The 56,657-nt window shown below is 74.6% G+C and carries 50 protein-coding genes (2 of these 50 cut by a window edge); 27 read left to right on the top strand and 23 right to left on the bottom strand.

Annotated elements, in window-relative coordinates:
- The 9 genes from AB0K51_RS00510 to AB0K51_RS00470 all read right to left on the bottom strand — a co-directional run.
- On the bottom strand, positions 1 to 985 hold the 5' portion of the coding sequence (locus tag AB0K51_RS00510; protein WP_363448855.1) for a glycosyltransferase. Its footprint begins 812 nt before the window's first position; the window shows 985 of its 1,797 coding nt (coding positions 1-985); its start codon is at positions 983 to 985; its stop codon lies off the left edge, out of view.
- 13 nt (positions 986 to 998) lie between these two features.
- Entirely contained in the window at positions 999 to 1,811 is an 813-nt protein-coding gene (locus AB0K51_RS00505) for a polysaccharide deacetylase family protein (RefSeq protein WP_363448853.1), read from the bottom strand.
- A complete protein-coding gene (locus tag AB0K51_RS00500; protein ID WP_363448851.1) occupies positions 1,808 to 2,749 on the bottom strand; it encodes a glycosyltransferase family 2 protein in 942 nt (313 codons plus the stop codon). Before AB0K51_RS00500 ends, AB0K51_RS00505 begins: the two co-directional genes overlap by 4 nt.
- The gene (locus AB0K51_RS00495; protein ID WP_363448849.1) at positions 2,746 to 4,125 is read right to left on the bottom strand and encodes a hypothetical protein; all 1,380 of its coding nucleotides are present in this window, start codon (positions 4,123 to 4,125) and stop codon (positions 2,746 to 2,748) included. The genes AB0K51_RS00500 and AB0K51_RS00495 overlap by 4 nt, the downstream gene beginning before the upstream one ends.
- Positions 4,122 to 5,351, bottom strand: a complete 1,230-nt coding sequence (locus AB0K51_RS00490; protein ID WP_363448847.1) for a glycosyltransferase — start codon at positions 5,349 to 5,351, stop codon at positions 4,122 to 4,124. Before AB0K51_RS00490 ends, AB0K51_RS00495 begins: the two co-directional genes overlap by 4 nt.
- The gene (locus AB0K51_RS00485; protein ID WP_363448845.1) at positions 5,351 to 6,691 is read right to left on the bottom strand and encodes a glycosyltransferase; all 1,341 of its coding nucleotides are present in this window, start codon (positions 6,689 to 6,691) and stop codon (positions 5,351 to 5,353) included. The genes AB0K51_RS00490 and AB0K51_RS00485 overlap by 1 nt, the downstream gene beginning before the upstream one ends.
- The gene (locus AB0K51_RS00480; protein ID WP_363448843.1) at positions 6,688 to 7,560 is read right to left on the bottom strand and encodes a glycosyltransferase family 2 protein; all 873 of its coding nucleotides are present in this window, start codon (positions 7,558 to 7,560) and stop codon (positions 6,688 to 6,690) included. Before AB0K51_RS00480 ends, AB0K51_RS00485 begins: the two co-directional genes overlap by 4 nt.
- Before the next feature lie 316 nt (positions 7,561 to 7,876).
- On the bottom strand, positions 7,877 to 9,997 hold the full coding sequence (locus tag AB0K51_RS00475) for an EAL domain-containing protein (RefSeq protein WP_363448841.1): 2,121 nt from the start codon (positions 9,995 to 9,997) through the stop codon (positions 7,877 to 7,879).
- Entirely contained in the window at positions 9,994 to 10,800 is an 807-nt protein-coding gene (locus tag AB0K51_RS00470; RefSeq protein WP_363448839.1) for an SAM-dependent methyltransferase, read from the bottom strand. The genes AB0K51_RS00475 and AB0K51_RS00470 overlap by 4 nt, the downstream gene beginning before the upstream one ends.
- A gap of 150 nt (positions 10,801 to 10,950) precedes the next feature.
- Here AB0K51_RS00470 and AB0K51_RS00465 point away from each other — a divergent pair, with 150 nt between their 5' ends.
- Positions 10,951 to 12,726 carry a glycoside hydrolase family 15 protein gene (locus AB0K51_RS00465; protein ID WP_363448837.1) on the top strand — a complete coding sequence of 592 codons (1,776 nt, stop codon included), beginning with the start codon at positions 10,951 to 10,953 and terminating at the stop codon, positions 12,724 to 12,726.
- Positions 12,727 to 12,813: 87 nt separating this feature from the next.
- Here AB0K51_RS00465 and AB0K51_RS00460 read toward each other — a convergent pair whose 3' ends face one another.
- Positions 12,814 to 14,988: a glycoside hydrolase family 6 protein gene (locus tag AB0K51_RS00460; RefSeq protein ID WP_363449326.1), complete on the bottom strand. Its 2,175-nt coding sequence runs from the start codon at positions 14,986 to 14,988 to the stop codon at positions 12,814 to 12,816.
- A 551-nt stretch (positions 14,989 to 15,539) separates the two neighbouring features.
- Here AB0K51_RS00460 and AB0K51_RS00455 point away from each other — a divergent pair.
- Together AB0K51_RS00455 and AB0K51_RS00450 are read left to right on the top strand one after the other, a co-directional pair.
- Positions 15,540 to 16,721: a winged helix DNA-binding domain-containing protein gene (locus AB0K51_RS00455; RefSeq protein WP_363448835.1), complete on the top strand. Its 1,182-nt coding sequence runs from the start codon at positions 15,540 to 15,542 to the stop codon at positions 16,719 to 16,721.
- Positions 16,722 to 17,116: 395 nt separating this feature from the next.
- The gene (locus AB0K51_RS00450) at positions 17,117 to 18,817 is read left to right on the top strand and encodes a methyltransferase (RefSeq protein ID WP_363448833.1); all 1,701 of its coding nucleotides are present in this window, start codon (positions 17,117 to 17,119) and stop codon (positions 18,815 to 18,817) included.
- A gap of 43 nt (positions 18,818 to 18,860) precedes the next feature.
- Here AB0K51_RS00450 and AB0K51_RS00445 read toward each other — a convergent pair whose 3' ends face one another.
- The 4 genes from AB0K51_RS00445 to AB0K51_RS00430 all read right to left on the bottom strand — a co-directional run bounded on the left by AB0K51_RS00445 (position 18,861) and on the right by AB0K51_RS00430 (position 21,296).
- On the bottom strand, positions 18,861 to 19,211 hold the full coding sequence (locus AB0K51_RS00445) for a hypothetical protein (protein WP_363448831.1): 351 nt from the start codon (positions 19,209 to 19,211) through the stop codon (positions 18,861 to 18,863).
- Positions 19,208 to 19,438: a helix-turn-helix domain-containing protein gene (locus AB0K51_RS00440; RefSeq protein WP_363448829.1), complete on the bottom strand. Its 231-nt coding sequence runs from the start codon at positions 19,436 to 19,438 to the stop codon at positions 19,208 to 19,210. Before AB0K51_RS00440 ends, AB0K51_RS00445 begins: the two co-directional genes overlap by 4 nt.
- A gap of 130 nt (positions 19,439 to 19,568) precedes the next feature.
- Positions 19,569 to 19,733 carry a hypothetical protein gene (locus AB0K51_RS00435; protein WP_363448827.1) on the bottom strand — a complete coding sequence of 55 codons (165 nt, stop codon included), beginning with the start codon at positions 19,731 to 19,733 and terminating at the stop codon, positions 19,569 to 19,571.
- Between the two features lie 447 nt (positions 19,734 to 20,180).
- Positions 20,181 to 21,296, bottom strand: coding sequence for an ROK family protein (locus AB0K51_RS00430; RefSeq protein WP_363448825.1), 1,116 nt, complete (start codon positions 21,294 to 21,296; stop codon positions 20,181 to 20,183).
- A 383-nt stretch (positions 21,297 to 21,679) separates the two neighbouring features.
- Between AB0K51_RS00430 and AB0K51_RS00425 the strand changes: the two genes are divergently transcribed.
- Together AB0K51_RS00425 and AB0K51_RS00420 are read left to right on the top strand one after the other, a co-directional pair.
- Positions 21,680 to 22,786: a Gfo/Idh/MocA family oxidoreductase gene (locus tag AB0K51_RS00425; RefSeq protein ID WP_363448823.1), complete on the top strand. Its 1,107-nt coding sequence runs from the start codon at positions 21,680 to 21,682 to the stop codon at positions 22,784 to 22,786.
- Positions 22,787 to 22,820: 34 nt separating this feature from the next.
- On the top strand, positions 22,821 to 23,300 hold the full coding sequence (locus AB0K51_RS00420; RefSeq protein WP_363448821.1) for a heme-degrading domain-containing protein: 480 nt from the start codon (positions 22,821 to 22,823) through the stop codon (positions 23,298 to 23,300).
- Positions 23,301 to 23,365: 65 nt separating this feature from the next.
- On the opposite strand, the gene AB0K51_RS00415 is transcribed toward AB0K51_RS00420, so the two are convergent.
- The gene (locus AB0K51_RS00415; protein WP_363449324.1) at positions 23,366 to 23,911 is read right to left on the bottom strand and encodes a TetR family transcriptional regulator C-terminal domain-containing protein; all 546 of its coding nucleotides are present in this window, start codon (positions 23,909 to 23,911) and stop codon (positions 23,366 to 23,368) included.
- A 247-nt stretch (positions 23,912 to 24,158) separates the two neighbouring features.
- Here AB0K51_RS00415 and AB0K51_RS00410 point away from each other — a divergent pair, with 247 nt between their 5' ends.
- From AB0K51_RS00410 to AB0K51_RS00370, 9 genes are all read left to right on the top strand, one after another.
- On the top strand, positions 24,159 to 26,165 hold the full coding sequence (locus AB0K51_RS00410) for a glycoside hydrolase family 30 beta sandwich domain-containing protein (protein ID WP_363448819.1): 2,007 nt from the start codon (positions 24,159 to 24,161) through the stop codon (positions 26,163 to 26,165).
- Between the two features lie 95 nt (positions 26,166 to 26,260).
- A complete protein-coding gene (locus AB0K51_RS00405; protein ID WP_363448817.1) occupies positions 26,261 to 26,521 on the top strand; it encodes a PASTA domain-containing protein in 261 nt (86 codons plus the stop codon).
- Positions 26,522 to 26,647: 126 nt separating this feature from the next.
- Entirely contained in the window at positions 26,648 to 27,745 is a 1,098-nt protein-coding gene (locus AB0K51_RS00400) for an aminotransferase class I/II-fold pyridoxal phosphate-dependent enzyme (RefSeq protein WP_363448815.1), read from the top strand.
- 142 nt (positions 27,746 to 27,887) lie between these two features.
- Positions 27,888 to 29,153 carry an ergothioneine biosynthesis glutamate--cysteine ligase EgtA gene (egtA, locus tag AB0K51_RS00395; RefSeq protein WP_363448813.1) on the top strand — a complete coding sequence of 422 codons (1,266 nt, stop codon included), beginning with the start codon at positions 27,888 to 27,890 and terminating at the stop codon, positions 29,151 to 29,153.
- Positions 29,147 to 30,469 carry an ergothioneine biosynthesis protein EgtB gene (gene egtB / locus AB0K51_RS00390; protein WP_363448811.1) on the top strand — a complete coding sequence of 441 codons (1,323 nt, stop codon included), beginning with the start codon at positions 29,147 to 29,149 and terminating at the stop codon, positions 30,467 to 30,469. Before egtA ends, egtB begins: the two co-directional genes overlap by 7 nt.
- A complete protein-coding gene (egtC, locus tag AB0K51_RS00385; RefSeq protein WP_363448809.1) occupies positions 30,469 to 31,227 on the top strand; it encodes an ergothioneine biosynthesis protein EgtC in 759 nt (252 codons plus the stop codon). The genes egtB and egtC overlap by 1 nt, the downstream gene beginning before the upstream one ends.
- A complete protein-coding gene (gene egtD / locus AB0K51_RS00380; protein WP_363448807.1) occupies positions 31,224 to 32,207 on the top strand; it encodes an L-histidine N(alpha)-methyltransferase in 984 nt (327 codons plus the stop codon). The genes egtC and egtD overlap by 4 nt, the downstream gene beginning before the upstream one ends.
- A gap of 278 nt (positions 32,208 to 32,485) precedes the next feature.
- Positions 32,486 to 33,562, top strand: coding sequence for a nitric oxide synthase oxygenase (locus AB0K51_RS00375; RefSeq protein ID WP_363449322.1), 1,077 nt, complete (start codon positions 32,486 to 32,488; stop codon positions 33,560 to 33,562).
- Between the two features lie 54 nt (positions 33,563 to 33,616).
- Positions 33,617 to 34,807, top strand: coding sequence for a phosphotransferase (locus tag AB0K51_RS00370; RefSeq protein ID WP_363448805.1), 1,191 nt, complete (start codon positions 33,617 to 33,619; stop codon positions 34,805 to 34,807).
- Between the two features lie 268 nt (positions 34,808 to 35,075).
- Here AB0K51_RS00370 and ptsP read toward each other — a convergent pair whose 3' ends face one another.
- Both ptsP and AB0K51_RS00360 read right to left on the bottom strand, forming a co-directional pair.
- Positions 35,076 to 36,728: a phosphoenolpyruvate--protein phosphotransferase gene (gene ptsP / locus AB0K51_RS00365; protein WP_363448803.1), complete on the bottom strand. Its 1,653-nt coding sequence runs from the start codon at positions 36,726 to 36,728 to the stop codon at positions 35,076 to 35,078.
- Complete coding sequence (locus AB0K51_RS00360; RefSeq protein ID WP_363448801.1) at positions 36,725 to 36,997, bottom strand: HPr family phosphocarrier protein; 273 nt, start codon at positions 36,995 to 36,997, stop codon at positions 36,725 to 36,727. Before AB0K51_RS00360 ends, ptsP begins: the two co-directional genes overlap by 4 nt.
- Before the next feature lie 340 nt (positions 36,998 to 37,337).
- On the opposite strand from AB0K51_RS00360, the gene AB0K51_RS00355 reads away from it, so the two are divergent.
- The 4 genes from AB0K51_RS00355 to AB0K51_RS00340 all read left to right on the top strand — a co-directional run bounded on the left by AB0K51_RS00355 (position 37,338) and on the right by AB0K51_RS00340 (position 42,143).
- Complete coding sequence (locus AB0K51_RS00355; RefSeq protein ID WP_363448799.1) at positions 37,338 to 38,099, top strand: DeoR/GlpR family DNA-binding transcription regulator; 762 nt, start codon at positions 37,338 to 37,340, stop codon at positions 38,097 to 38,099.
- A complete protein-coding gene (gene pfkB / locus AB0K51_RS00350; protein ID WP_363448797.1) occupies positions 38,096 to 39,055 on the top strand; it encodes a 1-phosphofructokinase in 960 nt (319 codons plus the stop codon). The genes AB0K51_RS00355 and pfkB overlap by 4 nt, the downstream gene beginning before the upstream one ends.
- A gap of 90 nt (positions 39,056 to 39,145) precedes the next feature.
- Entirely contained in the window at positions 39,146 to 41,149 is a 2,004-nt protein-coding gene (locus tag AB0K51_RS00345) for a fructose-specific PTS transporter subunit EIIC (protein ID WP_363448795.1), read from the top strand.
- 343 nt (positions 41,150 to 41,492) lie between these two features.
- Positions 41,493 to 42,143 carry a peroxiredoxin-like family protein gene (locus AB0K51_RS00340; RefSeq protein WP_363448793.1) on the top strand — a complete coding sequence of 217 codons (651 nt, stop codon included), beginning with the start codon at positions 41,493 to 41,495 and terminating at the stop codon, positions 42,141 to 42,143.
- Between the two features lie 97 nt (positions 42,144 to 42,240).
- On the opposite strand, the gene AB0K51_RS00335 is transcribed toward AB0K51_RS00340, so the two are convergent.
- Entirely contained in the window at positions 42,241 to 42,870 is a 630-nt protein-coding gene (locus AB0K51_RS00335) for a TetR/AcrR family transcriptional regulator (RefSeq protein WP_363449321.1), read from the bottom strand.
- 172 nt (positions 42,871 to 43,042) lie between these two features.
- On the opposite strand from AB0K51_RS00335, the gene AB0K51_RS00330 reads away from it, so the two are divergent.
- The 3 genes from AB0K51_RS00330 to fabG are packed head-to-tail and all read left to right on the top strand — an operon-like array spanning position 43,043 to position 46,246.
- Positions 43,043 to 44,191 (top strand): acyl-CoA dehydrogenase family protein, encoded by a 1,149-nt coding sequence (locus AB0K51_RS00330; protein ID WP_363448791.1) that lies wholly within the window; start codon positions 43,043 to 43,045, stop codon positions 44,189 to 44,191.
- A 56-nt stretch (positions 44,192 to 44,247) separates the two neighbouring features.
- The gene (locus AB0K51_RS00325) at positions 44,248 to 45,435 is read left to right on the top strand and encodes a thiolase family protein (protein WP_363448789.1); all 1,188 of its coding nucleotides are present in this window, start codon (positions 44,248 to 44,250) and stop codon (positions 45,433 to 45,435) included.
- Between the two features lie 52 nt (positions 45,436 to 45,487).
- Positions 45,488 to 46,246: a 3-oxoacyl-ACP reductase FabG gene (fabG, locus tag AB0K51_RS00320; protein WP_363448786.1), complete on the top strand. Its 759-nt coding sequence runs from the start codon at positions 45,488 to 45,490 to the stop codon at positions 46,244 to 46,246.
- 58 nt (positions 46,247 to 46,304) lie between these two features.
- Here the strand turns inward: fabG and AB0K51_RS00315 are convergent, their stop codons facing one another.
- A complete protein-coding gene (locus tag AB0K51_RS00315) occupies positions 46,305 to 47,021 on the bottom strand; it encodes an HAD family hydrolase (RefSeq protein ID WP_363448784.1) in 717 nt (238 codons plus the stop codon).
- Positions 47,022 to 47,223: 202 nt separating this feature from the next.
- Here AB0K51_RS00315 and AB0K51_RS00310 point away from each other — a divergent pair, with 202 nt between their 5' ends.
- Positions 47,224 to 47,988, top strand: coding sequence for an alpha/beta hydrolase (locus tag AB0K51_RS00310; protein WP_363448782.1), 765 nt, complete (start codon positions 47,224 to 47,226; stop codon positions 47,986 to 47,988).
- 103 nt (positions 47,989 to 48,091) lie between these two features.
- On the opposite strand, the gene AB0K51_RS00305 is transcribed toward AB0K51_RS00310, so the two are convergent.
- On the bottom strand, positions 48,092 to 50,239 hold the full coding sequence (locus tag AB0K51_RS00305; protein WP_363448780.1) for a hypothetical protein: 2,148 nt from the start codon (positions 50,237 to 50,239) through the stop codon (positions 48,092 to 48,094).
- A 190-nt stretch (positions 50,240 to 50,429) separates the two neighbouring features.
- Between AB0K51_RS00305 and AB0K51_RS00300 the strand changes: the two genes are divergently transcribed.
- On the top strand, positions 50,430 to 50,771 hold the full coding sequence (locus AB0K51_RS00300; protein ID WP_363448778.1) for a hypothetical protein: 342 nt from the start codon (positions 50,430 to 50,432) through the stop codon (positions 50,769 to 50,771).
- Between the two features lie 47 nt (positions 50,772 to 50,818).
- On the opposite strand, the gene AB0K51_RS00295 is transcribed toward AB0K51_RS00300, so the two are convergent.
- Positions 50,819 to 51,682: an alpha/beta hydrolase gene (locus tag AB0K51_RS00295; RefSeq protein WP_363448776.1), complete on the bottom strand. Its 864-nt coding sequence runs from the start codon at positions 51,680 to 51,682 to the stop codon at positions 50,819 to 50,821.
- Between the two features lie 93 nt (positions 51,683 to 51,775).
- Between AB0K51_RS00295 and AB0K51_RS00290 the strand changes: the two genes are divergently transcribed.
- A complete protein-coding gene (locus AB0K51_RS00290) occupies positions 51,776 to 52,366 on the top strand; it encodes a helix-turn-helix domain-containing protein (RefSeq protein ID WP_363448774.1) in 591 nt (196 codons plus the stop codon).
- Between the two features lie 379 nt (positions 52,367 to 52,745).
- Here AB0K51_RS00290 and AB0K51_RS00285 read toward each other — a convergent pair whose 3' ends face one another.
- Positions 52,746 to 53,696 (bottom strand): zinc-binding dehydrogenase, encoded by a 951-nt coding sequence (locus tag AB0K51_RS00285; protein ID WP_363448772.1) that lies wholly within the window; start codon positions 53,694 to 53,696, stop codon positions 52,746 to 52,748.
- A gap of 114 nt (positions 53,697 to 53,810) precedes the next feature.
- On the opposite strand from AB0K51_RS00285, the gene AB0K51_RS00280 reads away from it, so the two are divergent.
- Positions 53,811 to 54,404: a DUF4240 domain-containing protein gene (locus AB0K51_RS00280; RefSeq protein ID WP_363448770.1), complete on the top strand. Its 594-nt coding sequence runs from the start codon at positions 53,811 to 53,813 to the stop codon at positions 54,402 to 54,404.
- 27 nt (positions 54,405 to 54,431) lie between these two features.
- Here AB0K51_RS00280 and AB0K51_RS00275 read toward each other — a convergent pair whose 3' ends face one another.
- On the bottom strand, positions 54,432 to 55,184 hold the full coding sequence (locus AB0K51_RS00275; RefSeq protein WP_363448768.1) for a nucleotidyltransferase: 753 nt from the start codon (positions 55,182 to 55,184) through the stop codon (positions 54,432 to 54,434).
- A gap of 169 nt (positions 55,185 to 55,353) precedes the next feature.
- Between AB0K51_RS00275 and AB0K51_RS00270 the strand changes: the two genes are divergently transcribed.
- Both AB0K51_RS00270 and dacB read left to right on the top strand, forming a co-directional pair.
- Complete coding sequence (locus AB0K51_RS00270) at positions 55,354 to 55,830, top strand: VOC family protein (RefSeq protein ID WP_363448766.1); 477 nt, start codon at positions 55,354 to 55,356, stop codon at positions 55,828 to 55,830.
- A 211-nt stretch (positions 55,831 to 56,041) separates the two neighbouring features.
- Positions 56,042 to 56,657 carry the beginning of a D-alanyl-D-alanine carboxypeptidase/D-alanyl-D-alanine-endopeptidase gene (dacB, locus tag AB0K51_RS00265; RefSeq protein WP_363448764.1) on the top strand. 977 nt of this gene lie beyond the right edge of the window, so the window shows 616 of its 1,593 coding nt (coding positions 1-616); it begins with the start codon at positions 56,042 to 56,044; its stop codon lies off the right edge, out of view.

The following is a 56,657-nucleotide window of genomic DNA, read 5'->3' as shown; positions in this document are numbered from 1 at the left end:
CGGGCGAGGTGAGCGCGGTGACGAGGTCGTGCAGGTTGGCGGCGAAGTAGGGGCGGGCGACGGTGCCGTCCCACAGCGCGGTCAGGCCGACCGCGGCGGCCAGCACGGGCAGCACGGTGCGCCGGTTGCGGCGCGGCAGGGAGAGCAGCAGCAGCGCGCTGACCAGCATGAACGGGGTGAGCTGGTGGGAGGTGACGACGGCGGCGATCAGCACCACCAGCACCAGGTAGGGCCCGAGCCGCCAGCCGCCCGCCCGGCGGTCGCCCAGCCGCCGCATGACCAGGGCGATCACCAGCAGGTACAGCAGGTAGGCGAAGGCCTGCGGGGAGAAGTAGTCCTGGCCGACCCAGGAGGTGGCGAAGTAGACGAACGCGCCGCCCCAGATCAGCCGGGTGTCGCGGGTGAGCGCGGCGAACAGCAGCAGCAGCGGGCCGAGCAGCAGCAGGTTGGCGAGCGGCTCGTACCAGGAGGCGTAGCCGAGCGCGGAGTGCTGGCCGGTGGCGCGCAGGAAGAGCACGTTGAGCTGGAAGAAGCCGGGCCACTGGTTGTAGATGTCCAGGCTGCCGGCGTGCGGCACCGTGCCGTTGTTCCGGAGCATCGCGTCGACCACGGCCACGTGCTTCCACGACCACGCGTAGCGCAGGTTCGGGTACAGCAGGCTGGGGGTGGCGTGGACGATCGCGATCAGGCCGATCACGTAGCCCGCGGCCCAGTGCACGGGTGGCCGGGGCAGCCGCAGGGCGGCGGTGAAGCCGACGGTGAGGACGGCGAGCGCGGCCCAGTACGTCGGCGGCAGGACCTGCAGCAGCCCGAGGTCCTGCATGCGGGCGAGCGGGACGCCCCGCAGCGACAGCAGCCACAGCAGCAGCGCGAGCGGCAGCGCGCCGCGCACCACCCACAGTCGCGGATCGGCGGCGCGCCGGTGCCCGCTCCGGCGGGTGCGTGCGGGCGCCTCCGCCGGTCGGGCGATCTGCGGGTCCGCCATCGCTGCTCCCGGGTCATTCACGGGGCGGTCCTCCGACGGGGCTGCCGAGGGCGGTCCGCACCCGCCGGTAGGTGCGCCAGGCGCGGGTGTAGAGGCTTTCCGGGACGGGTCCGACCCGGGCACCACGGCCGTGGGTCCAATTGTCGAAGACTTCGCCCGGGGTGTCGTGGTAGACGAGCAGCCGGCAGATCCGCAGCGGGTCGTCGGTGTCGGAGGAGAACTTGTTCTCGACGGCGGTGGCGGAGCTCCAGCCGGCCCGGCGGACCAGGGTGCGCACGGTGCGGCTGGAGTAGCCGTGCGGGTAGGCGTAGGCGCTGACGCCGTGGCCGAGGGCCTCCTCGAGGCGGCGCTTGCAGCCGGTGATCTCGTCGTCGAGGCGGCTGCCGTAGACGGTGTCCAGCGGCACGTGGGTCATCGAGTGGCCGCCGATCTCGACGCCGAGGGCGTCGAGGGTGGCGACCTGGCGCCAGTTCAGCATGGGCGTGTCGGGCAGCAGGCTGCCGGAGCCGACCGCGCCGGGCGGGTGGATGGCGCCGACGGTGAGGTAGAGGGTGGCGGACAGGCCGCGGTCGGACAGCTCGGGGGCGACGGTCCAGTAGAAGTCGGCGTAGCCGTCGTCGAAGGTGAGCACGGCGGCGTCGGGGGGCATCGCGGGTCCGCCGTGCAGGGCGGCGACCAGGCGGCGCAGCGGGACGATGGAGCGGCCGGCGTCCTGGATCCGGTCGAGCTGGTTGCGGAACGCCCGCGGGGTGACGGTGTAGGGGGCGAGCCACTCGGGCGGGTGGTCGGAGACGGAGTGGTACAGGAAGACCGGGATGGCGGTCACGGCTGCCTCCCCTGGTCGGTGGCGGTGCGGGCGGGCAGGCCGCGCAGGGTGCCGGCGGCGTAGCCGAGGACGGTGAGCGCGGTGCCGGCGCAGAGCGCGGCGGCGCGGCGCAGCCGGGCGTGGCGCAGGTCGTGCCAGAACGCGGCGGGGAGGGTGCGGCGCAGGTAGCCGCGTTCGTCGGCGAGCGCGGGGCCGGCTCCGGCGTACCGGGCGACCTGGGCCTTCGAGCGGCCTTCGGCGTAGCAGCGGGCCCGGAAGTAGGCCCAGGTGGCGCGGGTGGGCGGGACGTGGTGGCGGACCACGGCGGCGGGGTCGTAGTGCAGCCGGCCGCCGGGGTGACGGCGGGTCAGGCGCAGGCAGATCTCGGTCTCCTCGCAGCCGAGCGGGCGGGTGCCGACCCGGCCGAGGTCGCTGCGGAAGCCGCCGGCGTCGTCGAGCGCGGTGCGGCGGAAGGACATGTTGGCGCCGGTGAGGTTGCGGACGGCGGCCTCCCGGCGCGGCGAGCCGCGGTAGGTGCAGCCGACCACCCAGTCGAACTCGGGCGGGAACCAGTCGGGCCGGCCGCCGTCCCAGCGGGCGGTGACGAGTCCGCCGACGCCGAGCACGGCGTCCTCGCGGTAGCCGGCCAGCAGCCGGGTGGTCCAGTCGGGTTCGGCGGCGGCGTCGTCGTCGAGGAAGCCGACGACTTCGCCGCGGGCGGCGGCGACGCCGGTGTTGCGGGCGCCGGACAGGCCGCGCGGACCGGCGTTGGCGACGATCCGGGTACCCGTCAGTTCGCGGGCGCGGACGGCGAGTTCGGGGTTGTGGTCGATGACGAGCAGGACTTCCTCGGCCGGGCGGTGCTGGGCGTGGACGGAGGCCACGGCGGCCGTCAGGTCGTCCCAGCGGTCCAGGGTGTACGCGCAGATCACCACGGTGAGGGTTTCTCGGGTGTTCATGCCGGGCTCCTCTGTGGTGCGGGCAGCCACCTCGGCAGGGTGGCCAGCAGTGGGACGGCGACGGTGCAGGCCGCGATCAGCCAGGCGAGGCCGACGCCGGGCAGGCCGAGGGCGGGCAGCAGGAGGATCACGAGCAGCGTCACCAGCCCGGCGAAGGTGAACTCCAGCAGCAGCAGGGTGCGCAGCGCGCGGCGGACCCGGGCGACCTCGATGGCGACGCTGATCACCACGTTGGGCACGGCGGACAGCGCCAGCAGCCGCAGCAGCGTGGTGCCGTGTGCGGAGTACCCGGCCCCGAACGGGAGCAGCAGCAGGGGTGCGGCGGCCACCACCACGGCGCTCGCGGCGAGCACCAGCAGGGCGGCGTGCCGCAGCATCCGGCGGCCGTGTTCGGCGATCCGGGCGGGTTCGCGGACGCCCTCGACGACCAGCGAGCCGCCCATCGAGGCGACCGCGACGTAGAAGGTGTCGGAGATGATGTAGGCCAGCGCGAAGTAGGCGGCCTGTTCGGCGCCCAGCCGGTTGAGCACCAGCAGCGGGACGACGCTGGCGCAGGCCACGCCGGCGGTCTTGCCGAAGTAGTCGGCGGTGGCGTAGCTGAGGACCCGCCGGGGCCTGGGCGCGCCTTCGGTGTCGGCACGCTGGTGGGCGGGGATGGCGTGCCGGAACAGCACCACGCTGGTGACGGTGATGGCGACGATCAGCGCCAGCGCCCAGGAGTACAGGAGTCCGACGGAGAGCGCCAGCGCGGCGCAGACCGCCAGCACCACTGCCTTGACCACGTTGAACAGGGCGTTCTCGCCGAGCACCCAGCCGGTGCGGCGCAGTCCGGTCAGGGCGCCGTCCTGGAGCACGAAGACCGAGTAGCCGGCCGTCGCGACCAGGAACGCGAGTGCGGGCAAGGGGCTGCGCAGGAAGGTGAGTTCGGGGGAGATCCAGGGGACCAGGAGCAGGAAGCCGACGGCGGCGAGGCCGCTGGCGCCGATGCTGACGGCGTAGCAGCGCAGCACCAGCCAGCGGGTGTGCCGGCCGGCGGCGGGTACGAAGCGGGTGAGCACGTCGCCGAGGTTGAACCGGCCGAGGCCGGAGAGCAGTCCGGCGAGGGCGAGCGCGGCGGAGCAGCGGCCGACGGTCTCGGGGCTGTACCAACGGGTGCCGAGGATCCAGAACGCGGAGCCGAGCGCGGCGGAGAGCAGTGCGCTGCCCGCCAGCATGTGGCCGTTGCGCAGCAGGGGTTCGGCGGCTCCGGTGCGGGAGCGCACCGCGCGCAGCCGGGCGCGCAGCAGCGCGGTGAAGCCGCACTCGCAGGGCAGTGGCAGCGGGCAGGAGCAGGTCCGGCCGGCGGCGGCGCCACGGGTGAGCGGTGCGGCGGTCATCGCCCGGCTCCTTCACGGGTGCGGCGGCGCTCGGCGGCGCCGCGCAGGTAGCCGGCCGGGCCGTGCAGCAGGCCGCGCAGTTCGCGGCGGCCGAGCGCGCTGAGCGCGGGGTCGCGGTGGGCTGCGGCCTGCCGTCCGCCGCGGCGCAGCGCCTGCCGGGCGCCGCGGGGCAGCCGGGCGGCGAGGGTGCCGAGCAGGGCGGGCCGGTGGACGACGGCGGCGGTCAGGTAGGCGCCGAAGCCGACGCCGAAGCCGTAGACCTGGGCGTCGAGGCCGTCGAGGGTGCGCCGGTGGCGGTGCCAGACCAGCGCGTCGGGCTGGTAGGCGACGACGGCACCGGAGTAGAGCACCTGGAGGAAGGCGAGCAGGTCCTCGCCGCCGCGCCCGGGGGTGCCGGCGCCGATCGCGGTGTCGAACCCGCCGATGGAGCGCAGCAGTTCGGTGTTGAAGGCCATGTTGGCACCGGTGCCGAAGCGGCTGACGGTGAGGGGGAAGAGCGGGTCGTCGGCGGGGTCGTCGAGCGACCAGGCGGCGGGGGTGAAGCCGCGGGTGTAGCCGCAGTAGCGTTCGAAGGCGGTCTGGGCGGCGGTGTCGAGTTCGGCGGGCAGCACCAGGCCGGTGACGCAGCCGGTGCGCGGGTCGTCGGCGAACCGGGCGGCGAGCGCGGCGACCCAGCCGGGGTCGGCGAGGGCGTCGTCGTCGGTGAAGGCGCACAGTTCGCCGCGGGCGGCGGCGAGGCCGCGGTTGCGGGCCCGGGCCAGGCCCGGGACCGGCTCGCGGAGGTAGCGGACCCGGCCGGGGTAGCGCCCGCGGACCAGTTCCTCGACGGCGCGGTCCGTGGGCGCGTTGTCCACGACGAGGTACTCGGCCTGCGGATAGCCGTTCCGCAGCAGGGCGTCGAGGCACTGTCGCAGCATCCCTTCCCGGTCGCGGGTGCAGACGATGACGCTGACCGCCGGGGCGCGGCGGGCCGGGGCGGCCGCGGGGCGCTCCGGCAGGTCGGCCCCTGCCTGCGTCAACTCCCGGATCAGTGCGGCCTCCTCGCCGCCGGAGGTGGCGGCGACCAGGCCGAGCGGGCGGCCCTGACGGCGGATCAGCGCGAGTACCGGGCCGGGCCCGGGCCGGCTGGGCCCGCCGCCCGGGCCGAGCAGGTCGCCGGGCCGGTCGAGGTCGTAGTCGACCAGCGCGGCGGGGGCCGGCGGGATCGGCGTGGCGGGCGTGGTCATCACCGTTCGCCTCCGGAGCCGGCCCCGGCGCAGCGCACGGCGGTGTGCTGGCGGTGCAGGCTGATCAGGTAGCCGAGCGGCCCGTAGAGCAGCCCGCCCATCTCGCGGCGGCCGAGCCGGAGCATCGGTGCGGGGACGGCGACGGGTGCGGCCTTGGCGCGGCGCCGCCGCACGGTCTGCCACTGCCACACGCCGCGGGGCAGCCGGCGCACCAGCGGGGCGAGCACGCCGGGCTGGTGGGAGACGGCGGCGGTGAGGTAGGCGCCGAAGCCGACGCCGAAGTTGAAGACCTGCTTGGTCAGCTCCTCGGCGGTGCGCGGGTGCCGGTGCCAGACGATCGCGTCGGGCTGGTAGGCGACGCTGTGGCCGGCGTTCAACACCCGGAAGAACGCCAGCAGTTCCTCGCCGCCGCGGGCGGGGGTGCCGGCGCCGGTGGCGGGGTCGAAGCCGCCGACGGCGCGCAGCACCGAGGTCTTGAAGGCCATGTTGGCGCCGGAGCCGAACCGGCCGACGGAGAACCGCAGCAGCGGGTCGGCGGCGGCGTCGGCGAGCGACCAGGTGCGGGCGTCGAAGCCGCGCGCGTAGCCGCCGTACTCCTCCAGCACCCGCTGGGCGGGGGTGTCGAGTTCGGCGGGCAGGACGAGTCCGGTGACGCAGCCGACCTCGCGGTCGGCGGCGAAGGCGTCGGCGACGGCGCCTACCCACGCGGCGTCGACCAGGACGTCGTCGTCGGCGAAGGCGCAGATCTCGCCGCGGGCGGCGGCCAGGCCCCGGTTGCGGGCCCGGGCCGAGCCGGTGATCGGTTCGCGCAGGTAGCGCACCCGGTCCGGGTAGTGCTCCTGGACGAGCCGGCGGGCGCCGTCGTCGGCGGGCGCGTTGTCGACCACCAGCACCTCGTAGTACGGGTAGTCGGAGCGCAGCAGCGACTCCAGGCAGCGCCGCAGGACGGCGGGCCGGTTGTGGGTGGGGACGATCACCGAGACCGTCGGGAGGTCCGCGGGCACCCGGGCGCGGCCGGCCCGGGTGTGCCGGGCGGCGGGCGCCGCGGTGGACCTGGCGGGAACGTGCAGTTCCCGATGGGCGGCAGCGACCAGCGCCCGGCTCAGCGCGGCGCGGTGGCCGGCCGTTCCGGTGGCTTTCACCAGGCCGAGCGGGTGTCCGTGCAGCCGCACCAACGCCAACACGCGTCCGTCGGGGTCGGCGGGTCCTCGGCCGCCGGGCGAGCGCACCTCGCCCGGCTCGTCCAGGTCCAGTTCGACGACGGCGACGGGGGTGTGGAGCGAGTCTCGGGCGGCGGGCGGCGGGCAGGCCGTCCCGGTGCGCCGGTCGGGGCCCATCATCGTTCCTCCCCCCCGGCAAGGGTGGCCGCGGTCCTGGCGCCGGGACGTTCGGCGATCAGGGTCCGCAGCACCCTTCGGCCGTCGGAGACGGCGTGCAGGTGCGAGCGACCGCTGCGGCGGGGAAGTTCCAGGCTCGGTACCTCGGCGATCCGCAGGCCCGAGCGCAGGGCGTGGGCGATCATCTCGGCCTCGATCTCGAAGCCGGTGGACCGCAGGTCGAGTTCGTCCAGCATGCTGCGGCGGAAGGCGCAGTAGCCGTAGCACAGGTCGGTGAGGGCGCCGCCGTACAGGCGGTTGACCACGATCAGCAGGGCCTTGTTGCCGAGCGCCCGGACCCTGGTGAAGTCGAGCGATCCGCCGCCGGCGATCCGCCGGGAGCCCTTGACGAAGTCGTAGCCGTGGTCGAGGAAGTGCAGGAAGTGCGGGATCTCGCCGGGCCACATCGAGCCGTCGGCGTCCATCATCACGATGTACTCGCCCTTGGCGGCGGCGAATCCGGTGCGCAGCGCGTTGCCCTTGCCGGGCCCGGTCTGCTGGACGCTGCGCACGGCGGGCAGGCACTGGCGGGCCATCGTGATCGTGGCGTCCCGGGACGAGCCGTCGACCAGGATCACCTCGTCGACGCAGCGCGGGATCTGCTCGAAGACCCAGGGGATGTTGCGGGCCTCGTCGCGGGCGGGGACGACCAGGCTGACGGTGTGTCGGCTGGCGTAGTCGCCGGCTCGGCGGCCGGGGGCGCGCTCGGGCCGGCTGTCGTCGGCGCGGCGGCCGAGGGCGTGCTCGGGGATGCGGTCGCCGGCCCGGCGCAGCGGATGGCCGTCGACGGCCGGGGGCGCGGTGGATTGCCCGGTGGGCAGGGTGGTGCTCATCGCGGAATGCCTCTCGCTGAGGCGGGAAAGGGCACGGCGGTGCCCGTGGTGAGGGATGGCTGCGGCGCGCGGGGAGGTGACCGGTGTGCGGGACCGCGGTGCGGTCCGGGACTCCCCCGCTGGTCTCCCCTGCTGCTTCCCCCCGCCGGGACGGTCGACGCCGAAGAAGGGCGATCGCCGTCCGGGGCGCTTGCTGCGCCGCTCTCCTGGTGTACCGCGTGAGAAGCGGTTCCAGGTCTTCATCCTCTGCCCGGCACCGACGCCCTGTCAACCGCTTCGTGCGGTTTTGTCGTAATATCCGGCGACTTGGGGCGTTCTACGGGTTGATGCCGTGAATGTCCGCTTCGGTCAGGTCGGCCTCGGCGATCCGGCGGGCGATCTCGCCGGGCCGCACCGGGCGGCCGAAGTGCCAGCCCTGCGCCCAGTCGCAGCCCATCAGCCGCAGCCGCTCCGCGTCGGCGCGGCTCTCCACGCCCTCGGCGGTGACCGACAGGCCGAGCGTGTGGGCCAGCGAGACCAGGCCGCTGACGATCCGCCAGCCCAGGTGGGTGTCCTTGGCGGGGTCGTGCAGGTCGCCGACGAAGGAGCCGGCGATCTTCAGGCTGGAGACCGGCAGGTCGCGCAGGTAGGCGAGGTTGGACCAGCCGGTGCCGAAGTCGTCGACGGCCAGCGAGACGCCCATGTCGACCAGGGCGTGCAGCGCCTTGAGCGCCTCGTCCTCGGGGCCGACCACGGTGGACTCGGTGATCTCCAGCTGCAGCATCGACGGGTCGAGGCCGGTGCTGCGCAGGATCCGGTCGATGTCCCCGACCAGCCCGGCGTTGCGGGCCTGACGGACCGCCAGGTTGACGCTCAGCTTGGGGGCGCGCTCACCGAACCGGGCGACCCAGTCGGCGGCCTGCTCGCAGGCCTGCTCCAGCACCCAGCGGCCGAGCGGCATGATCAGGCCGGTCTCCTCGGCGACGCCGACGAACTCCTCCGGCCCGAGCACGCCGAGCTGCGGGTGCCGCCAGCGCACCAGCGCCTCGACGCCGGCCATCGAGCCGTCGGCGAGGTCGACCATCGGCTGGTAGTCGATGAAGAACTCGCCGCGGTCCAGCGCCGCGGGCATCCGCACGGAGACCGCGTACCGGCTGACCGCGCGGGCGTTCTCCTTGGGGTCGAACAGCGTCCAGCGGCCGCGCCCGGCCTCCTTGGCGCGGTACAGCGTCAGGTCGGCGGCCCGGACCGCGGCGCCGGGGGTGGTGGTGGCGATCCGGCGCTCCAGGACGCCGACGCTGGCGCCGACGGCGAGCCGGTGGTCGCCGATCACCACCGGCTTGGTGAGCGCGGCCAGCACGGTCTTGGCGGCCGCGACCGCCTCCTGCTCGCCGCGGCAGTTCTCCAGCAGCACCACGAACTCGTCGCCGCCGAGCCGGGCCACCAGGTGCCCGAGCGGGGACAGCGCGGCCTCCAGCCGCCCGGCGACCACGGTCAGCAGCTGGTCGCCCATGTCGTGGCCGAGGCTGTCGTTGACCACTTTGAAGCCGTCCAGGTCGACGTAGCACAGCCCGAACCTGGCGTCCGGCTCCGGCTCCTCGAACAGTTTCTCCAGCCGCTCGAAGAACGCCGCCCGGTTGGGCAGCCCGGTCAGCGGGTCGTGGGTGGCCTGGTGGCGCAGCCGCTCCTGCAGGCGGTAGCGGTCGGTGATGTCCTCCAGCATCGCCACCTGGTACTGCGGGACGCCGTCGTCGTCGCGGATCAGCGAGACCGTCAGGTGGGTCCAGACCACTTCGCCGTCGCGCCGGTAGTACGGCTTGTCGAACTGGAAGTACTCCCGCTTCCCGCTGATCAGCTCCTCGTACGCCTCCCAGACGCCGGGGGTGTCCTCGGGGTGGACCAGGTCGTTGACCCGCACGCCCGTCATGTCCTCGGGGCCGCCGCCGAAGATCTCGCCCAGCGCCCGGTTGACGGCCAGGATGTTGCCGTCGGTGTCGCCGAGGCCGATGCCGATCGCGGCGGACTCGAACAGCGCGCGGAACCGCGCCTCGGAGGCCCGCAGCGCCTTCTCGACCTCCTGGCGGGCGGTGTCGGCCGCCAGCCGGATCGACTCCTGCTCGCGCAGGGTCCGCTCGCGCAGCGCCGCCGCCCAGCCCGAGGCGAAGGCGCCGGACAGCGCCGGGCCCCGGTCGTCGGGGACCGGCTGACGCTGGATCAGCTGCACCGCGTCGGACAGCAGCTGCGGGTCGGTGAAGTGGTTGTCGATCAGCAACGCACCGACCTGCTCGGCCAGTTCGGACCGGAACGGCAGGTCGAGCGCGGCCCGCTGGAGCAGCTCGCCGGTGCGGGCGATCAACGGGTTGAGCACGCCGGGCCGCACCGCGGCGCCGTGGCCGGCGCGCAGCATGGCCGCCCACGCGGCGAGGAACCCATGGCCCGCGGGCGGCCGCTCGGTCACGACAGGCGTCCGATGCCGGCCATCCCGGTCATCCGCTCCGGGTGCGGGCCGACCGCCTCCGGGTCCTCGGGCCGCCACTCCGGCAGGTAGACCACTCCGGGCTCGACCAGCTCGAAGCCCTCGAACATGGCGGTGATCCGCTCCCGGCTGCGCATGGTCAGCGGGGTCGGCGTGGACTTGTACAGGTCCTGATGGGAGCCGGCCTGGTCGGGGCGGCCCTCCAGCGAGGCGTGCGAGAGCACCATCAGGCTGCCGCTGGGCAGCGCCTCGCGGAGCGTGGCGAGGATCTTCTCGGGCTCGTCGGCGTCGGTGACGAAGTGCATCACCGCGTTCAGGATCACGCCGACCGGCTCGCCGGGGGCCAGCAGCGCCTCGACCTCGGGCCGGGCCAGCAGGTCGTCGATGTTGCGCAGGTCGGCGTCGACCACGTGGCTGAGCGGGTCGTCGGCGAGGATCAGCCGGCTGTGCGCGACCGCCACCGGGTCCATGTCGATGTAGACCACCTCGGTGTCCGGCTGGTACTCCCGGGCCACCTCGTGCACCGCCCCGAAGGTCGGGATGCCGGAGCCGATGTCGAGGAAGCGGGTGATGCCCTCCTCGGCGAGGAACTGGGTGGCGCGGCGCAGGAACGCACGGTTGGCGCGCATGATCATGGGGAGGTCGGGCCAGAGCTCCATCGCCCTGCGGGCCATCTGGCGGTCGACCTCGAAGTTGTGCGAACCGCCGAGGTAGTAGTCGTACACCCGGGCCGCGTTCGGCTTGTCGAGATCGGTCCCGGCGGGCACCCAGTTCGGACGCGCCATGACGGCACCCCTTCCGGCGGCGGTCAGAAAGTGACAACAGGACATAAAGATCTTCCTATACATCCAATCACCACTGCAAGCCGTGGAGGCCGATCGGGCGGCGGGCGCGTCCCGCGTGGCACCTGCGCCGAGGCGGCGGAGAATCGGCGCATGGCCGGTCGTATCGAGGACTACGCACTGCTGTCGGACCTGCAGACCGCCGCCCTGGTCGGCCGGGACGGCTCGGTCGACTGGCTCTGCCTGCCACGATTCGACTCCCCGAGCTGCTTCGCCGCCCTGCTCGGCACCCCCGAGCACGGCGCCTGGCGGATCGCCCCGCCCGCCGCCGCCGAGTCCGCCGAGCGCCGCTACCTCGCCGACAGCCTGGTCCTGGAGACGCTCTGGCGCACCGCCGACGGCGAGGTGCGGGTGCTCGACTTCATGCCGCAGCGCGACCGGGTGCCGCAGCTGGTGCGGATCGTCGAGGGCGTACGGGGCACCGTCCCGGTCCGCAGCGAGCTGCGGCTGCGCTTCAACCACGGCCGGATCGAGCCCTGGGTGCGCCGCACCCAGCACCACCGGGTCGCGGTGGCCGGCCCCGACTCGGCGTGGCTGCGGGTCCCGCCCGGCGTCCACACCTGGGGCGAGGCCGGCGCCACCGCCTCCGAGTTCACCGTCTCCCCCGGCGAGCGGGTGCGCTTCCTGCTCACCTGGCAGCCCTCCCACCTGCCCACCACCCCGCGCAGCGACCCGGACGCGCTGCTCGCCGCCACGCTCGACGGCTGGCAGCAGTGGGCCGCCCAGTGCCGCTACACCGGCGAGTGGCGCGAGGCGGTGCTGCGCTCGCTGATCACCCTGAAGGCGCTCGCCTACGAGCCCACCGGCGGCATCGTCGCCGCCCCCACCAGTTCGCTGCCGGAGGTGCTCGGCGGCGTGCGCAACTGGGACTACCGGTTCTGCTGGCTGCGCGACTCCTCGATGACCCTGTCCGCGCTGCTGCGCGGCGGCTTCCGCCAGGAGGCCGCGGCCTGGCGCAAGTGGCTGCTGCGCGCGATCGCCGGCGACCCCGCCGGGGTGCAGGCGGTCTACGGGGTGGCCGGCGAGCGCGGCCTGCCGGAGACCGAGGCCGACTGGCTGCCCGGCTACCAGGACTCCCGCCCGGTCCGGTTCGGCAACGCCGCCGTCCGCCAGCTCCAACTCGACGTCTACGGCGAGGTGGTGGACACCCTGCACCTCGCCCTGCAGGCCGGCATCCCGATGGAGCGCCAGGTCTGGAGCCTGCTGCGCACCCTGATCGGCCGACTGGAGCGCGGCTGGCGCGAACCCGACGAGGGCCTGTGGGAAGTCCGGTGCGAGCGGCGGCACTTCACCCACTCCAAGGTGATGGCCTGGGTGGCCGCCGACCGCGCGGTGCGGATGGCCGAGGCCACCGGCCTGCCCGCCCCGGTGGACCGCTGGCGGGCGCTGCGCGACCAGGTGCACGCCGACGTCTGCGCGCACGCCGTCGACCCGCGCCGCGGTGTGTTCGTCCAGTCGTACGGGGCCCGCGAGTTGGACGCGGCCACGCTGTTCGTCGCGACCACCGGCTTCCTGCCGCCGGACGACCCGCGGGTGGTGCGCACCGTCGAGGCGGTCCAGAGCGGCCTGGAGCACGGCGGGCTGGTCCGCCGCTACGCGCCGGACGGGCAGGCGGCGCACCGGGGCGACGGGCTGCCCGGCGACGAAGGGGCGTTCCTGGCCTGCTCGTTCTGGCTGGCGGACGCGCTGGCGGTGATCGGCCGGCCCGACCAGGCCCGCGAACTCTTCGGCCGGGTGGTCGCGTTGGGCAACGACCTGGGGCTGCTGAGCGAGCAGTGGGATCCGGCGTCCGGCCGCCAGCTCGGCAACACCCCGCAGGCCTTCACGCACGTCGCACTGGTCAACTCGGCGTTCCGGCTGTCCGGTTGACGGCTCGTCGGAGCGGGCCGGAACGGGCAGCCGCCCACGTGCAGACTCTGCACGTGGGCGGCTGTGTTCAGTGCGCTGCGGCCGGCGTCAGCTGGCGGTGCAGCTCAGGGTGGGGAGGGCGTTGGTGCCGGAGTAGTTGGCGCCGAAGCCGAAGCTGGTGTTGCCGCCACCCGAGACGGTGCCGTTGTAGGACTGGTTGGTGACGGTCACCGCCTTGCCGGACTGGCTGACCACGCCGTTCCACAGGTTGGTGATCTGCTGGTTGCCACCGAAGCTCCAGGTGACCTTCCAGCCGTTGATCGCCGCGGTGCCGGTGTTGTTGACGGTGACGTTGGCGTTGAAGCCCGCGCCCCAGTCGCTGCTGATCGAGTAGGTCGCCGAGCAGCCGCCGGTGCTGCCGCTGCCGGCCTGGGTGGTGGCGACCAGCGCCGCCGAGGCCGCGGACAGGTTGCCCGCCGCGTCCTTCGCCTTGACGGTGTACGAGTAGGCGGTCGAGGCGCTCAGCCCGGTGTCGGTGTACGAGGTGCCGGTGGTGGAGGCCACCAGGGTGCCGCCGCGGTACACGTTGTAGCCGGTGACGCCGACGTTGTCGGTGGAGGCGCTCCAGGTCAGCGCGACGCTGCTGGAGGTGGTGGTCCCGGCCAGGCCGGTCGGGGTGCTGGGCGGGGTGGTGTCGGTGGTGCCGCCGGCCGCGGTGGTGACGCTCAGCGCCGCGGAGGCCGCGGAGACGTTGCCCGCCGCGTCCCGGGCCTTGACCGTGTACGAGTACGCGGTCGAGGCGCTCAGGCCGGTGTCGGTGAACGACAGGTTGTTGGTGGAGCCGACCAGCGTGCCGCCGCGGTAGACGTCGTAGCCGCTGACGCCGACGTTGTCGGTGGAGGCGGTCCAGGACAGCGAGACGCTGCTGGAGGTGGTGGTCGCCGCCAGGCCGGTCGGGACGGACGGGGCGGTGGTGTCCGGGGTGCCGGTGCCGAGCGCCGGGTAGGCGTTCTTCAGCAGCTCCTGGAACTGGGCGGAGAACCAGTGGCCCGCCAGCGGGGCGTTCGGCAGCGCGCCCGACATGTTGTTGTTGTTGCGCGCGTTGCCCGTGTAGGTCGGGTCGCACATCCCGTCGAAGCCCTTGCCCTCGTCGTTGGCGATGGCCGAGCTCGCACCGTCCGACTCACCCGGGGGCTTTACCCACACGTAGGCGGAGATGCCGGCCTCCGGGGCCGCCTTCGGCCGCTCGCCGAGGCCCGCGCCGGACTGGTTGCACCAGTTGCCGGTCTGGAAGCGGCGGTCGATGCGGCCGCCGTCGACGTACGCGTCCACGGTGGTCTTCGGGCCCGGGCCGGTGGGCCGGTTGGCGCCGCCCCAGCCGTTGCGGGAGGTGTCGATCAGCACGCCGACGTTGGAGTTGAATCCCGCTGCGGCGGCCTTGTCCCGGAACGCCTTCGCGTAGGTCGCCTCGTCGACGTAGCGGTTCCAGTCGACCCACTTGGCCTGGCGGACGGAGGTGCCGTTCACCGTGTCGTCGATGGTGAAGTTCGGCTCGTGCAGCGCACCGTAGTTGGCGGTGTTGACGACGAAGCCCTGCACGTTGTTGAGCGTCGAACCGGAGGAGGTCGCCGCCTGCTTCAGCACGTCGATCGTCGGACCGAGGTTGGAGTCCCAGCCGAGCCAGCCGTGGTGGCCGGCGTCCACGTAGTTGTAGACGTTCGGGATCGCGCCGAGCTTGGCCAGCGCGTAGCCCACGCCGTTGATGTAGTTGCCGTTGCTCTTCATGGTTTCGCAGTTCGGCGTCGACGTGTTGGTGCCGCCCGCGTTGGTGACCAGGTTCGGCAGCGAGTCGAGCTCGACGGTGGTCACGATCCGCAGGTTCGCGTAGGCCGGGTCGGCCAGGATCGCCGCGATCGGGTCGATGAACTCGCTCTTGTAGCGCGGCAGGTCGGTGGGGCCGAGCTCGCCGTTCGAGGCCAGCGCCGCACAGTCGCGGCCCGGCAGGTCGTAGATGACGACCTGGAACACGTACGGCTTGCCCGCGGCCTGCTGCACCGCGGCGTCCAGGTGGGCTCGCAGACCCATCGAACCGTTCGCGCCGCTGATGGCCGCGATGCGGTCCAGCCACACGAAGGTCGGCTGGTTGGAGACGGCGGAGCCGCCCGGCTCGGCGGCGGCGTGAGCGGCCCACTCGGGGTTCACGTAGACGCCGGCACCCACGAACGGGTTGTCGACGCGGGCGGTGGCAGCGTGCGCGGAGGTGGTCGCCGTGGCGATCGGCAGGACGGTCGCGACGGTGAGCGCCGCGGCCGCTGCGGCCGTCCGAAGACGGCGAGTCAGTTGGGCCGACACAGTGACGGGAGTCCTTTCGGGTGGGGGACGGACTCGAGGGAACACGCCCTCAATTCATGGGAGCGCTCCCATACTTGGCCCGGGCAGAGGCGAACTCGGCCTGGGGACACCGGATATGAAGCCATGACCTCGCGGTCCCGTCAAGAAGTTCGACAAAACCCGTGGGAGCGCTCCCGCTTGAGTGACGGACACCGCAACCGCCCACCGCTACGCGGGCCTTGGCCCTCTCCGGGCCCGGTCCACCGCACCGCCCGCGGCGAGCTGCCGCCTTCCCGTCCGCCGCACCGGACCGGGGCCTCCACGGCCGTGTGCCACGCGCGGCCCGTGCACCCCGGCCGTGCCCTCTGAACCTTTCGCGCCGGTGCCGCGGGGGGTCCGCCGCGCAGCCCGGACCTCCCGGCCCCCACCGTCTGCGCGTCGCGGGCCCGCGCCGGGGCGCCGCGTGGCAGGCTGTCCCGAGACCCGCTCCGGAGGAGGAACTCGTGCCCAGCCGAGCGCAGTTCAGCGACGAGCAGCGCCGTGCCCGCCTGGCGTCGCGGCATCGGCTCGCGCCGGGGGTGCGGGCCGAGCGGGCGGAGCAGGTGGGGCACGATCTGGTCGCGCTGCACGCCACCGACGCGGCCACGGTCTTCCTCGCCGTCGCGGCGCGGCTGGCCTCCCCCGGAGTCGCGGACACCGAGCGGGCGCTGTACCGGGACCGGACCCTGCTGCGGCTGCACGGCATGCGCAACACGCTGTTCGTGGTGGCCGCCGAGCTCGCGCCGGACCTGTACGCCTCCACCACCGCCAAGGTCGCCGCCCGCGAACGGACCCGCCTGCTGAAGAGCTTCGCCGCGGCCGGCCTGGACGCCGCCTGGACCGCCCGTACCGAGGCCGCCGTCCGCGCCGCGCTCCTCGACGCTCCCGACGGCGAGCTGACCGGCACCCAACTCAGCGCAGCGGTACCGGAGTTGCGCGCGGAGATGGTCTACGGCGCGGGCACCTCGTACGAGGCCACCCAGACCGTCGGGATGCGGCTGCTGCGGGTGCTCGGCATGGACGGTTCGATCATCCGCCGCCGCCCGGTGGGGAGTTGGACCAGCAGCCAGCACCGCTGGGCGGCCGGCGAGCCCGGGGCGAAGCCGTCCGGCGCCGAAGTCTCGCGCGCTCAGGCCGCGTTGGCGCGCCGCTGGCTGGCCTCGTACGGCCCGGCGACCGAGCAGGACCTGGTCTGGTGGACCGGCTGGGGCGTCCGGGAGGTCCGGGCGGCGCTCGCCGCCAACGGCGCCGTCGAGGTCGAACTGGCCGACGGCTCGGCGGGGTCGGTACTGCCGGACGATCTCGCACCGGTCGAGGACCCGGGGCCCTGGGCGGCGCTGCTGCCCGCCCTCGACCCGACCGCGATGGGATGGAAGCACCGCGACTGGTACCTCTCCCCCGACCACCTGCCGCAACTGCTCGACCGCACCGGCAACCTCGGCCCGACCGCCTGGTGGAACGGCCGCGTCGTCGGCGGCTGGGCCCAACGCGCGGACGGCGAGGTGGTGTTCGAGCTGCTCGACGATGCGGGGTCCGAGGCCCGCGCCGCCCTCGACGCCGAGGCCGCGACCCTCCGCTCCTGGCTCGCCGACACCCGGGTCACCCCGCGCTTCCGCACCCCGCTCGAACGCCGCCTCTCCGCCTGACCGGAGATTGACCTCCCCGCAACCGCCCGCGTCCCCGTCTCGCCATCTCGCCATCTCGCCATCTCGCCGACGCACCGTCAACCACCGGCCGGAGCTGAAACTTTCACCGGCCGGCGCGTCGGCGTTCGGAACGGCCGGACCGGCCGGACCGGTCGGCCCGGTCGGCTTCGGCCATCGACGCATGCATCTTCACCCCCCGATCGGGTGAATACGGACCAAAACGTTGCAATCCGGTGGTTACGATCAAGATCCGTGACAGATCTTCAACACATTCGAGCCACGGGGGACTTGATTTCTGCCCTCCCCACCTGCTGCGCCCGCCGCCTGACCGCGAGACCCCTCGCGCAGCATCCAGAAACGTTTCGCTCACGCACCGAACCGAGGTCCAGCGCACGATGACCAGCACCACCGTCCCCACCGACACGGACGTCCTGCGCGCGGCGGTCGACTACGTCCGGTCGCACGACACCGCGACCCTGCTCCCGCTGCTGCTGCCCGGCCTGGACGGGGTGGAGCTGCGCGCCCTCACCGACCGCTGCCGGTTCGCGCACGCAGCCGTCCTGGTCTTCCCGCCGGACCGGGACGCCCTGCACGCCGCGCTCGCCGACTGCGGGTTGAGCGCGCCGGAGCCGCCGCAGCCGAGCACCGTGGTCCGGCAGCGCCTGGCGGACCGTCACCGCCGGGCGGCGGACGGGCTGGAGGTGGCCATCCTGCGCCCGGCGGTGTCCGGACTGGACGGCGAGCCCCGGGTGGTCGAGGTGTTCGCACTGACGGTGCCGCCGGGTTCCGAACTCACCGACGTGGCCTCGGCGGAGCGCGTCGCGCAGCACGAGCCGCACCTCGGTTTCGAGGTGGACCGGCCCGACCCGCTGGTGCTGCGCGGCCTGTCGGCGCTCTTCGCCCGGCACGGCGCCCGTCCGGACGGCGGCGGCTACAACCCGCACGAGGACGGCACGGTCTTCTACTTCACCGCGTCCGCCGACGCCAAGGCGGGCTGTCGGCGGGTGGAGCTGTACGCGCCGGGCGACCACCGCGAGGTGCTCGCGGACCACCTGGCGGAGCAGCGCGCGGCCGAGCCCGCCGAATCGTTGCTGCGCCAACTGACGGGCGCGTGGACCACCCAGGCACTGGCCGCCTTCGCCGAGCTGCGGGTCGCCGAGGCGATGGACGAGCGCCTGCCCGTCTCCGCGGAGGCGCTGGCCGCGGCGGTCGGCGCCGACCCGGCGGCGCTGACCTCGCTGCTGCGCTACCTGGCGATGCTCGGCGCGGTCGCCCACGACGGCGAGGTCTTCCGGCTCACTCCCGCCGGCGCGCTGCTGCGCGACGACGTGCCGGGGTCGCTGCGGCCGCTGGCGCTCATGTACGGAGGCCCGTTCTACCAGTCGTTCGGCCGGCTCACCGGGACGGTGCGGACCGGGCGGGTGGCCTTCGACGACCTGTTCGGCGAGAACCACTTCGACCACTTCGCCCGGCGTCCCGAACTCGCCGCGCTGTTCGACCGGTCGATGGCCGCGAGCGCCCGGATGTTCGACCCGCTGCCCGCCCACCCGGCGATCCGGGCCGCGGCCGCCGACCCGCTCCCGCGCACCGTGGTCGATCTGGCGGGCGGCACCGGCGAGTTGCTCGCCCGCGTGCTCACCGCCCACCCAGGCCTGCGCGGCACCCTGCTGGAGCGCCCGCACGTCGCCGCGGCCGCCCGCCGCCGCTTCGACGCGGCCGGTCTGGCCGACCGCACCAGCTGCCGGTCCGGCGACTTCGCCGACGTGCCGTCGGGCGGCGACGTCTACCTGCTCTCCCGGATCCTGCACGACTGGGACGACGAGCGCTGCCGCGAGATCCTGCGCCACCTCGCCGCCGCGATGCCCGCCCACGCCGACCTGCTGATCGTCGAACGCGTCCTGCCCGCCGACAACTCCCCGTCCCTGGCCACCGCCTGGGACCTGCACATGCGCTGCAACGTCGGCGGCCGCGAACGCACCGCCGCCCACTACGCCGCCCTCCTCACCGCCGCCGGCCTCACCCTACTCGACCGCTCCCCCCTCCCCCTCGACGCCTACGTCCTGCACGCCCGCAAGACCCCGCCCACCACGGACTGACGCCGCACCCGCGACCGGCCCCGGCCGCTGGGGCAGCCCGCCGTCAGCTCCGGGTGCCCCGGTCGGCGCCGTAAGCACGGCTGACGGTGTCCACGATGCCTGCCTTCGCCTCCTGGAACCGAGCATCCTCCATGCCGGACTTGCGCAGGAATTCGATGCCCTGCATGGCCGCGAGCAGGCTCAGCGCGGCCTTTTCGATGTCCGTGTCCGACCGGATCTCACCTGCGACCCTGGCCCGCTGCAGTGCGGTCGTGAAGACGGCGATGATGCACTCATACGTACGCCGTGCCGTTTCGCTGACGTCATCGTCCTGCCGGGCCAGCGCGGCGGCCGAGCCGGAGAGGTAACAGCCGTCCTCGGTCAGTCCCAGGCGGGCGCTGTCACCGAAGGTCACTGCGCCATGAGCCATTCCCAGGCACTCGCGGCCGACTCCTGGTCCGCCTGCAGCCCGTTCATCTGCTGCTCGCAGTAGTCCCGCAGGCTCTTCACGAACAGACCGTGCTTACTGCCGAAAGCACCGTACAGACTCTGCGACGCCACCCCCGTCGCCTCGCAGAGGTCCGCCATGCTCGTGGCCGCGTACCCGGTGCGCCAGAACTGCTGCCGAGCGGCCTTCAGCACCGTGCTCTCGTCAAACTTTCGCGGTCGCGCCATGGGGAGAGACGGGCTGCACGTCAGACGTCCTGGTGTGCGGCAGGCATCAGGACGCTCGGGCAGGTCCGGAGCGGTAGTCGGCCGACAAGATCATCCGTCAGCGGGCGACTTCACGGTTCGTCAGCACGAGCAGGGCCCGCACCAGCGCGGTCGCCCAGCTCGGGTCGGTGCGGACCTTGCCGAGGACGCGCCAGTTCTTGAGCTGGGCGACGCCGTGCTCGACCGGGGCCTGCGCCGCGGCCAGTGCCTTGTCGGACTGCATCTGACTGCGGCTCAGGGATCGGGTCCGGGCCACGTCGTACCGGTGATCACCGCCGGGTCGGCGTGCGGAGGACCGTCGTCGAGGCCGATGAACCCCAGGTCGGCGATGGGCCCGCGGGTCGGCGGTGAGCTTGTCGTAGACCGGTCGTAGCGGGGGCCGGGTCGTGGGCGCAGCCGAACCCGGCATCCCGCCGGAGCCGGGACCTGCCCGATGAGATGCACCATGGTCATCGGGCGCCGACCGACACGAGCACCCAACTCGCCGTTCACACCCGACCCGTGACCTACGACTTCACGAGGCATATCGCCCACTGACGCCGCCCGCCGGCGCGAACCGAACGACCGTGGCCGAGGCGGGGATTCGGTGGACCGGACGGCGAGGGACCGGTGGTCGGCGGGTGACAGGCCCGCACGGCCGCGGGCCGTTCGGGGCCGCTCCGACGGATGGTCAGACGCGGCGGCCGAGGAGCGGGCCGAGGAGGAGTTCGGCGGCGCCGAGGGCGACGGCCAGGGAGCCGGTGGTGGCGGGAGTGACGGGGACGGGCTGCCAGTCGGGTTCGGGGATGCGGGCCCGTAGCTGGGCGGCCACGGCGGTGGTGTAGGTGGCGGGGGCGTCCAGGACGGCGCGGCCGCCGAGGACGATGTGGTCGATGTCGAGCAGCCGGACCAGGTTGGCGACGCCGACGCCGACCAGGCGGGCCACCGCCTCGTGGTCGCCGCGCCGGAGTTCGGCCAGGCAGAGGGCTTCCAGGCAGCCGCGGTTGCCGCAGTCGCAGAGCGGGCCGTCGAGTTGGACGGTCTGGTGGCCGAACTCGCCCGCGTTGGTGCGGGTTCCGCGGTAGAGCGCACCGTCGAGTACCAGCCCGGCGCCGAGGCCGCCCGCCAGGTGCACGTAGGCCAGTGAGCGGCCGAGGCCGGGGGCGCGGGTCTCGGCGAGGATCGCGGCATTGGTGTCCTTGTCCACCACCACCGGGAGCCCGTCGAGGCGTTCGGCGAGCCGCTCGCGCAGCGGGTACCGCTGCCACTCCGAGCGCGGCCGGACCCCTGGTCGGCCGAACCAGTGCAGCACGCCGCGGGCATGGTCGAGCGGCCCGCGGCAGCCGACTCCGGCACCGAGCAGCCGGGCGCCGCGCGGTGCCGCCGCAACGGCCCGTTCGATCTGCGCGACGACCAGCGGGAGGACCTCCGGCGGGGTGAGGTCCGGGTCGAGGGGCTGCGCGTGCCGGTAGTGGTGACGTCCGGTCAGGTCCACCAGCAGGACCGTGAGTTCGTCACGCTCCAGGTGGACGCCGACGGCGCAGGCCGCCTCCCCGCGCAGCCGCAGCAGCGTCCGGGGCTTCCCGCCGGTGGACGCGGCCTGCCCGGCCTCGGTGATCATGCCGTCGTCCAGCAGCCGCGCCGTGATCTTTCCGACGGCCTGCGGCGTGAGTCCGGTGGCCGCGGCCAACTCGACCCGGCTGCTGCCCTCGCCCGCCCCACGCAGCAACCCGAGAACGAGCGCGTCGTTGTGATCACGCAGGCCGGTCAGATTACTGCCGGCCCGACCCGGTTGCGGCGTCGTCATACCGCCATTCTGCCTGCTCACCCCCAACCGCCCTCGCACTCCGCCCTGGCCCCGGCCCCGGCCCCCGCACTCCTACCGCCCGGCCAACGGCGCCCACCGCCCCGCAGCCCCCGCACGCTCGCGCTCCCCCAATCCCGGCCAGCCGAACTCACCACCTCACGAGCCCCCGCCATCCCAACCCGTCCTCACCCACGGCCGTACAGCGCCAGCCGAGCGAGCCACCGCCCCGCAGCCCCCGCACGCTCGCGCTCCCCAATCCCGGCCAGCCGAACTCACCACCCCGCAGCCCCCGCCATCCCAACCCGTCCTCACGCACAGCCCCACCGCCCCGCAGCGCGCTCTCCCACTTGCACTTAGGAAACAGCGTTGTTTAACTGGTCGGCATGACCACCGCGAACGCTTCCACCGCCACCCCCGCCCCACTCCGGGTCGGCCTGGTCGGCTTCGGCCTGGCCGGTGCCGCCTTCCACGCGCCGCTGATCGCGACCACCCCGGGGCTGCGCCTGCACTCCGTCGTCACGGCCTCCGCCGACCGCCGGGAGCAGTTGCGCCGCGAGCACCCGCAGGCCCGCGCGCTCGACTCCGTCGACCAGCTGCTGGCCGAGGCCGCGGAACTGGACCTGGTGGTGGTGGCCTCCCCGAACCGCACCCACCTGCCGGTGGCCCGGGCGGCGCTGGAGGCGGGGCTCCCGGTCGTGGTGGACAAGCCGGTGGCGGCGACCGCCGCCGAGGCAGCCGCGCTGGCGGACTTCGCGGCCGAGCGCGGCCTCCTGCTGACGGTCTTCCAGAACCGCCGCTGGGACGCCGACTTCCGCACGGTCCGCGCGCTGCTCGCGGAGGACGCGCTCGGCGAGGTGCACCGGTTCGAGTCCCGCTTCGAGCGCTGGCGGCCCGAAGTCGGCGACGGCTGGCGGGAGTCCGCCGATCCGGCCGACGCGGGCGGCATCCTGTACGACCTGGGCAGCCACCTGGTCGACCAGGCGCTGACGCTGTTCGGCCCGGTGCGCGAGGTGTACGCCGAGGTGGACGCCCGCCGTCCGGGCGCGGCCGTCGACGACGACGCCTTCCTGGCGCTCACGCACGCCTCCGGCACCCGCTCGCACCTGTGGATGAGCGCGCTCGCCGGTCAACTCGGCCCGCGCCTGCGGGTGTTGGGCAGCCGGTCGGCGTACACCGTGCACGGCCTGGACCCGCAGGAGGCGGCGCTGCGCTCCGGCGGTCGACCCGGCCCGGGCTGGGGCGAGGTCCCGGAGTCCGCGCGCGGCCTGCTCGGCGCCGACGACGCCGCCGCCCCGCACCCCTCCCTGCCGGGCGACTACCCGGCGTTCTACGCGGCGGTGGCTCGCGCCCTGCACGACGGCGGTCCCGCCCCGGTCGACCCGTACGACGCGGTGGCCGCGCTGACGGTGCTGGAGGCCGCCCGCCGCTCCGCCACCGAACGCCGCACCGTCACCCTGCCCACCACCGCCCACCGAGCCCCCACCCACTGAGCCCCCGCACCCGCACCCGCACCCGGAGCACTCGATGAACCGCGAAGACGCCGAACTGCTGATCCCTCAGGTCGAGGAGCAGGAGCGCCGACTGCGCCTGTCGCACTTCGACCACGACGACGCCTGGCGGCTCGGCCTGCTGCTGGTGGAGCTGGCCCGCGCCGAGCGGGCGCCCGTGGTGGTCGACATCCGCCGCAACGGGCAGCAGCTCTTCCACTACGCCCTGCCGGGCAGTTCGGCCGACAACGACGCCTGGGTGGAACGCAAGTCCCGGACCGCGGACCGGTACGGCTGCTCCTCCCTGCTGGTCGGACTGCGCTTCGCCGCGAAGGGCCAGAGCTTCGAGCAGCACTCCCGGCTCGACCCGGACCGGTTCGCCGCCCACGGCGGAGCCTTCCCGCTCATCGTCGAGGGCGTCGGCCCGATCGGTACGGTCACCGTCTCCGGCCTGCCGCAGCTCGACGACCACCGCCTGGTGGTCGCCGCCCTCGAACGCCACCTCGCCGAAGCCTGAACCCGCGGCAGTCCGCTACCGACCTCGACCGACCGCAGGCAACGACGACCGGCCGTGACGACTCGTCAGCCCCGGTGTCCGAGCCCGGCCAGCACCGCGCCGAGCACCCGGTCGGTCGAGGCGGCCATGTCGACCTCGGCGGGGGCGAGCAGCCACTGGACCTGCAGGCCGTCCATCACCGCGATGATCGCGTTGGCGGCGTCCCGCAGGTCCGTGGCGGCCGGGAGTTCGCCGAGTTCGCAGGCTTCGGCGAGGGCGTCGGCGACCATGGCGCGCAGCCCGGCGTAGCGTGCGCGGAAGTACTCCTGGGCGGGGTGGTCGTCGGTGACGCTCTCCGCGGAGAGCACGGCGTAGAGGCGGACGATGCCCTCGCGTTCGGTGTTGCGCCGGGCGGTGTCGACCAGGTGGCGCAGGAAGGCGAGGCCGCGCGGGCGTTCGGGGCCGAGTTGTTCGATGTCGGTGGCGTCGCGCAGGTCGAGGACGCTGGTGAGCAGCTGCGCCTTGCTGCGGAAGTGGTGCAGGACGCCGGCCTGGGTGACGCCGGCGACGTCGGCGATCTCGGCCAGCGAGGCCTTGTTGTAGCCGCGGGCGGCGAACGCCTCCGTCGCGATCTGCAGGATGTCCTGCTGCCGCTGCTGGGCCTGGGCGCTCCGGGCGGGGCGGGGCTGGGCGGCGGCCTTGCGGTGCGCGGGGTGCGGTCGTTCCGTGGTCACCGTCCGATTCAAGCGCGCGAGCGGTGCGCGCGCAAGGACTTACTAAGTACTCAGTAAGTGTGCTTTCATCCTCCCGTTCCGGCCGCCGGCACCACCCGGAAGGCGGCCGGCCGAGGATCGCGTCCCCGCGAAAGGAGCACCTCCGTTGAGCCGCACCGCCCCAGCAGCTCCCGTCTCCGCCCCGCCCCCGCCTCCCTCCCGACCCGCCGCCCGCCGGCTGGCCCGCGGCCTGCTGGCCGCCGCCTTGGCCGCCGCGCTCGGCGGCGCGTTCGTCCCGGCCGCTGCCGCCGACGGGGCGAAGCGGCCGGTCACCGCCCGGGTGTGGATCACCACCCCGGACGGCACCAGCCGCCTCACCGAGTCCGCTCCGGCGACCTTCGGCGACGCCCCGACCGACTCCCCCGCCGTGGTGGTCGACCCGACCCTGACCTACCAGCGGATGCGCGGCTTCGGCGCCTCGATCACCGACTCCTCGGCGGCGGTGCTGTCCGGCCTCTCCCCCGCCGCCCGGGACGACGCGATGCGTTCGCTCTTCGACCCGCGGACCGGCGACGGCCTGTCCTTCCTGCGCCAGCCGATCGGCGGATCCGACTTCGTCGCCGACGCCCCGTACACCTACGACGACCTGACGGCCGGTCAGACCGACTACGAGCAGCGGCAGTTCTCGATCGCGCACGACCAGCGGCAGATCCTGCCGCTGCTGCGCCAGGCCAAGGCGCTCAACCCGGAGTTGCGGGTGATGGCCTCGCCGTGGAGCCCGCCGGCGTGGATGAAGGACAACGGCTCACTGGTCGGCGGCCGGCTGGTCGACGACCCGCGGATCTACCGCTCGTACGCCCTCTACCTGCTGAAGTTCGTCCAGGCGTACCGGGCTTCGGGCATCGCGGTGGACGCGATCACCGTCCAGAACGAGCCGCAGAACCGCCACCCGTCCGGCTACCCGGGCGCCGACATGCCGTCCTGGCAGCAGGACCGGGTGATCGAGAACCTCGGGCCGATGCTGCGCGCGGCCGGGCTGCCGACCAGGATCCTGGCGTACGACCACAACTGGTCGGAGCACCCCAACGACACGGTGGGCACCCCGGCGGACGAGCTCGCCGACGTCAACGCCTATCCGCAGAACGTGCTCGCCTCGCCGGCCGCCCGCTGGGTCGACGGCACGGCCTACCACTGCTACGCGGGCGACCCGAGCGCCATGTCGGCGCTGCACGACCAGCACCCTGACAAGGCGATCTACTTCACCGAGTGCTCGGGCGCGCAGTCCGCGGACCCGGCGAACACCTTCGCCGACACGCTCAAGTGGCACACCCGCAACCTGGTGATCGGCGCGACCCGCAACTGGGCGGAGACGGTGGTCAACTGGAACCTCGCGCTGGACCCGGCCGGCGACCCGCACGTCGGCGGCTGCGCGGGCTGCACCGGCGTGATCGCGGTCGGCACGGACGGCACCGTGACGAACAACGCCGAGTACTACACGCTCGGGCACCTGGCCCGCTTCGTGCGGCCCGGCGCGGTGCGCATCGCCTCCACCTCGCTCGGCACCACGGGGTGGAACGGGCAGGTGATGGACGTCGCCTTCCGCAACCCGGACGGCAGCACCGTCCTGGTCGCGCACAACGAGAACGACGCGCCGCGCACCTTCACCATCCGCGAGGGCGACCGGTCGTTCGCCTACACGCTGCCGGGCGGGGCACTCGCCACCTTCGTCTGGAACGGCCGGGTTCCGGGCACCGGCGAGCTGCGCCAGGTCGACCCACCGGGCTGGAGCGCCACCGCCTCCCCCGCCGGTCCGACCGACCCGTGCTGCACGGGCGACACCGCCGCCCACGCGGTGGACGCCGACGCCGCCACCCGCTGGACCACCGGCACCGGCCAGGCCCCGGGCCAGTACCTGCAGGTCGACTTCGGCAAGGCGCTGCCCGCCCGCCGCGTCGTCTTCGACGCGGGCGCGGCCACCGGCGACCACCCGCACGCCTACACGGTCGCCACGAGTACCGACGGCACGAGCTGGCGCACCGTCACCGCCGCCCAGGGCTCGGGCCAGCTGACCAGCGCCGACCTGACCGGCGCCCCCGTCCGCTACGTCCGCCTCACCCTCACCGGCGCCGCCCCCGGCTGGTGGACCGTCGCCGACGTCCGCGCCTACCGCTGACGTCCCGTCAGCACCCGTCGCCAGGGCCCCGGTGCGCACCCGCCGGGGCCCCGGCCCTCTTCCCTCCGCGGGCGATCGGGGGGAGGCTGGCGGCCATGAGCTGGATCGGACCCGCCACCGCCGACGAGGTGACCGTCCCCGATGTCGTCGGGTTGCTGGTCCCCCGCGCCCGTACGCTCGCCCGGCAGGCCGGTGTGGTGATCACCGCCCCCGACCCGGACGGGCCGCCGCTGAGCGCCCTCACCTGGCCCGGCACCTGGCGCGTCACCGCCCAGTCCCCCGCCGCGGGCACCCGCATGCGCCGCCGCGGCTCCCTCGCGGTCGAGTGCGAACGCCTCCCGGACGACGACGGCTGACCTCCCGCACGGCCCCACCCGGCACCGCGCGGCCCCACCCGAACCGCACGGCCGCGCATCCCTGCGCGTCCGGCGGGAATGCTCCGCAGGCTCGTAGCGTGAGCGCAGTGGCGGAGGGAGCCCGAGGTGTTCGAGCGTTTCAGCCGGGCGGCGACCGGGAGTGCGAAGTGGGCACGGGCCGGGGCGGGGCGGATCGCGATGGGGGTGGCGGACATGGATCTGCCCGGCCCCCCGGCGGTGGGGGCGGCGCTGCGGGCGCGGGCCGGGCACCTCGCGTTCGGGTACCCGGTGGCGGAGCAGGCCGACCGGGCGCTGGTGGCGCGCTGGTACCTGCGCCGGCACGGGGTGGAGATCGACCCGGACTGGGTGATGCTGCTGCCGTTCGCGCCGGGCACCGCCGTCCGCCTGCTGATCGAGGCGGCCCGCCCGCCGGCCGGCCCGGCGGTGTTCCTGACGCCGGAGTGGGGCGGCTTCGCCCGGGTCTGCCGCGCGGCCGGCGTGCCCGTCCGGGAGCTGCCACTGCCCAGGACGCCCGACGGCTACGACCTGCCGACGGCGCAGATCGCCGCCGAACGCCCCGGCGCGGTGCTGCTCAGCAGCCCGCACAACCCGACCGGCCGGGTGTGGTCGGCCGCGCAGATCACCGCGCTGGCGGACGCCGCCGCCCCCGGCCTGCTGATCTCCGACGAGGTGCACGGCGACCTGCTGCACCCGGACGCGGGCGTCCCGCATCCGGTCGCGGTGGCCGTCACCCGCGGCGCGCACCACGTGGTGACGCTGAACTCGGTCGGCAAGACCTTCAACCTCTCGGGCCTGCCGAGCTGCTTCGCGCTGGTCCCGGACCCGGCGCTGCGCGAGCGGCTGACGGCGGTGATGGCGGGCTTCGGCCTGTGGGAGGGCGGGCTGCTGGGCGCGGTCGCGCAGCGCGCGGCGCTCGCCGACGACGACGCCTGGCTGACCGCCCTCCTCGCCCACCTGGTGCGCGCCCGCGAGCTCGCCACCACCGCCCTCGGCGAGGCGGTGCTGGCCGTTCCGCAGGCCTCGTACCTACTCTGGCTGGACGGCGGGCGGCTCGGCACCCGCGAGCATCTCCTCACCCACCGTGATGTCGAACTGGCGGACGGATCCGACTTCGGCCCGGCCGGAATCGGGTGCCTGCGGCTGAATTTCGCCCTGCCGTTGGACCGCCTACGGACCGCACTCACCCGCTTGACGTGCGGATAAACGACTTGGGCGGCGCGGAGGTTTGCCTCGGGCCAGACTGAGCAGGAACAACCGGGCCGCAGTCGCAGACCGAGGGATGGTGAGTCCGGTGACATCTGTACGCCCGTACCGAACCGAAGAACCCGCTCGTTCAGCACCCACCGTGACGGAGTTGACCGAGTCGTCGGCAGAACTACATCTGGGAGCCATCTGTTTCAAGATCGGACCGCCCGCCCTGGTCGGGGTGGAGGCGGAGTGGTTCGTCCATGACGGGCGATGTCCCGCCGACCCCGTGGATCCGGCCCGGGTGGCCGCCGCGTTGGCGGCGCTGCCGTCGGGCGCCGACGGCCCGGCCTTCCCCGCGGGCTCCCGGCTGACGCACGAACCCGGCGGACAGGTCGAGCTGAGCTCCCCGCCCGCCGCCGACCCGGCGGCCTGCGCCGCGGGTCTGAGCACGGACCAGGCGGTGCTCCGGGCGGCCTTCGCCGCCGAGGGTCTGCGGCTGACCGGCAGCGGCACCGACCCGACGGCCCGCGAGCGCCGGATGCTGGCAACCCACCCGCGCTACCGCGCGATGGAACGTTTCTTCGCCCGCGGCGGCCCCTGGGGCCGGATCATGATGACCGGCACCGCCTCGGTGCAGGTCTGCGTGGACGCGGGCACCGAGGCGCAGTACGCCGAGCGCTGGCGGCTGACCCACCTGCTCGGTCCGGTGCTGGTCGCCGCGTTCGCCAACTCCCCGCTGCTGGACGGCCGTCCGACCGGTTACAAGTCGACCCGTCAGCTGGTCTGGTCGCGGATGGACCCCACCCGCACGCTCGCCCCGGCGCCCGCCGACGACCCGCGGGAGGCGTGGAGCCGGTACGTGCTGGACGCCTCGGTGCTGTGCGTGCGCCGCGAGGACGGGCTGCCCTGGGACGCGCCGGCCGGGCTGACCTTCCGGGAGTGGCTGCGCGGCGGCGGCGAGCGGCCCGCGACCATGGCCGACCTGGAGTACCACCGCACCACGCTGTTCCCGCCGGTGCGCCCGCGCGGGCACCTCGAGCTGCGGATGATCGACGCCCAGCCCGGTGAGGGCTGGCGGGTGCCGCTGGCACTGGTCACCGCGCTGATGGAGGACCCGCTCGCGGCCGCGGAGGCCCACGCCGCGCTGGAGCGCCTCGGCCACGCCGGGCTGCGCGCGCCACGCTCGGGCCTGTGGCGGCGGGCCGCCGCGCTGGGCATGGCCGACGCCGACCTGCGCCGCGCCGCCCTCACCTGCTTCGCCGCCGCGGAGCGTGCCCTGTCCCGCCGCGACGGCCGCCTGCGGCCCGCGCTCGTGGAGTTCGCCGAGCGCTACCCGGCCCGGGGCCGCTGCCCCGCCGACGACCAGCTGGACGCACTGCGGGCGGGCACCGGCCCCGCCCTCGAGGAGGACGTACCGTGCTGAACGCCGACCGGATCGACCCCGCGCTGCTGCGCGAGGCGATCGCCACCGAACTGCTCGCCGCCCGGGAGCGCACCGCGCAGCTCACCGGCGCCGTCGACGACGCCGACCTGATCGCCCAGCACTCCCCGCTGATGTCGCCGCTGGTCTGGGACCTGGCGCACATCGGCAACCAGGAGGAGCTGTGGCTGTTGCGCAACGTCGGCGGCCGCGACCCGATGCACCCGGAGATCGACCCGCTCTACGACGCCTTCGAGCACCCGCGCGCCGAGCGGCCCAGCCTGCCGCTGCTGCCGCCCGCCGAGGCCCGCGCCTACGCGCACGAGGTGCGCGGCCGGGTGCTGGACCTGCTGGCCGCCTCCCCGCTGGAGGGCGCGCCGCTGCTGGACGCCGGGTTCGCCTTCGGGATGATCGCCCAGCACGAGCAGCAGCACGACGAGACCATGCTGATCACCCACCAGCTGCGCCGCGGCCCGGCGGTGCTCGCCGCCCCGGCGCCGCCCGCCTCCACCGGCGTGCTGCCCGCCGAGGTCCTGATCCCGGCCGGCCCGTTCACCATGGGCACCGACACCGAGCCGTGGGCACTGGACAACGAACGCCCGGCCCACCAGGTCGACCTGGCCGCGTACTGGCTGGACACCACCCCGGTCTCCAACGCCGCCTACCAGGCGTTCATCGCGGACGGCGGCTACGACGAGCCGCGCTGGTGGACGCCGGCGGGCTGGGAGCACCGGATACAGGCGAACCTGACCGCACCGCTGTTCTGGTCCCGCGACGGCGGGCAGTGGCTGCGCCGCCGGTTCGGCCACCTGGAGCCGGTGCCGCCGAACGAGCCGGTGCTGCACGTCAGTTGGTACGAGGCGGACGCGTACGCCCGGTGGGCGGGGCGGCGGCTGCCGACAGAGGCGGAGTGGGAGAAGGCGGCCCGGCACGACCCGGTCTCCGGCCGCTCCCGGCGCTTCCCCTGGGGCGACGAGCCGCCCGGGGCCGAGCACGCCAACCTCGGCCAGCGCCACCTCCAGCCGGCCCCGGTCGGCGCCTACCCGCACGGCCAGTCGCCGTACGGCGTGCGGCAGTTGATCGGCGACGTGTGGGAGTGGACGGCCGGCGACTTCACCGGGTACCCGGGGTTCTCGGCCTGGCCGTACAAGGAGTACTCGGAGGTGTTCTTCGGCCCGGAGTACAAGGTGCTGCGCGGCGGTTCGTTCGCGGTGGCGCCGGTGGCCTGCCGGGGGACGTTCCGCAACTGGGACTACCCGATGCGGCGGCAGATCTTCTCCGGGTTCCGCACCGCCCGCGACGCCGAGGCGGACGCCTGATGTGCCGTCACTTCGCCTACCTGGGGCGACCGGTGGCGATCCGCTCGGTGCTGCTCGAGCCGCCGCACGGGCTGCTGCGGCAGTCCTGGGCGCCCCGGCTGCAGCGCTACGGCACCGTCAACGCGGACGGCTACGGCGTGGGCTGGTACGCGGAGGGCGACGAGCGCCCGGCCCGGTACCGGCGCGAGGGCCCGATCTGGGCGGACGGCGACCTGGCCGACCTGGCCCGGGTGGTGCGCTCGCACGCCGTGCTCGGCGCGGTCCGCTCGGCCACCGAGGGCTGCGCGGCCGGGGCGCAGGCGGCGGCGCCGTTCGCCTCCGGGCGCTGGCTGTTCAGCCACAACGGGGCGCTGCCGGGCTGGCCGGAGGCGTTCGCGCCGCTCGCCGAGCGGCTGTCGCCCGCCGAGTTGCTGGGCCTGGAGGCGCGCACCGACTCGGCGCTGCTGTGGGCGCTGGTGCTGAACCGGCTGCACGCGGGGGTCAAGCTCGGCGAGGCGCTCGCCGAGGTCTGCCTGGCCGCCGCCGAGTCGGGCACCGCGCGCCTCAACCTGCTGGCCACCGACGGCACCTCGATCGCCGCCACCGCGTGGGGCGACACCCTGTTCCAGCGCCGCGACGCGGACGGCTCGGTGCTGGTGGCCTCCGAACCCTTCGACGACGGGCCCGGGTGGTCCGAAGTCCCCGACCGCACCCTGCTGCTGGCCACGCCGGCCGGCAGCGCGCTGACCCCGCTGAGCCGAGAGGACGTCTCGCAGTGACCGGATACCAGCTCACCCGTCTGCTGCCCGCCGACCACCTGCACCACGCCCTACGGCACGACGTGCAGAACGGTCTGACCTCGAGTCCGAAGCGGCTCCCGCCGAAGTGGTTCTACGACGCCCGCGGCAGCGAGCTGTTCGAGGAGATCACCCGGCTGCCCGAGTACTACCCGACCCGCGCCGAGCGGGAGATCCTGGCCGACCGGGCGGCCGAGATCGCCGCCGCCACCGGGGCCCGCACCCTGGTCGAACTCGGCTCCGGGTCCTCGGAGAAGACCCGGCTGCTGCTGGACGCGCTGCGCACCGCCGGCACGTTGGAGACCTACGTGCCGGTGGACGTCAGCGAGAGCGCGCTGGAGTCCGCGGCCAAGGCGCTGATCGGCGAGTACCCGGGGCTCGACGTCCGGGCCGTGCTCTCCGACTTCACCGCCGGGCTGGGCCTGCCTTCGGAGTCCGAGCGCGGCGGTCCGCGGCTGGTGGCGTTCCTCGGCGGCACCCTCGGCAACCTGCTGCCCGCCGAGCGGGCCGCCTTCCTCGCCGGGCTGCGCGCCCAACTGCTGCCCGGCGACTCGCTGTTGCTCGGCACGGACCTGGTGAAGGACCCGGCCGTGCTGGTCGCCGCGTACGACGACGCGGCCGGGGTGACCGCGGCGTTCAACCGCAACCTGCTGGCGGTGCTCAACCGCGAGCTGGACGCGGACTTCGACCCGGAGCAGTTCGAGCACGTGGCGCTGTGGGACGCCGAGCAGGAGTGGATCGAGATGCGGCTGCGCTCGCGGCGGGCGAAGACCGTGAAGGTCCAGGCGCTCGGCCTGCCGGTGCACTTCGAGGCGGGCGAGGAGCTCTACACCGAGGTGTCGGCGAAGTTCCGCCGGGAGAAGGTGGAGCGCGAACTGGCCGCCGCCGGGATGCGCCTGACCCACTGGTGGACGGACGCCGCGGGCCGGTTCGGCCTCTCGCTCTCCCAGCCGGCCGTCTGACCCGCCGCCCCGACCGGGGTGTCCCGCAGGCCCGTACGGGCGTGCGGGACACCCTAGCGCCGAAGCGGACGGCGCGTCGGGCGAATCGTTCACTCTCTGCGTACGCGTCCCCACCTCAGGTACTCATGTGCCTCGGGAGGGATGTGCTCTTGATCTTCAGTCGTCTTCGTACCCGGGTCCCCGCGCAGGCCGGCGTCTGCCCCTACGGGCACCACCACGTGGCCGCCGTACCGCCGCACGCCCCGGCGCCGCCCGGGCCGCCGGCGGCGGAGCGGACGCTGATCGCGCAGGCCGCGCTGTTCGTCCGGCAGTTCCACGAGGAGCAGCCCGGGGCGGGTGATCCCTCGCCGCGGCTGCGCGAGGTGCTATCGGAGATCGAGCGGACCGGCACGTACCGGCACACCCCGGCGGAGCTGGCGTTCGGGGCGAAGGTGGCGTGGCGCAACGCGGCGCGCTGCATCGGGCGGCTGTACTGGCGCAGCCTGGTGGTGCGGGACCTGCGGCACGTCAGCGGACCGCAGGAGATGGCCCGGGAGTGCTTCGCGCACCTGCGGACGGCGGCCAACGGCGGGCGGATCCGTCCGGTGGTGACGGTGTTCGCCCCGGACCGGCCGGGGCTGCCGGCGCCGCGGATCGTCAACTCCCAGCTGGTGCGCTACGCGGGGTACCGGGGTCCGGACGGCGGCTGGACTGGCGATCCGGCGGGCGGTGAACTGGCGCGGCGGGCCCGTGAGTTGGAGTGGAAGAGCGGCGAGGGCCGGTTCGACGTGCTGCCGTTGATGATCCAGCGGCGGCCCGGTGAGGCGCCGCAGTGGTTCGAGGTGCCGGACGACGCGGTGCTCGAAGTGGAGCTGCGGCACCCGGAGTTCGGCTGGTTCGCGGAGCTCGGACTGCGCTGGTACGCGGTGCCGGCGATCAGCGACATGACGCTGGAGATCGGCGGCGTCCGGTACCCGGCGGCGCCGTTCAACGGCTGGTACATGGGTACCGAGATCGGTGCCCGCAACCTGGCCGACGCGGACCGCTACGACATGCTCGGCGAGGTCGGCCGCCGGCTGGGGCTGGACACCTCCTCGGCGCGCACGCTGTGGCGGGACCGGGCGCTGGTGGAGGTCAACCTGGCGGTGCTGCACTCCTTCCAGGAGGCCGGCGTGACGATGGCCGACCACCACACCGAGTCGGAGCGCTTCCTGCGGCACGTCGCCCAGGAGGCCCGGGCGGGCCGGCCCACCCCGACGGACTGGAGCTGGATCGTCCCGCCGGTCTCCGGCGGTCTGACCCCGGTCTACCACCGCTACTACGACCCGGTGGACCCGGACCAGCGGCCGGCCTTCCTGACCCGCGAGCCGTGGTGACGGGGCGTCGGTAAATCGCTGGCGGCCCGGCGGCCCGGCCCGGACAATGCCCGGGTGCAGACGAACAACGTGCGGACGGCCACCGTCCTGATCTCCTGGCAGGGCGAACTCCTCGGCCAGGTCGGGCCCTTCACCACCGAATCGCCGTACTGGGCGCAGGTCGGCGAGGTCGCCGGGCAGGCGTCCCGGCTGGCCGGCGCGCCGGTGGCGGTGCTGCGGATGCTGTCGGTCGACGGCGGCGAGGGCGGCCGGGCGGGGGCGGTGCGGTACCTGGCGGAGGCGCTGGAGCGGCCGACGCCGTCGCTCGCGCCGGTCGTCGGGGCGCCGGCCGGCGACCACCCGCTGCGGCTGCCGTGGGCGGCGGCGGACGGGCTGCGCGCCGAGTGGGCGTGGGCGGAGCGGGAGTTGGCCGCGCTCGGGCGGCCGGTGACCGGTCCGGTGGAGCAGGTCCGGTCGTGGAACCTGTCCGCGGTGTCCCGCATCCCGACCGCCGCGGGCCCGGTGTGGCTGAAGAGCACGCCGCCGTTCGCCGTCGCCGAGGCCGCGGCGATCGCCCTGGTCGCGGCGGTGGACCCGTCCGTGGTGCCGTCGGTGCTGGCGTCGGACGGGCGGCGGATGCTCATCGACCAGCTGCCCGGCACCGACTGCTGGGGCGTGCCGGACGACGCCATGATCGATGTGGTCGACCGGTGGGCATCCGCGCAGGCCGCGCTCGCCGCGGACGGCCCGGACGGGTGGGACGACCGCTCCCCCGCCGCGCTGGCCGCCCGCTTCCCCGCGCTGGTGGACCGGCTGGACGAGCTCACCGAGGAGGAGCGCGCCGCCGCCCGCGAGCTGGCCGGCCGCCTCCCCGCGCTGGCCGCCGAACTGGACGCCTGCGGGCTGCCGTTGACCCTGGTGCACGGCGACTTCCACCCCGGCAACTGGCGCTTCGACGGTGCCCGCACCACCGCGCTGGACTTCTCCGACGCCCTGTGGGGCCACCCCGCGCTGGACGGCCTGCGCCCGGCCGGCTTCCTCCCCGAGGCCCGCTGGCAGCAGCTCCGCGAGCGGTGGATCGCGGCCTGGTCCGCGCTCGTCCCCGGCTCCGACCCCGCCCGCGCCCTCGACCTGGCCGTCCCGTTCTTCCACGTCCACTGCGCCCTGCGCTACCAGGAGTTCCTGGACGGCATCGAGCCCAGCGAACACCCCTACCACGCGGGCGACCCGGCTGCCGAGGTCCGCCAGGCGCTGCGGAGTGCCTGACCTCGCGTCAGGCGGCCCCGTGCCCGGCGAAGGTCAGCGTCTCTCCCGGCGCCGGACAGCGGAGCGTCGGAACAGCACGCCGATCAGGGCGGCCGTGGCCAGCAGCACCAGCACCCCGGCGAACGCGAGCAACAGATCGAGCATCCCCGTCAACCCCCCGACTGGTTCCGGTCGTTCGTAGTCCGGAGACGACGGGCCCGCCCCGCCGGTTCCCGGTGTGCGGGAGCCGGGCGGGGCGCGGGAAGCGCGAGCGGCGCACTCGGGGGCGTTACTCGGCCAGGTGCCGGCGTACGGCCGCGCGGGCGGAGGCGGCGTCGGGGGCCGACAGGGCGAGTTCGGCGAGGACGCGGCACTGATCCATCGTCACGGCGGCCAGCGCGGCCCGGACCGCGGGCAGGCAGGACGGGGCGGCGGAGAGGCTGGTGACGCCCAGTCCGACCAGGACCAGGGCCAGTTCGGGGTCGGCGGCGGCCTCGCCGCAGACGCCGGCCGGGCGGCCCGCCTCGGCGGCCGCGCCGGCGGTGGCCGCGACCAGGTCGAGCAGCGCGGGCTGCCAGGGGTCGAGCAGGTCGGCGAGCGCGCCGAGGGTGCGGTCGGCGGCGAAGGTGTACTGGGCCAGGTCGTTGGTCCCGATGGAGAAGAAGTCGCAGACCTCGGCGAGCCGGTCGGCCCGCAGCGCGGCGGCCGGCACCTCGATCATCGCGCCGGCGCACGGCAGGCCGTGGGACCGGACCCGCTCGGCGAAGGCCGCGGCCTCAGCGGGCACCGACACCATCGGCGCCATCACCCACACGTCCGCGGTGGCGTCCGCCGCCGCGGCGGCGACGGCGGCCAGCTGGGTCTCCAGCAGCTGCGGGTCGCGGGTGGCGGTGCGCAGGCCGCGGATGCCGAGGGCGGGGTTCTCCTCGTCGGCGGCGGTGGCGAAGGGCAGCGGCTTGTCGGCGCCGGCGTCGAGGGTGCGGACCACCACGCGCCGGCCGGCGAACGCCTGGAACACCCGCCGGTACGCGGCGGTCTGCTCGTCCAGACCGGGCGCCTCGGTCCGGTCCAGGAAGAGGAACTCGGTGCGGAACAGGCCCACGCCCTCCGAGTCGGCGGCCGCCGCGCCGGCCAGCTCGTGCGGGGCGCCGAGGTTGACCAGCAGCGAGACGGCCACGCCGTCGGCGGTCCGGCCGGGGCCGTGGACCGCGGCCAGCCGCTCGCGGCGCCGCCGCTCCTGCTCGGCCGCCAGCCGGACCGTCTCCTCGGTCGGATCGGCCTCGACCACGCCGTCGGCGCCGTCCACCAGCACGAGGCGTCCCTCGGCAAGGGCGCCCGCCGCGGCGCAGCCGACCACCGCGGGCAGGCCGAGGGCCTTGGCGAGGATCGCGGTGTGGCTGGTCGGGCCGCCGCGGACGGTGATCAGGGCGAGCACCTGCGCGGGGTCGAGCAGGGCGGTGTCGGCGGGGGCGAGGTCGTCGGCGACCAGCACGTACGGGTGGCCCGGCTCGGGCAGGCCCGGCATGGGCAGGTCCAGGGCGCTGGCGACGGCGCGGTCGCGCAGGTCGTCCAGGTCGGCGACGCGCTCGGCGAAGTAGCCGCCGGCGGCGAGCAGTTCGGCGCGGAAGCCGTTGAAGGCCGTGGTGAGGGCGTGCGGCGCGTCGGTGCCGGCCGCGGCGAGGTCGGCGGCCCGGTCGGCGAGCACCGGGTCGGCGGCCATCATCGCCTGGGCGTCCAGCACGTCGGCGGCGGTGCCGTCGGTCCGGGCGGCGCGGGCCGTCAGGTCGGCGACCACGGCGGCCAGTGCGGCGCGGACGGCGGCGGTCTCGGCCGCCGGGTCGGTGACCGGCCGGGGGGCGGGCAGCGCGGGGACGGGGGACATCCGGGCGACCGGTCCGGCGGCGCTGCCGGTGCCGACGCCGATCCCGAGCAGGCGGGTCACGCCGCGTCCAGGTCGGTGGCGAGCAGGCCGGCCAGCTCGTCGAGGGCGCCCTGCGCCTGCTCGCCGTCCTCGGCGTGCAGTTCAAGGGTCTCGCCGTGGCCGGCGGCCAGCGCGAGCACGGAGAGCAGGCTGCGGGCGTCGACCGGGGTCTGGCCGGGCTTGCCGACCCGGACCTTGACCGGCTGGCGGGCGGCGGCCTGGACGAACAGGGACGCGGGACGCGCGTGCAGGCCGCTGCGGGAGCCGACGGTGACGAGGAGGTGAGGCATCGGTAGTCCTGGGAGTCTCTGGCCGGCCTGCTGGGGAGGCCGCTGCTGCGGGTGGGACGGCGACGGGCCGCGACCGAGGGGTGAGGCGCGGCCCGCCGCCATGCGCCCGGTTCCGCGAGTCGGGGGCGGGTCACGGAACCGGGCGAGTCTGATGTGGTTTCACGCCCGTTAGCGGGGCGTTTCGATTGGTTCTACGCCCGATTTGGCTCCGGTGTCAACAGATTCGGGCATCCGACCTGGTCAGCAACGGATCGGCGACGGACCCTTGCTTTCTGGCTCGAGAGGCGTATCGTCGGCGATTAACCAGACGTAAACGGACATGAAACGGACCCGATCCCACATGTACGCACCGGAGCGGCAGCAGCAGATCCTCCAGCTCGCGCAGCAGCGCGGCCGGGTCGACGTGCCCTCGCTCGCCGAGGAGTTCGGCGTCACGCAGGAGACCATCCGCCGTGACCTGAGCGCCCTGGACCGGGCGGGCCTGCTGCACCGGGTGCACGGCGGCGCGCTGCCGGCCGGCGCGCTGAGTCTGGAGCCGGGTCTCGCCGAGCGGGACACCACCGCGGCCGAGGAGAAGGACCGGATCGCCCGCGCCGCGCTGGCGCTGCTGCCCAACGAGGGCAGTGTGCTGCTGGACGCGGGGACCACGGTCTCCCGGCTGGCCGCGCTGCTGCCGCTGGACTCCGCGCTCACCGTGGTCACCAACGCCCTGCCGGTCGCCGCGCGGCTGGCCGACCACCCCTCGCTCACCCTGCACCTGGTCGGCGGCCGGCTCCGGCACCGCACCCAGGCCGCGGTCGACGCCTGGGCGCTGCGCGACCTGGCCGACGTGCACGCCGACGTCGCGGTGGTCGCCACCAACGGCTTCTCCCCCGAGGTCGGGCTCTCCACGCCCGACCTGGCGGAGGCGGCCGTGAAGCGCGCCATGGTGGCCGGCGCCCGCCGGGTGGTGCTGGTCGCCGACTCCGGCAAGTACGGCGCCCGGCACTTCGCCCGCTTCGGCTGGCTCACCGACGTCGACATCCTGGTCACCGACACCGGGCTGAGCGACGAGGCCGCCGCCGAGATCGAGAACCACGGACCGGAAGTCATCCGCGCATGATCGTCACCATCACCCCCAACCCGAGCCTGGACCGCACCTACGAGCTGCCGGGCCTGGCCCGCGGCGAGGTCAACCGGGCCACCGGCGACCGCCTCGACCCGGGCGGCAAGGGCGTCAACGTCTCCCGCGCGCTGACCGCCGCGGGCCACCGGACGGCGGCCGTGCTGCCGCTCGGCGGGTTCTCCGGGCAGCTGCTGTCCGAGCTGCTGCGCCGCCAGGGCATCGAGGTGGCCACCGTCCCGGTCGCCGGGGACACCCGGATCAACGTCTCGATCGCCGAGCACGGCGGCACCCTCACCAAGATCAACGCGCCGGGCCCGGTACTGACCGCCGAGGAGTCCGCGGCCCTGCTGACCTGCGTCCGCAGCGCGCCGAGCACGTACACCGCCGACGGCGCGAAGGTCGAGTGGCTGGCCTGCTGCGGCAGCCTGCCGCGCGGCCTGGACCCGGCGTGGTACGCGGACCTGGTCGCCGAGGCGCACCTCGGCGGCGCCCGGATCGCGCTGGACACCTCCGGCCCCGCCCTGCTCGCCTCGCTCGCAGCCCGCCCGGACGTGGTCAAGCCCAACCGGGAGGAGCTGGCCGAGGCGGTCGGCCGCGAGCTGCGCACCCTCGGCGACGCCGTCGACGCGGCGGGCGAGCTGCGCAAGCTCGGCGCGCAGCAGGTGCTCGCCTCGCTCGGCGCGGACGGCATGCTGCTGGTCGCCGAGGAGGGCACCTGGTACGGCACCGCCCCCGTGGCGGCGGTGCGCAGCGACGTGGGAGCCGGCGACGCCTCGCTGGCCGGCTTCCTGGGCGCGGGCGGCGCGGGCCCGGAGGCCCTCGCCGCGGCGCTGGCGCACGGCGCGGCGGCCGTGCAACTGCCGGGGAGCGTCATGCCGACCCCGGCCGACCTGGACCCGGCCGCGGTGGCCGTGACGGCGGAGATCCCGCTGGAGCGGCCGCTCGGCGGCTGAACCGGCTCCGGCCGGTGGGGACCGGCCGGAGCGAACCACATCCCGGGGGCAAGGGAAACCACACACCACCTGGCACCGAAGGACCGAACGATGAGTGACACCACCGCCGACTCCACCGGCAGACTGATCACCCCCGCCCTCGTGGACCTCTACCTCGCCCCCGAGGACAAGTCCGAGGCACTGCGCGCGCTGGCCCAGCGGCTGGTCGCCGAGGGCCGGGTCACCGACCTGGACGGCTTCCTCGCCGACATCGCCGCCCGCGAGGCGCAGGCCCCGACCGGTCTCGGCGACGGCATCGGCATCCCGCACTGCCGCTCCGCGCACGTCACCCGCCCCAGCCTGGCGTTCGGCCGCACCGCGAAGGGCGTCGACTTCGACGCCCCGGACGGGCGGCCGGCCGACCTGATCTTCATGATCGCGGCGCCGGACGGCGCGGACGACGCCCATCTGCAGATCCTCGCCGCGCTCGCCCGGCGGCTGATGGAACCCGAGTTCACCGGCGCGCTGCGCTCGGCGGACAGCCCGGCCGTGGTCGCCGCGCTGGTCAACGGCGAGGAGGTGCCGCAGGCCGCCGCGCCCGCCGCCGTACAGCCCGCGGAGGTCGCCGAGGGCGCCGCCGACTCCGGTCTGCGCCTGGTGGCCGTGACCTCCTGCCCCACCGGCATCGCGCACACCTACATGGCCGCCAAGGCGCTGGAGCAGGCGGCGGCCCGGGCCGGCGCGCGGATCCAGGTGGAGACCCAGGGCTCGGCCGGCTCGACCCCGCTCGACCCGGCCGTGATCGCCGCCGCCGACGCGGTGATCTTCGCGCACGACGTCGAGGTCCGCGACCGGCAGCGCTTCGCCGGCAAGCCGCTGGTGGACGTCGGCGTGAAGGCCGGCGTCAACCGGGCCGACGAACTGGTCGCCCAGGCCTCCCGGTTGGCCGCGCAGGCCGGCCCGTCGGCCACCGCCGCGCCGGTTCCCGTGCAGAACTCCGGCCCCCGCACCGAGCATTGGGCCTCCCGGCTGCGCAAGTACCTGATGACCGGCGTCAGTTACATGATCCCGTTCGTCGCGGCGGGCGGTCTGCTGATCGCCCTGGGCTTCGCGATCGGCGGCTACCAGATCGCCTCCGCGCCGTCTGTGGTCGGCCACTTCGACTGGGCCTCGAAGGCCAGTTGGGCGGCGATGCTGTTCCAGGCGGGCAAGGCCGCGTTCGGCTTCCTGGTCCCGATCCTCTCCGGCTACATCGCTTACGCGATCGCCGACCGGGCTGCACTCGCGGCGGGCATCGTCGGCGGCGCGATCTCGGTCGCGGTCGGCGCGGGCTTCCTCGGCGGCATCGTCTCCGGTCTGGCGGCCGGCTTCCTGGTGCTGTGGATGGTCAGGTGGCGGGTGCCGCAGGCGATCAAGGGCATCATGCCGGTGGTGGTGATCCCGCTGCTGTCGGTCACTGCCGTCGGGTTCCTGATGTTCGTCCTGGTCGGCTCCCCGATCGCCTCCGCGATGAGCGCCGTCACCGACTGGCTGAACGGCCTGTCCGGCACCAACGCGATCCTGCTCGGCATGCTGCTCGGCGCGATGATGGCCTTCGACATGGGCGGCCCGCTCAACAAGGTCGCGTACACCTTCGCCGCCGGCGCGCTCACCACCGCGGGCGCCACCCCGGATGCCGGCAGCCTCAAGGTGATGGCCGCCGTGATGGCCGCGGGCATGACCCCGCCGCTCGGCATGGCGCTGGCCACCGTGCTGCGCCGCAAGCTGTTCACCGTCGAGGAGCGGGAGAACGGCAAGGCCGCCTGGGTGCTGGGCGCGTCCTTCATCACCGAGGGCGCGATCCCGTTCGCGGCCGCCGACCCGCTGCGGGTCATCCCGGCCGGCATCGCCGGCAGCATGACGGCCGGCGGCCTGACGATGGCCTTCGGCTCCACCCTGCGCGCCCCGCACGGCGGCATCTGGGTGCTGCCGCTGATCGGCAACCCGCTGCTGTACCTGGTCGCCATCGCCGCCGGCACGGCAGTCACGGCGGGCCTGGTGATCCTGCTCAAGGGCCGGCGCCGCCCGGCCCCGGCCGTGGCCGCCCCCGTGGAGAAGGAACTGGTCAGCGCCTGACGGCCGCCGGTACGCGAGCGCCTCTCGCGCGGGATCGGAAGATCCCGTACGGGAGGCGCTCGGCATTGCGTCCACCGGCCCAGGACGATCGGGTGGGTGAGCGCGACGACCGTCCCGCCGGGATGCCGGACCTCGAGCCGGACGAACGCCGCCTCCTCCTCCGTCGTGGACCACCGCACCCGCCGCCGGCCGCGAGCCGTTCACCCACCCCCACGGTGCAGCCCCGCGCTTGCCGCCGGTCGAGACGGTGGGCGGTTCCGCAAGGCGCGCCGTTGACGGGGAGCACCGCGGCGTGGCTACCGTGGCTCGACCGTTCCAGGATCATCCGAGAGGACCAGACCCGATGAGCGTGAACGCCGAACTGCGGGCCTTCTTCGAGAGCCGGCAGAAGCAGGTCCCGGAGGACGTCCGGGCCGTGATGCGGCGGGCGAACGAGGAGCTCGCCGCGTCCGGGCAGGCCGAGCGGGCGGTGGCGGCCGGCGACCGCGCGCCCGGCTTCGCCCTGTCGTCCGCGACGGGCCGTCAGGTCGAGCTCGCCGAACTGCTGGCCGACGGGCCGGTGGTGCTCACCTTCTACCGCGGCGCCTGGTGCCCGTACTGCAACATCGCGCTGCGCTCGCTGCAGCAGCACCACGAGGAGATCGTGGCGCGCGGCGCCCGCCTGGTCGCGGTCTCGCCGCAGACCCCGGACGAGTCGCTGACGCTCCGGGAGAAGGCCGAGCTCGGCTTCGAGGTGCTCAGCGACCTCGGCTCCGACACCGCCAAGCAGTACGGCCTCGCCTTCGACCTGCCCGACGACCTGGCGGCGCTCTACCAGCGCATCGGCATCGACCTGCACCGCAGCAACGGCGGCCACCCGCGCACGCTGCCGATCCCGGCGACCTACGTGATCGACCAGGCCGGGACGGTCCGGTGGGCGTTCGTCGACACCGACTACACCCGCCGCGCGGAGCCGGCGGACATCCTGGCCGCGCTGGACGGCCTGGGCCGGTAGCGCCCGGCCCGGCGGAACCGGGCGACGACGGGGCGGGGTGGGCCATTCGGCGCTCTCCCGCCCCGTCCTCGCGTTCCGACGGACCGTCAGGCCACCGTCAGGCCAGCCGTTCGAAGCGCAGGGCGAGGCCGTCGAGGAGGGCTTCCAGGCCGGTCTCGAAGGCGGACTCGTCGATCGTGCGGCGGTGTTCGGCGAGCCGGTGGGCCTCGCCGAGGTGGGGGTAGTCGGCGGCGTAGAGGGCGGCGTCCTCGGGGAAGCCGGCGGCGAAGGAGGCCAGCGCGGAGCCGGTGATGAAGTAGCGCATCAGGGCGCCGATCCGGGTGGCCTGGCCGCGCGGCCACCCGGCCTGGACCAGGCAGCCGAAGACGGCGTCGGCCAGGCGCAGCGCGTGCGGGCGGCGGCCGGGGCCCTGGGCGAGGACCGGGACCAGGTTGGGGTGCGCGGTGAGGGCGGCCCGGTAGGAGCGGGCCCAGTCGCGCAGCGCGGTCCGCCAGTCGTCCGGCGCGTCGAACATGGTGAGGTCGACCTCGCCCATCACACTGTCGACCACGGCGTCCAGGAGTTCGTCCTTGGTGGCGAAGTGGTTGTAGAGCGAGGGGCCGCTGACCGAGAGTTCGGCGGCGAGCCGGCGGGTGGAGAGGGCGTGCAGGCCCTCCGCGTCGGCGAGGGCGAGGGCGGCGGCGACGATACGGTCCCGGCTGAGCAGGGGGGTGCGGGGTCGGGCGATCTCGGCCTCCTCGGGGCGGGACGGGCATCGGGGTCGGACATCGCCGTCGGGCATCGGCGTCGGGCTTCGGGGTCGGGCGGCCATTCTCGCAGGCGCCTCTTCCGCGTCCGGGGCGGTGCGGGCTACAGTCACCGTAAAACTTGCAGCGCTAGTTTATCGAGGGGTCGTCGCCGTGGACCTGGAGCTGACCGAGGAGCAGGCCGCCGTCCGGGCGTTGGCCGCCGAGTTCACCGACCGGGAGATCGCACCCTTCGCGGCCGAGTGGGACCGCGCGGAGTCGATCGACCTGGGCATCGTGCGCAAGCTCGGCGACCTGGGCTTCCTCGGCCTGACCCTGCCGGAGGAGTACGGCGGCAGCGGCGGCGACCACCTGGCGTACTGCCTGGTGCTGGAGGAGCTGGGCCGCGGCGACTCCTCGGTGCGCGGCGTCGTGTCGGTGTCGCTGGGGCTGGTCGCCAAGTCGATCAACGCCTTCGGCACCGCCGAGCAGAAGGAGCGGTGGCTGCCGCGGCTGTGCTCCGGCGAGGCGCTGGGCTGCTTCGCGCTGACCGAGCCGGGGACGGGTTCGGACGCGGCGAACCTGACCACCCGGGCCGAGCGCGACGGCGACGACTGGCTGATCAGCGGCGCCAAGATGTTCATCACCAACGGGACCTGGGCCGAGGTGGCGCTGGTCTTCGCCCGCACCGGCGAGCCGGGCCACCGCGGTGTGACCGCGTTCCTGGTGCCCACCGACACGCCCGGCCTGACCCGGACGCTGGTGCACGGCAAGCTCGGGCTGCGCGGGCAGGCCACCGCGGAGCTGGCCTTCGACCGGGTGCGGGTGCCGGACGCCGCGCGCCTCGGCGACCTCGGCAAGGGCTTCACGGTGGCGATGGCGGCGCTGTCCAAGGGACGGATGTCGGTGGCGGCGGGCTGCGTGGGCATCGCCCAGGCCTGCCTGGACGCGGCGGTGCGCTACGCCGGGGAGCGCGAGCAGTTCGACAAGCCCATCGCCGGGCACCAGTTGGTGCAGGACCTGCTGGCGGACATCGCGGTCGACGTGGCCGCGGCCCGGCTGCTCACCTGGCGGGTCGCCGACCACATCGACCGCGGCCTGCCGTTCGCGACCGAGTCCTCGGTGGCGAAGCTGTTCGCCAGCGAGGCCGCGGTGCGCTCCGCCAACAACGCGCTGCAGGTGTTCGGCGGCTACGGCTTCATCGACGAGTACCCCGTCGGCAAGTACCTGCGCGACGCGCGGGTGATGACGCTGTACGAGGGCACCAGCCAGATCCACAAGCTGCTCATCGGGCGTGCCCTCACCGGGGTCAGCGCCTTCTGAGACTCGGACCATCCGAATCCGAGTCGACCGACCGTCAAGAACAGGAGCCCGAGGAAGTGCTTCCGGTCTACATCGCCGCCGCCCGCCGAACCCCGATCGGCCGGCTGCGCGGCGCGCTCTCCTCCGTCCGTCCCGACGACCTGTCGGCCGCCGTGCTGCGCGGCCTGCTCGCCGAGGTGCCCGGGCTGGACCCGGCGCGGATCGACGACGTGTACTGGGGCGCCGCCAACCAGGCCGGCGAGGACAACCGCAACCTGGCGCGGATGGCGGTGCTGCTGGCCGGGCTGCCGGACAGCGTGCCCGGCGCCACCGTCAACCGGCTGTGCGCCTCCGGCATGGAGGCGGTCACCTCGGCCGCCCGGGCGATCGGCTCGGGCGAGGCGGACGTCGTGGTGGCGGGCGGCTGCGAGTCGATGAGCCGCGCCCCGTTCGTGCTGCCCCGCCCCGACGAGGCGCTGCCGCACCGGATGGAGACCTTCGACACCCGGCTCGGCTGGCGGCTGACCAACCCGCGGATGAAGGACCTGCACGGCGTCCTCTCGATGGGCGAGACCGCCGAGGAGGTCGCCGCCCGGTACGGGATCGGCCGCGAGGACCAGGACGCCTTCGCGCTGCGCAGCCACCGGCTGGCCGCGGCCGCCCGCAAGGACGGCCACTTCGACGCCGAACTGCTGCCGGTCGAGCGGCCGGACGGCGTGACGGTCCGCGAGGACGAGTCGATCCGCCCCGACACCACCGCGGAGAAGCTGGCCGCCCTCAAGCCGGTGTTCCGCTCCGGCGGCACCGTCACCGCGGGCAACGCCTCGCCGATGAACGACGGCGCGGCCGCACTCCTGCTGGTCAGCGAACGCGCGCTGGGCGAGCTGGAGTTGGAGCCGCTGGGCCGGTACGTGGCGGGCGCCTCGGCCGGCGTCCACCCGGACGTGATGGGCATCGGCCCGGTGCCCGCCACCCGCCGGGTGCTGGAGCGCACCGGCTGGCGGCTGGACGACCTGGACACCGCCGAGTTCAACGAGGCGTTCGCCGCCCAGGCGCTGGCCAGCGTCCGGGAGTTGGGCGTCGACCCGGAGCTGGTGAACCCGTCCGGGGGCGCGATCGCGCTCGGCCATCCGCTGGGCTGCTCCGGCGCGCGCATCCTCACCACCCTGCTGCACCGGATGCGCCGCACCGGCGCCCGCCGCGGCCTGGCCACCATGTGCGTGGGCGTCGGCCAGGGCTCGGCGGTCCTGGTCGAGCGTGGCTGAACGGCGCGTCGGGGAAACGGACATGACGAGGAATCGGGAAGAGGGAGCAGCTGTGAGCAGGTTCGAGGGCAAGGTCGCGATCGTGACGGGCGCGGCGCAGGGCATCGGGGCGGCGACCGCGCGCCGGCTGGCCGAGGAGGGCGCGGCGGTCGCGGTGGTGGACCTCACCGCGGAGCGCGCCGAGGGCACCGTCAAGGAGATCACCGCGGCGGGCGGCACGGCGCGCGCCTACGGCTGCGACGTAGCTGACTACGACGCGGTGGAGGCGGTCTTCGCCGCCGTGGTCGAGGAGTTGGGCGGGGTGCACATCCTGGTCAACAACGCCGGGATCACCCGGGACAACCTGTTCTTCAAGATGCCGAAGTCCGACTGGGACACCGTGCTGACGGTCAACCTGACCAGCGCCTACAACTGCTCGCACGTCGTGCAGAAGTACTTCGTGGCCCAGAAGTACGGCAAGATCGTCTCGCTCAGTTCGCGGTCCGCGCTGGGCAACCGGGGCCAGGCCAACTACGCCGCCGCGAAGGCCGGCATCCAGGGGCTGACCGCGACGCTGGCGATCGAGCTGGGCCCGTTCAACGTCAACGTCAACGCGGTGGCGCCGGGTTACATCGCCACCTCGATGACCGCGGCCACCGCCGAGCGGGTCGGCGCCACCGCGGAGGAGCACCAGGCGGAGGTCGCCCAGCGCACCCCGCTGCGCCGGGTCGGCCGCCCGGAGGAGATCGCCTCCGTGGTGGCGTTCCTGGCCAGCGAGGACGCCGGGTACGTCAGCGGTCAGACGCTGTACGTCAACGGCGGTGCCCGATAAGGCGGTTGACGCTCACTCAGGTATCCGACCCGGGCCGGCGGCGGGCGCCCGCCGCCGGCTACGGGCGGAGCATCACCGGGTAGTCGAGGGCGGTGCCGACGGCGGAGAGGGTGCCGAGGACCGGGCCGGACCAGTCGGCCTCCCGGCCGGGCGCGCCGTCGGCCGCCCAGTCCACGGCGCGCAGCAGCACCGCGGTCATCCCGGCCGCCCGGGCGCCGCTCAACTCGCCGCCACCGCCGTCCCCGACGTACAGGCAGCGCCGCGGGGCGACGCCGAGCCGTTCGGCGACGGTGGCGTACAGCACCGGGTCGGGCTTGCGGCGGCCCTCTCGGCAGGACAGCACGGCCGCGTCCACATACCGGGCGATCGGCAACAGCGGCCAGCTGTCGGCGAGTTCGGTCGCACAGTCGCTGAGCACGCCGACCTTGACCCCGAACCCGGCGATCCGCTCCAGGGTGGGTTCCGCGTCCGGGCGCAGCGCGAACAGCTCGCGCTGGGCGGCGAGTCGGGCCGCGCAGGCCGCCGCGAGCGCCTCCTCGTCGGGCGTCACCCCGCAGCGCGCCGCGAGCGTGCGCAGCGTCTGCGGCAGGTCGCCGAGGGCGCCCACCACGCGCTCCGGGAACGACTCGTCCAGTGCGTCGCGCCACCGCCCGGCCTCGATGCCCAGCGGGGCGGCGCTGCGGGCGGCGTGCTCGTCCCAGGTGGCGGAGGGGACTGCGGGGGTGAGGGTGCAGAAGAAGTCGAACACCACGGCGTCGAACGGGGAGGGCGGCATGCCGAAAAGCCTAGGGGAAAAAGGATTGGACGCGGCAGCGCCGGGGCTTGTAGCTTGCGGTCGACCGTGACACCGCCCGAGGAGGTGAGACCCATGAACGCTGTAGCGATGTGGGTGCTCCCCCTTCCGGTCACGGCCGGCGATCTGACGTAGGTGTCGCCGGGAGCGCCTCGACCATCAGGCACTCCCGAAAGGCAACACCGTGCATACTCTGCAGTTCACCGCCGAGTCCTCCTCCGACGGCATGCTCGAACGCGACTTCACCGTGGGCGGCGTCCCCGGAGTCCTCTGGTCGCCCGCCTCCGGCGGCGACCGCGCGCCCCTGGTCCTGATGGGCCACGGCGGCGGCGCCCACAAGAAGCACCCCGCGATGCTCGGCCGCGCCGGCCTCCTGGTGCGCGACTGCGGCTTCCACGTCGCCGTGCTCGACGCGCCCGGCCACGGCGACCGGCCGCGCTCCGCGCACGACGAGCGGGACATCGCCGACCTGCGCCGGGCGCAGGCCGCGGGCGAGCCGGAAGGCCCGATCGTCGTTCCCTACAACGCCCGGCTGGCGGAGATCGCCGTACCCGAGTGGCGGGCCGCCCTGGACGCCCTCCAGGAGCTCCCGGAGATCGGCCCCGACGGGCCGGTGGGCTACGTCGGCATCGCGCTCGGCAGCGCGATCGGGATTCCGCTGGTGGCGGCGGAGCCCCGGATCACCGCCGCGGTCTTCGGCATGATGTGGCCCGACGCCCTGTTCGACCACGCCAGGCGGATCACCGTCCCGGTCGAGTTCACCCTGCAGTGGGACGGCGAGCGCATCCCGCGTGAGGCCGGACTCGCGCTCTTCGACGCCTTCGCCTCGAAGGAGAAGAGCCTGCACGCGAACGCGGGCGACCCGCTCGCCATGCCGAGGTTCGAGGCCGCCGCCTCGGCGCGCTTCCTCGCCCGGCACCTCGGCCGGGCGGTGACGTCGTCGGCCTGACGCGTTGAGCGGTGGCGGCGTCCGGTCTCCCGACCGGACGCCGCTGCCGGTTTCCGGCTTGCGACTCGCTTCCGGTTTTGCGCTCTGCGGTTCGGGGTGCGGCCTACAGGGCCGCGTTGGCCTTCCGGTCGGCGAGTTGGCGCAGGTAGCGTTCGGCGGCGCGCAGCTTGCGGTTCTCGGGACCGGGCAGGTAGGCGCGGAGTTCGATGATGTCCGGGGCGATCCTGATCGCCTCCGCGGGGTCCTTGACGGCCCGCCAGCAGGCTTCGGCGTTGGTCGCGGCACGCTGGGTCTCGGGGTGCTCGGGGCCCTCGGTGGTGAGCAGCGCGGCGGCGACCTGGCGGTAGAGCTCGGCGGCGAGGACGGGCTGTCCGGCCACCCGGGCGACGTGCGCACGGACCTGGCGCACCTGGAGGACCAGCGGGGCGAGGGCGCCGTGCGCGGCGACGGCCTGCTCCTCGAGGTCGAGGGCGAGCGCGGTGGCCGTGACGTGTTGTCCGGCCTCGGCGCTGCGGACGATCTCGCCGATCGCCTCCAGGTAGTCGGTGGGCGGCGCGGCGGCTGACGGCACGTCAGCGGTGGGGCGCGGCGCGGGCTTCTCGAGCGGGACGGTGGCCGCGGCCGGGTCGTGCTTGGTGAGCGGGACGGTCGAGGCGGCCGGGTCGTGCCGGGCCGGGATCCCGGACGGCTCGGGCTCGGGCCTGTGCTCCTGCACGGGCTTCGGCTTCGGGCTCGACTCGGGCGAGGACGCGGAGGCGGAGGCGGCTGCGGAGTCGGAGGCTGAGGCGGTTGCGCCTGCGGATACGGAGACGCCTGCGGGCTCCGCCTTGGCGAAGTCGACGACGCTCACCGCGTCCGCGGCCTCGGCCGCCTGGTAGCCCGCGTACCAGGACGCGGCGGAGCTCCGGCCGGTCTCCTCCGCGGCGGGCGGCGCGGTGTCCTTGCCCAGGCGGACCGTCGGCTGCACGCCGTCGGCGGCGGGCGCCTCGGTGTCGAGGGGCGGTTCGCATCCCTTGCGCAGGGAGACCGGGCGGGCGGGCCGGGGCGGCGTGGCGGGGACGCCGGGCTTGCGCAGCGAGACGAGGCCGCGCGGGGTCCAGCCGGGGGCGAGGCGGGGCCGCAGCGGGCCGGCGGCGGGCGTGGTGCCCGCGGGCGTGCCCGCCGGAGCTGCGTCGGCGGCGGGGTCGGCCGGGCCGAGTTGGCGGGCGGTGTTGCGGAAGTAGGGGCGGTACGCGGGGTGCGCGGTGATCAGCAGGGTGTCGGGGCGCAGCACCGAGTGGACCTGCTGGCGCAGCAGTTCGGGGCTGAGCAGTGGTTCGGCGCCGGGGCGGCCGCGCTGCAGGGCCTCGATCAGCGCGCGGGTGAAGGTGCCGAGTTGGTCGGGGTCGTGGCTGACGGTGGCCCAGAGCGGGACGCCGTCGGCGAGTTGCTGCCCCGCGCCGGCCGAGAGCTGCGGCCAGATCACCTGGTCGGCGCTCAGGTCGCCGATCACCAGGGTGTCCAACTCGCTGCCGCGGTGCCGCAGTTCGGTGGCGATGGCGCTCCACGGCAGGCTGTCGGCGGGCTTCGCCTCACGCAGCGAGAGGTAGAGCTGGCCGCCGCGGCGGTCGGTGATCAGGTGGCCGCCGAGGTGGATCAGCAGCGGTCCGGGGTGGCGGGCCGCGGCCCGCAGGTGGGCGAGGACGGTCTGCGGGTCGGCGGCGCCGGGCAGGTGGACGGCGTCGACCTGGTCGGCGGAGAGCAGGACCTGCGGGGCGACGCCGGCCAGCGCGGCCGAGAGCACCGAGGCGTGGGCGGTGCCGCCGCGGCCCCAGCGGCGGCCGCCGCCGTAGCCGCCCTCGATCACCAGGATGCGGCCGCGCAGGCCGCCGCCGATGCCGTGCGACGCCTGGACGTTGGCCGCTGCGGGCGCTGTGGCGGCGGGCCGGGCGGCGGTGCCGGGGGGCGGCGGTGCGGTGATGGTGATGGCAGGCATCACGCCGGTCCAGCCGGTGACCGGCGGGGCGGGCGGCATCGCGGGCGGGGCGCTGGGCGGCGGCGGGACGGTCGGGATCGCGGTGCCGGCGGCCGGCGTGTGGCCGGGCGGCAGCGGGATGGTTCTGGTGCCACTCAGTGCGGGGTCGAACGGGTCGGCGTCGGGCGGCAGTTCGAGCGTCTGCTCGAGCGCGAACCCGTTCGGCGGGAGCTTGACGGTCAGTTCCTCGTCGACCGTCCGCCGTCCGTGCCCGGCCGTCGATGCCTCGTCAGCCACCGCTTGGTCACCGCCCCCGTTGCCGCCGCCCGCGCGACGTCGTGCCTGTTCACCGTGGCGCCGCTCAGCACGGCGATCCCGGCCACGATACGTGGTGTCGCCACGACCGGGCCAGGCCGGGTGTGCGGAGACCGGCGCCGCGGACGGGCCCGCGCTACCGGCGGCTCCGACCGAGCGGTAGCGTGCTGCGGTGGACGAGACGACGGCGCCGACGGCGGGCATGAGGATCAGCGTGCGGACCCGGCAGGACGTGGTGGTGGTCGATCCGGACCGCTTCCTGGCCGCGGCCCGCGAGGCCTTCCTGGAGCTCTACCCCGAGATCCCGGAGGCGGACGTGGCCGAGCACGTCCGCGACGTCCCTGACGCCGTGTTCGCTCTGCTGGAGCGGTACGGCAGGCTGGCGGCCCACTCACCGAACCCGCTGCTCGAACGGCCCGGCCCGCCACCGCCGGTACGCGCGGACGGGCTCTCCCCCGCGGGTCGTGTTCAACGACCCGATGTCGCTGGCGGATTACGGCTGCTTCCTTCCTGAGGACCCGTTCGCCGTACCGCCGGACGCGTGACCCGGCCGCGCGCTCCTCAAGACGGCCGGGCGTCGTCGGCAAGCCCCTGGCCGCCGGTCGGGGTCGCCCGGTCGAGGAGGTGGGCGACCGCTTCCGCCACGATCCCGGGCTGCTCGGCCTGGATGAGGTGGCCCGCGTCGATCTGTTCGAACCGTCCGTCCGGCAGTGTCGCGACCCACTGCCGCTGATGGGCGGTCATGGCGGTGCGCTGCTCCCGCCGTCCCCGGTCGGGGCGGGACGGCGAGAGGAGCACGGTCGGACAGGTCGGGAGACCGGGCGGCTCGGCGCGGAATCGGGGGATCGCGGCGACCACGGCCGCGAGTTCCTTCCTGGTCTGCGCGATCCCCGCGGGGACGAAGTCCTCGGCGAGCATGGTCGCGTAGGTGTCGGCCGGGAACAGCCGCCGGACGTTCCCGCTGGCCATCCGAGCGAGCGGGCGGAACCGCACCAGGGCCTGCGTGACGGCGAGCGCGCGGTCGACCTTCGCGGCGGTCCGGTCGAACCGGTCGTAGACGGGCGAACTCTCCGGTGTCGGGTCGAGTAGCAGCAGGCCGCGCAGCCGCGGACCCAGGCGGTCCACCGCGCGGCGGGCGACCAGCCCGCCCATGCTGTGCGCGACGAGCACCAGTGGGGCCGACGGGGGTACCACGTCCTCGATCAGCGCCACCAGGTCGGCGGCCAGGTCGTCGATTCCCGGCCGGCCCGAGGTCCGGCCGCTGCGGCCGAACCCGGCCCGGTCGTAGGCCACCAGTCGGGCCCGGTCTGCCAGCCGCGGCAGGACCAGGTCCCAACTGGTCCTGCCCAGGCCCGCCCCGGCCTCGAAGACCACCCAGTCGGTGCCCCGGCCCGACTCCTCGACATGGACGGAGTGCCCGTTCACGGCCACTGCCCGACCGCCTGCTCGCCTCATCCGCTCCCACCCCCGCCGCAGTTTCAATTTCGATAACGGTATCACTCATGAAATAGTGGCGCCATGGACACCGCCGAACTGCTTCTGCACCCGGTTCGCCTGCGCGTGGTGCACGCCCTCTCCGGCGGGCGCGAGCTCACCACCGGCGAGCTGTCCGCCCGGCTGCCCGACGTCCCGAAGGTGAGCGTCTACCGGCACGTGGCCCTGCTCGCGGAGGCCGGCTTCCTCGAAGTGGCCCAGGAGCGGCGCGTGCGCAACGTGGTCGAACGCCAGTACCGGCTGCGCCGCGACCGCCCCACGATCGACGGCGAGGCGGCCGCGGCCATGTCCGTCGACGACCACCGCCGCGGTTTCGCCGCCGCGATGGCCGTCCTCATCGCCGAGTTCAACGCGTACCTCGACCGCGCGGACGCGAACCCCACTGCCGACTCGGTCTCCTACCGCCAGGGCACGCTCTGGCTCGACCCGGACGAACTCGCCGAACTCCTCGGCGAGTTGCTCGCCGTCGTCCAACCCCGCCTCGCCCACCGGCCCGGCCCCGGACGGGTGCCGTACCTGCTCAGCCCCGTCTTCTTCCCCGCCGACCCGCGTCCTGCCGAGCACGGACCGTCAGCTCGGGACACCGAGCCCTCCTCACCGCCCGAAGTCGGGTGACGAACCGTCACTCCCTCGCTCACGGACGTAGCTGGAGAGGCGCTCACCGGCTTGTGGTCTCGTGGCCACCGCCCGGTGGCCTTTCAGCTTGTCGGATGTGGTGCGTGGCCGTCCCGGCCCGGTGCGCGAGCGCCTCAGACCCGCTCCGCGCCGTCCAGCTCGGCGGGCACGCCCACGAGTGAGGCGATCAGCTCGCCGGCCAAGGGGATGTCGCCCTGATGGAACGTCAACATGGTGGTGTCGGCAGGGCCGGTACGGGTGACGTTGAGGATCCGGAACCTGCGTCCGCGCGGGCCCGGGACCGTCGCGACCCAGACTCGGCTGATGCTGCTGCACGCGGGGGCGGGGTGGCCGACGGTCCGTCACCCGGCCGGCCGGGTCACTCGTGGGCGACGTCCAGCAGGGTCTTGCCGAGGGTGGAGCGGGACTCGATGGCGGTGTGCGCGTCGGCGGCGCGGGCCAGCGGGAAGCGTTGGCCGATGACGGGGCGCAGGCGGCCCGCGGCGGCTTCGGCGAGGACGTGGGCGGTGGCGGCGCGGATCCGGTCGGGGGTGGGGCGCAGGGTGAGCAGGGTGATCTGCCGGGCGGTGGCCCGATCGTCCGGGACACCGGCCCAACTTCCGCTGGCGAGGCCGTAGCTGAGCATCCGTCCGCCGGGGCGCAGGGCGGTGAAGGCGGTGCGGCCGATCTCGCCGCCGACGCCGTCCAGAACCAGGTCGACGGGGGCGAGGGCTGCCGTCCAGCCGGGGGTGCGGTAGTCGACGCTCTCGTGGGCGCCGAGTTCCTCGGCGAGGGCGAGCTTGTCGGCTCCGCCGGCCGCGGCGACGACCTCGGCGCCCGCGGTGGCGGCGAGTTGGACCAGCAGGCTGCCGACACCGCCGGCTGCCGCCTCGACCAGCACCCGCTCGCCCGCGGTGACGCCCGCGGTCTCCAGCAGCAGCCGCGCGGTCCGGCCGTCGGCGAGCAGCGCGGTGGCGGCGTCGAGCGGCAGCTCGTCCGGGACGGGGAACAGGCCGTCGGCGGGGACGGCGACCAGTTCGGCGTAACCGCCGGAGCCGCCGGTGGAGGTGACGACCCGTCGGCCGAGCAGCCCGGGGTCGGCGCCGGGGCCGACGGCGGTGACGGTGCCGCCGACGCCGTTGCCGGGGATCATCGGCAGGCCGGCGCTGAACGGGCCGAGGCCGGTGGCCCGGAACTGGGTCTCCACGAAGGTCAGGTTGGCGTGGGCGACCCGGACCAGCACCTGCCCCTCCCCTGCCACCGGGTCCGGCGCCTCCCCCGCCACCAGCACCTCGGGACCGCCGAACTCCCTCAGCCACACCGCACGCATCACGCCTCCAACGCCTCGACCACGCTTCGACTTCCTGACCGCCCGCCATCCTGGTTGTTGAAGCGCGCTTGAAGTCAAGCCCGGCTGTCACCCGCGCGTGCGAGGCTGCCCGGCATGGACGTGAACGGGTTCTGGGAACTGGTCGAGGCGAGCCGCGAGATCCGGCCGGAGCACGAGCAACTGGGCTGCGGCCGGCCCGAGTGCGAGCGGGCGGAGCGGCTGACGGAGCGTCTCGCCACGCTCCCGGTCGAGGAGGTGCTGGAGTTCCAGCTCCGGCTGGACGAAGTGCGCGCCCCGCTGGACACCATGGCCACCCTGGCCGTCGCCAAGCTGGTGCAGCGCGGCCGCATCAGCGACGACGGCCTGTGGTACTTCCACGCCTGGCTGATCGGCCTCGGCCGCACCGCCTACGCCACCGCGCTGGCCGACCCGGACGCCCTGGCCGACCAGCCCGCCGTCCGCCGCCTCGCCGCCCTCCCCTACCAGGACTGGGACAACCACGACTTCCCCGACTGGGAGGAGCTGGACTACTGCGCCGCGTACGCCCACGAGCGGATCACCGGCGAGGAGGACGGCCTGGAGGACCTGCTCGCCGAGGTCGGCCACGACAGCCCCGTCAACGCCGAGCCGGTGGGCGAGGTGTGGACGCCGGCCGACACCGCGGCGCGCCTGCCGCGGCTCTCCGCACTGTTCGCCGAGGCGTCTTGACGGGACGTCAGGCCGGGAACACCGGGTTCAGCCCTGCAGCGCGCGTTCGATCGCCGTGCGGGTGAACCGGCGGGCGGCGTCGGCGCGTTCGGTGCGGGCGGCGGGGGTGAGCGGCAGCGGGGTGGCGTAGCGGCGGGCGGCGATGTCGTCGATCAGGCTCTGCGGTGCGCCCAGCAGCGGGAGTTCGTCGATCGCCGCGCGCTTGGTGACCAGCCGGCCGTCGCGCAGGGTGATGGTGGCGCGGGCGGCGGTGATCGGGCCGTGGTCCACCCAGATGTCCTGCTGCCAGGGCTCGGGCTTGGCGGTGATCGGCAGGAGGTAGTCGCGCAGGTCGGCCCGGATGTGGTCGTGCAGTTCGGCGTCGCCGACCGGCGGGAGCAGCGTGTCGGGCGCCGGTCCGGTCAACACCAGCCCGCCGTGCAGGAGTTCGCGGCGGCTGATCGGGGTGACCGGGCGGTCCATCGGCTCGCCCTGGGCGAAGGTGAAGTACGGGCGCCCGGCGTCGTCGAGGCCGCGTTCCGGCAGGTAGCTGCAGTGCAGCTTCGCCGCGTCCGGGTCCGCGTCGATCAACTGCCGGTGCAGCTGGGTGAGTTCCTCGCGCTGCCGGGGGTCGGCCTCGGCGGGCAGGACGGCGATCAGGTCGAGGTCGCTGCGGCCGTGCCGGTAGTCGCCGTGGGCCAGCGAGCCGTGCGCCCACAGCGCGCGCAGCGGGACGGCGGCGCGCAGACGGGCGGTGAAGGCGTCCAGCAGGGCGGCGGCGGGAGCGTCGTTCGTCGGCATGCCGTCGACTCTGGCACACCGCCCGGCGGCCCGCGGGGCTTTCGACGGCGGCCGGCGGAACCTCGACGCCACCCCCGCGCGCCGTCGACTCCCGCCCGCCCGGCGGGACTAGCGTCGGCTGCGCCCGCCCCCGCGGGGCCGACCCACGCACCGGAACGGAGCAGCTTCGATGGCGCAGAAGATCACCACCTTCCTCTGGTTCGACCACCAGGCCCTGGAGGCCGCCGAGTTCTACGTCTCGGTCTTCCGCGACGGCAAGGTGCTGGAGGTCCAGCGCTACTCCGACGTCGGCCCCGGGGAGGCGGGGAAGGTGATGGTGGTGACCTTCGAGCTGTTCGGCCAGCGGTTCCGGGCGCTGAACGGCGGCCCGATCTTCACCTTCAACGAGTCGATCTCGCTGGAGGTGGACTGCGCCGACCAGGCGGAGGTCGACCGCTACTGGGAGGCCCTCACCGCGGACGGCGGGCAGCCGAGCCAGTGCGGGTGGCTGAAGGACCGCTACGGACTGTCCTGGCAGATCGTCCCGCGGCGCATGATGGAGCTGCTGTCCGACCCCGACCCGGACCGCACCCGCCGTGCGATGGCCGCGATGCTCACCATGACCAAGCTGGACGTCGCCGCCCTGGAGGCCGCCGCGAACGGCTGACACCGACCGCTGACGCACAGTCAGCCGCTGCTCCGTCGGGGCCGGTTGTGATCGTCCGACCGGATGACGTTCGGCCCCCACGCCGTCGCTCCACCGCCGGGCAGCGGGATTCGCGCCCTTCCGCTCCCTACGATGCGGCCGTGAGTACCTCGGCGGTGAGGGCCCGGGGTCTGGTCGACCCGGGGTTCCTCGCCCCAGAACGGCGGAACACATGGGATCGACGATCCGCGGCCGGCTGCGGGCCTGGGCCGCAGTCGGCGCGACGCTCGCGGCCGTGGCCGGCACGGTGGTGGCCACCGGCCCGACGGCGGCGGCGCACGACGACGACCTCGGGCCCGCGATCGAGGCGATCATGCACAAGCCGGGCTACGAGCACGCACAGTGGGGCGTGCTGGAGACCGACCCCGCGACCGGGAGGGTCATCCACTCCCAGAACGCGAACCAGTTCTTCATCCCCGGCTCGACCACCAAGCTGGTCACCATCTCCACCGCCTGGCACACCCTGGGCCCCGACCACCGCTTCACCACCCCGATCATGGCCACCGGCGACCGCGAGGGCTCGACGCTGCACGGGAACCTGGCGATGGTCGCCCAGGGCGACCTGACGATGGGCGGGCGCACCAAGCCCGACGGCTCGGTGGACTACACGAACATCGACCACACCGAGGCCAGCCTGCCGGGCGCGAGCCTCACCCCCGAGAACCCGCTGGCCGGCCTGGACCAGATCGCCCAGCAGGTGCACGACGCGGGCATCACCCGGGTCGACGGCGACGTGATCGTCGACCCGCGGCTGTTCACTCCCCCGGCGCTGGACCCGCAGCCCACCC

The sequence above is a fragment of the Kitasatospora sp. NPDC049285 genome (assembly GCF_040678815.1).
In the GTDB taxonomy this organism is placed as follows: Bacteria; Actinomycetota; Actinomycetes; order Streptomycetales; family Streptomycetaceae; genus Kitasatospora.
This window is presented reverse-complemented; position numbering and strand designations above follow the sequence as displayed.

Excerpts from the sequence above, each read along its gene's own strand:
- AB0K51_RS00500 (WP_363448851.1), bottom strand. The coding sequence starts at position 2,749 with ATGAACACCCGAGAAACCCTCACCGTGGTGATCTGCGCGTACACCCTG.
- AB0K51_RS00495 (WP_363448849.1), bottom strand. The coding sequence starts at position 4,125 with ATGACCGCCGCACCGCTCACCCGTGGCGCCGCCGCCGGCCGGACCTGC.
- AB0K51_RS00490 (WP_363448847.1), bottom strand. The coding sequence starts at position 5,351 with ATGACCACGCCCGCCACGCCGATCCCGCCGGCCCCCGCCGCGCTGGTC.
- AB0K51_RS00485 (WP_363448845.1), bottom strand. The coding sequence starts at position 6,691 with ATGATGGGCCCCGACCGGCGCACCGGGACGGCCTGCCCGCCGCCCGCC.
- AB0K51_RS00480 (WP_363448843.1), bottom strand. The coding sequence starts at position 7,560 with ATGAGCACCACCCTGCCCACCGGGCAATCCACCGCGCCCCCGGCCGTC.
- AB0K51_RS00470 (WP_363448839.1), bottom strand. The coding sequence starts at position 10,800 with ATGGCGCGTCCGAACTGGGTGCCCGCCGGGACCGATCTCGACAAGCCG.
- AB0K51_RS00465 (WP_363448837.1), top strand. The coding sequence starts at position 10,951 with ATGGCCGGTCGTATCGAGGACTACGCACTGCTGTCGGACCTGCAGACC.
- AB0K51_RS00450 (WP_363448833.1), top strand. The coding sequence starts at position 17,117 with ATGACCAGCACCACCGTCCCCACCGACACGGACGTCCTGCGCGCGGCG.
- AB0K51_RS00435 (WP_363448827.1), bottom strand. The coding sequence starts at position 19,733 with ATGCAGTCCGACAAGGCACTGGCCGCGGCGCAGGCCCCGGTCGAGCAC.
- AB0K51_RS00430 (WP_363448825.1), bottom strand. The coding sequence starts at position 21,296 with ATGACGACGCCGCAACCGGGTCGGGCCGGCAGTAATCTGACCGGCCTG.
- AB0K51_RS00425 (WP_363448823.1), top strand. The coding sequence starts at position 21,680 with ATGACCACCGCGAACGCTTCCACCGCCACCCCCGCCCCACTCCGGGTC.
- AB0K51_RS00420 (WP_363448821.1), top strand. The coding sequence starts at position 22,821 with ATGAACCGCGAAGACGCCGAACTGCTGATCCCTCAGGTCGAGGAGCAG.
- AB0K51_RS00405 (WP_363448817.1), top strand. The coding sequence starts at position 26,261 with ATGAGCTGGATCGGACCCGCCACCGCCGACGAGGTGACCGTCCCCGAT.
- egtC (WP_363448809.1), top strand. The coding sequence starts at position 30,469 with ATGTGCCGTCACTTCGCCTACCTGGGGCGACCGGTGGCGATCCGCTCG.
- AB0K51_RS00360 (WP_363448801.1), bottom strand. The coding sequence starts at position 36,997 with ATGCCTCACCTCCTCGTCACCGTCGGCTCCCGCAGCGGCCTGCACGCG.
- AB0K51_RS00355 (WP_363448799.1), top strand. The coding sequence starts at position 37,338 with ATGTACGCACCGGAGCGGCAGCAGCAGATCCTCCAGCTCGCGCAGCAG.
- pfkB (WP_363448797.1), top strand. The coding sequence starts at position 38,096 with ATGATCGTCACCATCACCCCCAACCCGAGCCTGGACCGCACCTACGAG.
- AB0K51_RS00345 (WP_363448795.1), top strand. The coding sequence starts at position 39,146 with ATGAGTGACACCACCGCCGACTCCACCGGCAGACTGATCACCCCCGCC.
- AB0K51_RS00340 (WP_363448793.1), top strand. The coding sequence starts at position 41,493 with ATGAGCGTGAACGCCGAACTGCGGGCCTTCTTCGAGAGCCGGCAGAAG.
- AB0K51_RS00315 (WP_363448784.1), bottom strand. The coding sequence starts at position 47,021 with ATGCCGCCCTCCCCGTTCGACGCCGTGGTGTTCGACTTCTTCTGCACC.
- AB0K51_RS00290 (WP_363448774.1), top strand. The coding sequence starts at position 51,776 with ATGGACACCGCCGAACTGCTTCTGCACCCGGTTCGCCTGCGCGTGGTG.
- AB0K51_RS00285 (WP_363448772.1), bottom strand. The coding sequence starts at position 53,696 with ATGCGTGCGGTGTGGCTGAGGGAGTTCGGCGGTCCCGAGGTGCTGGTG.
- AB0K51_RS00280 (WP_363448770.1), top strand. The coding sequence starts at position 53,811 with ATGGACGTGAACGGGTTCTGGGAACTGGTCGAGGCGAGCCGCGAGATC.
- AB0K51_RS00275 (WP_363448768.1), bottom strand. The coding sequence starts at position 55,184 with ATGCCGACGAACGACGCTCCCGCCGCCGCCCTGCTGGACGCCTTCACC.
- AB0K51_RS00270 (WP_363448766.1), top strand. The coding sequence starts at position 55,354 with ATGGCGCAGAAGATCACCACCTTCCTCTGGTTCGACCACCAGGCCCTG.